This window comes from uncultured Faecalibaculum sp. (assembly GCF_910588395.1).
Taxonomy (GTDB): Bacteria; Bacillota_I; Bacilli_A; order Erysipelotrichales; family Erysipelotrichaceae; genus Faecalibaculum.
Window position 1 is genome coordinate 1 of record NZ_CAJUPA010000015.1, and the last position, 43071, is coordinate 43071.

General features: G+C 55.4%; 40 protein-coding genes, 2 tRNA genes and 1 riboswitch (1 of these 43 only partly in view). Of the genes, 34 read left to right on the forward strand and 8 right to left on the reverse strand.

Features of this window, described 5'->3' with window-relative positions; all coding sequences use genetic code 11:
• Positions 1–105 precede the first annotated feature (105 nt).
• The 10 genes from QZ305_RS05410 (at position 106) to QZ305_RS05455 (ending at position 9511) form a co-directional block, all read left to right on the forward strand.
• Complete coding sequence (locus tag QZ305_RS05410) at positions 106–2109, forward strand: LTA synthase family protein (protein WP_294730668.1); 2004 nt, start codon at positions 106–108, stop codon at positions 2107–2109.
• 80 nt (positions 2110–2189) lie between these two features.
• Positions 2190–3002: a hypothetical protein gene (locus tag QZ305_RS05415; RefSeq protein ID WP_294730670.1), complete on the forward strand. Its 813-nt coding sequence runs from the start codon at positions 2190–2192 to the stop codon at positions 3000–3002.
• Positions 3003–3343: 341 nt separating this feature from the next.
• On the forward strand, positions 3344–4033 hold the full coding sequence (locus tag QZ305_RS05420) for a LytTR family DNA-binding domain-containing protein (protein ID WP_294730671.1): 690 nt from the start codon (positions 3344–3346) through the stop codon (positions 4031–4033).
• Positions 4034–4159: 126 nt separating this feature from the next.
• Positions 4160–4990 carry a hypothetical protein gene (locus QZ305_RS05425; RefSeq protein ID WP_294730672.1) on the forward strand — a complete coding sequence of 277 codons (831 nt, stop codon included), beginning with the start codon at positions 4160–4162 and terminating at the stop codon, positions 4988–4990.
• A gap of 56 nt (positions 4991–5046) precedes the next feature.
• Positions 5047–5802, forward strand: a complete 756-nt coding sequence (locus tag QZ305_RS05430) for a DUF4234 domain-containing protein (RefSeq protein WP_294730674.1) — start codon at positions 5047–5049, stop codon at positions 5800–5802.
• The gene (locus QZ305_RS05435) at positions 5795–6178 is read left to right on the forward strand and encodes a DUF2752 domain-containing protein (RefSeq protein WP_294730675.1); all 384 of its coding nucleotides are present in this window, start codon (positions 5795–5797) and stop codon (positions 6176–6178) included. The genes QZ305_RS05430 and QZ305_RS05435 overlap by 8 nt, the downstream gene beginning before the upstream one ends.
• A complete protein-coding gene (locus QZ305_RS05440; protein WP_294730734.1) occupies positions 6178–6834 on the forward strand; it encodes a UDP-N-acetylglucosamine pyrophosphorylase in 657 nt (218 codons plus the stop codon). Before QZ305_RS05435 ends, QZ305_RS05440 begins: the two co-directional genes overlap by 1 nt.
• A gap of 125 nt (positions 6835–6959) precedes the next feature.
• Positions 6960–7127, forward strand: a riboswitch (Lysine riboswitch).
• A gap of 71 nt (positions 7128–7198) precedes the next feature.
• Positions 7199–8035: a transporter substrate-binding domain-containing protein gene (locus QZ305_RS05445; RefSeq protein WP_294730676.1), complete on the forward strand. Its 837-nt coding sequence runs from the start codon at positions 7199–7201 to the stop codon at positions 8033–8035.
• 3 nt (positions 8036–8038) lie between these two features.
• A complete protein-coding gene (locus tag QZ305_RS05450) occupies positions 8039–8758 on the forward strand; it encodes an amino acid ABC transporter permease (protein WP_294730677.1) in 720 nt (239 codons plus the stop codon).
• 12 nt (positions 8759–8770) lie between these two features.
• Positions 8771–9511, forward strand: coding sequence for an amino acid ABC transporter ATP-binding protein (locus tag QZ305_RS05455; RefSeq protein WP_294730678.1), 741 nt, complete (start codon positions 8771–8773; stop codon positions 9509–9511).
• A gap of 87 nt (positions 9512–9598) precedes the next feature.
• On the opposite strand, the gene QZ305_RS05460 is transcribed toward QZ305_RS05455, so the two are convergent.
• Entirely contained in the window at positions 9599–9871 is a 273-nt protein-coding gene (locus tag QZ305_RS05460) for a type II toxin-antitoxin system HicB family antitoxin (protein ID WP_294730679.1), read from the reverse strand.
• Between the two features lie 189 nt (positions 9872–10060).
• Between QZ305_RS05460 and gpmI the strand changes: the two genes are divergently transcribed.
• The 4 genes from gpmI to QZ305_RS05480 all read left to right on the forward strand — a co-directional run bounded on the left by gpmI (position 10061) and on the right by QZ305_RS05480 (position 16372).
• Complete coding sequence (gene gpmI, locus QZ305_RS05465) at positions 10061–11647, forward strand: 2,3-bisphosphoglycerate-independent phosphoglycerate mutase (RefSeq protein ID WP_294730680.1); 1587 nt, start codon at positions 10061–10063, stop codon at positions 11645–11647.
• 236 nt (positions 11648–11883) lie between these two features.
• Entirely contained in the window at positions 11884–13719 is a 1836-nt protein-coding gene (locus QZ305_RS05470; RefSeq protein ID WP_294730681.1) for a hypothetical protein, read from the forward strand.
• A 235-nt stretch (positions 13720–13954) separates the two neighbouring features.
• A complete protein-coding gene (locus QZ305_RS05475; RefSeq protein ID WP_294730682.1) occupies positions 13955–15529 on the forward strand; it encodes a Na/Pi cotransporter family protein in 1575 nt (524 codons plus the stop codon).
• A gap of 78 nt (positions 15530–15607) precedes the next feature.
• Positions 15608–16372 carry an HAD family hydrolase gene (locus QZ305_RS05480; protein WP_294730683.1) on the forward strand — a complete coding sequence of 255 codons (765 nt, stop codon included), beginning with the start codon at positions 15608–15610 and terminating at the stop codon, positions 16370–16372.
• Positions 16373–16476: 104 nt separating this feature from the next.
• Here QZ305_RS05480 and QZ305_RS05485 read toward each other — a convergent pair whose 3' ends face one another.
• From QZ305_RS05485 to QZ305_RS05495, 3 genes are all read right to left on the reverse strand, one after another.
• Positions 16477–17562 carry a hypothetical protein gene (locus QZ305_RS05485; RefSeq protein ID WP_294730684.1) on the reverse strand — a complete coding sequence of 362 codons (1086 nt, stop codon included), beginning with the start codon at positions 17560–17562 and terminating at the stop codon, positions 16477–16479.
• A 212-nt stretch (positions 17563–17774) separates the two neighbouring features.
• Positions 17775–19445 carry a putative glycoside hydrolase gene (locus QZ305_RS05490; RefSeq protein ID WP_294730685.1) on the reverse strand — a complete coding sequence of 557 codons (1671 nt, stop codon included), beginning with the start codon at positions 19443–19445 and terminating at the stop codon, positions 17775–17777.
• Between the two features lie 45 nt (positions 19446–19490).
• A complete protein-coding gene (locus tag QZ305_RS05495; RefSeq protein ID WP_294730686.1) occupies positions 19491–20000 on the reverse strand; it encodes an HAD domain-containing protein in 510 nt (169 codons plus the stop codon).
• A gap of 104 nt (positions 20001–20104) precedes the next feature.
• On the opposite strand from QZ305_RS05495, the gene QZ305_RS05500 reads away from it, so the two are divergent.
• The 12 genes from QZ305_RS05500 to asnS all read left to right on the forward strand — a co-directional run bounded on the left by QZ305_RS05500 (position 20105) and on the right by asnS (position 30064).
• A complete protein-coding gene (locus QZ305_RS05500; protein ID WP_294730688.1) occupies positions 20105–21418 on the forward strand; it encodes a TrkH family potassium uptake protein in 1314 nt (437 codons plus the stop codon).
• A gap of 35 nt (positions 21419–21453) precedes the next feature.
• The gene (locus QZ305_RS05505) at positions 21454–22128 is read left to right on the forward strand and encodes a TrkA family potassium uptake protein (RefSeq protein ID WP_294730689.1); all 675 of its coding nucleotides are present in this window, start codon (positions 21454–21456) and stop codon (positions 22126–22128) included.
• Between the two features lie 206 nt (positions 22129–22334).
• On the forward strand, positions 22335–23198 hold the full coding sequence (rapZ, locus tag QZ305_RS05510) for an RNase adapter RapZ (protein WP_294730691.1): 864 nt from the start codon (positions 22335–22337) through the stop codon (positions 23196–23198).
• On the forward strand, positions 23195–24145 hold the full coding sequence (gene yvcK / locus QZ305_RS05515; RefSeq protein WP_294730692.1) for a gluconeogenesis factor YvcK family protein: 951 nt from the start codon (positions 23195–23197) through the stop codon (positions 24143–24145). The genes rapZ and yvcK overlap by 4 nt, the downstream gene beginning before the upstream one ends.
• Positions 24142–25110, forward strand: coding sequence for a DNA-binding protein WhiA (gene whiA, locus QZ305_RS05520; protein ID WP_294730693.1), 969 nt, complete (start codon positions 24142–24144; stop codon positions 25108–25110). Before yvcK ends, whiA begins: the two co-directional genes overlap by 4 nt.
• On the forward strand, positions 25088–25654 hold the full coding sequence (locus QZ305_RS05525; protein ID WP_294730696.1) for a hypothetical protein: 567 nt from the start codon (positions 25088–25090) through the stop codon (positions 25652–25654). The genes whiA and QZ305_RS05525 overlap by 23 nt, the downstream gene beginning before the upstream one ends.
• Positions 25651–26412: a ZIP family metal transporter gene (locus tag QZ305_RS05530; protein WP_294730698.1), complete on the forward strand. Its 762-nt coding sequence runs from the start codon at positions 25651–25653 to the stop codon at positions 26410–26412. Before QZ305_RS05525 ends, QZ305_RS05530 begins: the two co-directional genes overlap by 4 nt.
• Positions 26413–26432: 20 nt before the next feature.
• A complete protein-coding gene (locus QZ305_RS05535) occupies positions 26433–26792 on the forward strand; it encodes a NusG domain II-containing protein (protein ID WP_294730701.1) in 360 nt (119 codons plus the stop codon).
• Positions 26789–27310, forward strand: a complete 522-nt coding sequence (locus tag QZ305_RS05540; protein WP_294730704.1) for a Gx transporter family protein — start codon at positions 26789–26791, stop codon at positions 27308–27310. The genes QZ305_RS05535 and QZ305_RS05540 overlap by 4 nt, the downstream gene beginning before the upstream one ends.
• A 3-nt stretch (positions 27311–27313) precedes the next feature.
• Entirely contained in the window at positions 27314–27970 is a 657-nt protein-coding gene (locus tag QZ305_RS05545; RefSeq protein WP_294730706.1) for a hypothetical protein, read from the forward strand.
• 69 nt (positions 27971–28039) lie between these two features.
• Complete coding sequence (locus QZ305_RS05550) at positions 28040–28684, forward strand: redox-sensing transcriptional repressor Rex (protein ID WP_294730707.1); 645 nt, start codon at positions 28040–28042, stop codon at positions 28682–28684.
• Positions 28685–28705: 21 nt separating this feature from the next.
• Positions 28706–30064, forward strand: a complete 1359-nt coding sequence (gene asnS / locus QZ305_RS05555; protein ID WP_294730710.1) for an asparagine--tRNA ligase — start codon at positions 28706–28708, stop codon at positions 30062–30064.
• A gap of 144 nt (positions 30065–30208) precedes the next feature.
• Here the strand turns inward: asnS and QZ305_RS05560 are convergent, their stop codons facing one another.
• Together QZ305_RS05560 and QZ305_RS05565 are read right to left on the reverse strand one after the other, a co-directional pair.
• Positions 30209–31207 carry a hypothetical protein gene (locus QZ305_RS05560; protein WP_294730711.1) on the reverse strand — a complete coding sequence of 333 codons (999 nt, stop codon included), beginning with the start codon at positions 31205–31207 and terminating at the stop codon, positions 30209–30211.
• A gap of 238 nt (positions 31208–31445) precedes the next feature.
• A complete protein-coding gene (locus QZ305_RS05565; RefSeq protein WP_294730712.1) occupies positions 31446–32048 on the reverse strand; it encodes a TetR/AcrR family transcriptional regulator in 603 nt (200 codons plus the stop codon).
• Between the two features lie 134 nt (positions 32049–32182).
• On the opposite strand from QZ305_RS05565, the gene QZ305_RS05570 reads away from it, so the two are divergent.
• The 4 genes from QZ305_RS05570 to QZ305_RS05585 all read left to right on the forward strand — a co-directional run bounded on the left by QZ305_RS05570 (position 32183) and on the right by QZ305_RS05585 (position 40393).
• Positions 32183–34285 carry an RND family transporter gene (locus QZ305_RS05570; RefSeq protein ID WP_294730713.1) on the forward strand — a complete coding sequence of 701 codons (2103 nt, stop codon included), beginning with the start codon at positions 32183–32185 and terminating at the stop codon, positions 34283–34285.
• A 61-nt stretch (positions 34286–34346) separates the two neighbouring features.
• Positions 34347–36845 (forward strand): hypothetical protein, encoded by a 2499-nt coding sequence (locus QZ305_RS05575; protein WP_294730714.1) that lies wholly within the window; start codon positions 34347–34349, stop codon positions 36843–36845.
• A 183-nt stretch (positions 36846–37028) separates the two neighbouring features.
• The gene (locus QZ305_RS05580) at positions 37029–38480 is read left to right on the forward strand and encodes an N-acetylmuramoyl-L-alanine amidase (RefSeq protein WP_294730715.1); all 1452 of its coding nucleotides are present in this window, start codon (positions 37029–37031) and stop codon (positions 38478–38480) included.
• Between the two features lie 44 nt (positions 38481–38524).
• On the forward strand, positions 38525–40393 hold the full coding sequence (locus QZ305_RS05585; protein ID WP_294730716.1) for an ABC-F family ATP-binding cassette domain-containing protein: 1869 nt from the start codon (positions 38525–38527) through the stop codon (positions 40391–40393).
• Positions 40394–40503: 110 nt separating this feature from the next.
• Here the strand turns inward: QZ305_RS05585 and QZ305_RS05590 are convergent, their stop codons facing one another.
• Positions 40504–40776 carry a GIY-YIG nuclease family protein gene (locus QZ305_RS05590; RefSeq protein WP_294730717.1) on the reverse strand — a complete coding sequence of 91 codons (273 nt, stop codon included), beginning with the start codon at positions 40774–40776 and terminating at the stop codon, positions 40504–40506.
• Between the two features lie 28 nt (positions 40777–40804).
• The gene (gene lepB, locus QZ305_RS05595) at positions 40805–41431 is read right to left on the reverse strand and encodes a signal peptidase I (RefSeq protein WP_294730718.1); all 627 of its coding nucleotides are present in this window, start codon (positions 41429–41431) and stop codon (positions 40805–40807) included.
• A gap of 136 nt (positions 41432–41567) precedes the next feature.
• On the opposite strand from lepB, the gene QZ305_RS05600 reads away from it, so the two are divergent.
• The 4 genes from QZ305_RS05600 to QZ305_RS05615 form a co-directional block, all read left to right on the forward strand.
• A complete protein-coding gene (locus tag QZ305_RS05600) occupies positions 41568–41981 on the forward strand; it encodes a hypothetical protein (RefSeq protein ID WP_294730719.1) in 414 nt (137 codons plus the stop codon).
• 139 nt (positions 41982–42120) lie between these two features.
• Positions 42121–42828: a C39 family peptidase gene (locus QZ305_RS05605; protein WP_294730720.1), complete on the forward strand. Its 708-nt coding sequence runs from the start codon at positions 42121–42123 to the stop codon at positions 42826–42828.
• A gap of 106 nt (positions 42829–42934) precedes the next feature.
• A tRNA-Gln gene (locus QZ305_RS05610) sits at positions 42935–43010 on the forward strand.
• Between the two features lie 7 nt (positions 43011–43017).
• Positions 43018–43071 (forward strand) — tRNA-Gln (locus tag QZ305_RS05615); it runs 122 nt beyond the window's last position.

The following is a 43071-nucleotide window of genomic DNA, read 5'->3' on the forward strand; positions in this document are numbered from 1 at the left end:
GCGCTATTTATGCGTGATAAGCCATTAACTGAGCTTGGTAGTCTATCAAGTAATAAATACCATTGACATGCTATCTCAAGGAAGACAAAGGCAAGGGGGGATTATATGTGGATTTTCATTCTGACAGTCAGCTGGATTCTGGCGATTCTGCTGAACATCATTTTTTATACACAATACTATTTCACCTCCCGGCTCTCGCTGGGAAGTTTTTCTCAGGTTCTGTATACGCTGCAGAATCCAATGGAAGGTTCAGAAAATACCTGGTCTGAAGCAGTGTCTGGTTTTTTCACCAGACAGTGGCCCTGGCTCATTCTTGCAACCCTCATCTATGCAGCCTTGATCTATATTTGGATTGCCTCCAGGAAGGAGAAATCCCTGTTCAAAGGGAAACTGCAGCTGGGAGTAAAAAAACTGAAAGCGGCTTTTCTTGGACTGCTGGCAGTGCTGGTAGCTCTGAATATTATCCAGGGTATCAAGCTCTACCAGATGTTTGGAATTGATGAATACAATGAGAGCCTGAATCAGACATCGGATCTGTACGAACGATTCTACGCGGATCCGCGGTCTACGAAAATTACATTTCCGGATAAGAAAAAAAATCTGGTTTATATCCTGTGTGAATCCATGGAGAGTACCTTTGCCGGCCAGGATGAAGGCGGCGGATTCAAGAAGAGCCTGATTCCGGAATTGTCAGAACTGGCGAAAGACAATACGGATTTCTCCGCTGATCCGGATGTTTTGAACGGGGGATTAACGCCCGGAAACACGGGCTGGACCATAGCCGGAATCGTGGCACAGTCCATGGGTGTGCCTCTGAATATTGGAAACGGGGATTTCAACCGGAATTTCGAGGATGAATCTCAGTTCCTGCCACACTTGACGGGTATGGGAGAAATACTTCAGGAGAATGGGTATTCTAACTATTTCATGTGCGGATCGGAAGCTGCTTTTGGCGGTCGGAAAAACTACTTCGAACAGCACGGGGACTATGAAATTTTCGATTACTTCACAGCCAAAAAAGACGGAATCATTGATCAGGATTATCGTGTCTGGTGGGGAATGGAAGACAACAAGCTCTATACCTACGCAAAGAAAGAGCTGACGGAGATTTCCAAAGCTGATCAGCCTTTCAATTTCACCATGCTGACGGTGGATACGCACTTTACGGATGGCTATAAGTGTCCCGACTGCCCGGATGAATTTGATACGCAGTATGAAAATGTCATTCACTGTTCTGATCACAAAGTAGCTGCATTTGTAAAATGGATTCAGCAGCAGGACTGGTACGAAGATACGACCATTGTGATAGCAGGCGATCACAAGAGTATGGATGGCATGGTCAACGAGAATATTCCGGAAGGCTATGAACGGAAAACCTTCTTTACCGTGATCAATGGACCGGAATACAAGCTGAATAGAACCAGACAGTTTGCGACACTGGATATTTATCCAACCATTATCGAAGCTCTGGGTGCAACCATCGACGGAGACCGGCTGGGGCTTGGCACAAGTCTGTATGCCAACAAAAATACTCTTGTGGAAGAAATGGGCTTTGAAGAGCTGAACAGGCAGATGAATGCAAAATCCGAGTTCTATGACACGGTTATCCTCAACGGTGATGAGTCCAAATTGCCGAAAGAAGAAGAGCCTGACAAAGAGGAAGAAGACGATACCAGCTATCAGACAAAGGAACCAGTAGGGATCACAGCGCAGGAATACGAACAGAACCGGGATAACTTCGCCAATCCGGACTATGTCTGGACACCGCCTGTGACCTATCCGGATTACTCCGATCCTGGCTACACCGAGCCGGTGGTGCCGGATCCTGGATATACACCGGATCAGCCGGGTGACAACACAGGCGGGAACACAACTCCCGAGACACCGCCCACCACTGGCGGCGACAATCCTCCGACCCCGGGAGGTGACAATACTGGTGGAAATACAGGCGGTGATAACACAGGTGGCACCACAACGCCGGAAACACCTCCCACAGGCGGTGATAACACAGGCGGTACCACCACACCGGAAGTTCCGCCCGTTACAGGCGGTGATTCAGGAACAGGCAGTGAAGGGACACAGACACAAAGTCAGTCAGAAGCTGCATAATCTGGAATGAGAGCTCCGGCTCTCATTTTCATTTGTTGCCAAATGCACCTATGTTACACTGATGCAAAGGGGTAATGAATGTGAACCGAAGAAAAATCAATTATAGAAATCTGGGCATCCTGGCAGCCGGCATCATCGTCATCATTCTGGTGATCTGTCTCATATTTTCACTGCTGTTCAGAGGATGCACGTCAAAAGCCGATGCATCCAAACCGGCTGAAGACAAAACCCAGCAGGATTCGTCCTCCACTTCCATTGTTACAGTGGGAGAAAAAGGAGAAGGATCCACCGAGGTCAATCTGGACAATCAGTGCGGGCAGGCCATTGTTTCTTTCAAAGTCCGCAGTTCGGACAGCGGAGAGTTTGGGGACAACCTGCTGGGGGATTCCCGGATCAAGAACAAGTCCACAGCCAAATGGTTTGCAGCTTCCGGGGATTCCACGATGAATGCAGAGGTGAAGCTGGCCAATTACATGAGTTTTGTTCTGCATGACATTCCGGTGTCCAGGTTCAATGGTCTGGTCACCATCAAGTACAAAGATGGTGTGGGATACCTGGAATACAAGCCGAAGGATTCGGAGAACACCATCAGCACGTACCAGGAAGAACTGAAATACAAGGATCAGACAGACAGCAGTACCACATCTGCTGCGGGTCAGCAGCCGGATGCACAGGATGGGACGCAGGCAGAAGGTGCCGCCAGCGATGATCAGACTGCCGGCACGGATGAAACGTACGTTGATCCGGGTCTGTATCAGGATGAAACCTATATCGATGACGGGACCTACGATCAGGGACAGTACACAGAGGATGACACCGGTGGTGACTATTCGGATAGCAGTGAGTATGGCTATGACGAGGTGTACACAGAAGAGGGTACCGAACAGTATTGACCGCAACCGGATCAGATTGATCCGGTTTTCTCTTTACAGAGACTCTCTGAAATTATGTAAGATATGTTTATCTTTTACGCTATTCTGGTATGATTGTCTCAGACACTCCGATTGGTAGGACCAGAGAAGGAGCGGCGCCTGTTGTCAAAATCAGATGAGTCGCAGGATATGAAACCAGACTGTTGTACTTTTTCGGTCTGCAGATGATCCGTGAAGAAGAAACTGTTACAGATATGTACCCGAATGCAGGAAAAACGCATCGAATTGTTCCGAGAATGATTCCAGTGTTCCTGCCTGCTGAAGCGATAGATGTTATAATTGACCTTAGAGAGATTTTGTTTATGGAGAGAATTGTAATTATTTCGGATGAGCCGGAGATCCGGAATCAGCTGACTGACAGAGTCCGCCGCATTCTGGGAGACGGATTGCAGATCAGACAGCAGACAGGCAGAGATGCATCGTCGCAATGCAAGGATGCTGACCTGGTTTTCATACACACACGGATGTCCCGGGCTTCCTCTCTGGAGGTGGCACGCCGTATGAAAAAAGCCAATCCGGCAGCCCTCCTGATCTTTTTTTCCGAGAATCAGGAGGATGTGGATTTTATTCTCGGTTCGGATTTTGACAGTTTTCTCTGGCTGCGTGATCCGGTGGACCGGCTGCCGGCTATGCTGCAGACCTTTGAAGCCCGGTTTGCTGCAAATCTGGAGCATTTTGTCCGGATCAAACGGCGGAACAGGCGCCAGCTTCTGCCTAAAAGCAGCATTCTGTATGTGGAGCGGGATTACCGGAAAATCATTTTCCACATGGATGATGGAGAACTGATTTCCATTTACTCCACACTGGATGAAGTGCTGCAGGAACTGGATGATTCCTGGCTTCGGATCCACAACAGTTACGTAGTGCAGGAAGCAGCCATCCGGGAACTTCACCGGGATTTCCTGAAGCTGAAGGACGGCTCCCTGATTCCGGTCAGCCGCACCTATGCCGCACAGGCGAAACAGAGAATCATACCGGCGGCAAAAGCCTGAGAACAGAACGGATATCATTGCGGGTACTGAAAACGGTTCCCGCTTTTTCATGGTCAGCCGTCTTGTGAAAGAATTTTCAGAAACAACATGCTATACTGGATACCATGATGACAGGAGAATGAAACCATGACAGTATCCAGGTCTTTTGAATATACAGCTGGCAACACGACGGGCCAGGCCACCGTACAGCCCTGGCAGGAGGGGAAGATCCTTTGTGCAGCGGATGATGCCCGGGCAGCTGCCCGGATCACCAGCCTTCTGGAACACAGCCTTGCGAACTGTGCATTTGCTGTGGAACCGGACTGTTCCAACGCTGCAGCAATCTACTGCCGGCAGGAAGAACTTTTCATGCTGGCCAGTCCGGCGGGGCAGTGTATTGTGGTCTACGAGGACGGTCTGATCGACCGTGCAGTGGATGGCAGCGACAAAGAAGTGATTCACAATGTGCCCTCTGCCACGGTTACGGTCCCGAAAGCCGTGGTCATGGCTGTGCCCTGCGGAAATGATCTGTCGGATTCGGATATCCGCCAGCTGATTTATGCGCTGGCCAGTGGCGAACAAGCTGCAGCTTCCCTGACCTGCGCCGGTCTGTATGATCCCGAACTGCTGCCGGAACTGGTCAAGCGGCTGAAATGGCGGGATGCCCTGGCAGCACGCAAACCCGGGGCAGAGCAGGAAGTGGCCAGACTGGAATATCAGGTCAGCCGGAATACCGCGCAGAAAGAACGACTGGACGCCCGGAAGCGTTCGATCCAGAACCAGCTGCTGGAACTGGACCGGCAGCGGGATGAACTGGAGGAGAAGCGGGAAGAACTGTATCGGCAGCTGGAACAGCTCTCCGGCGGCTATTCCAGACTGGTCAGCGAAGAAAAAAAGGCAGAGACGCAGCTGCGGGAAACCATCCAGAACCTGGTCAGGGAACAGATGGCGGCGAACCACGATTTGCGAAAGTCCTGATGAACAGACTATAATCAGTCTGATACCTGCAGTGGCAGGACAAAGGAATTGATGATATGAAATGCAAAGTATGCGGTAAAGAAAACGAAGCCGGCGCAACAGTGTGTGCCGACTGCGGATCTCCTCTGGAAGAAGAAATCATTGAAGAAACGACGGTGGAAACACCGGATTCTTCCTGGTATTACGTCAGCAGCGGTCAGAGTGTGGGACCCTATACAGAAGCTGAAATGCAGGGTTTCCTGGCCAGCCGCACCATCAACCGGAACACGTATGTCTGGAAAAACGGCATGCCCGACTGGAAACGGCTGGAGGATACGGAACTGGCGGTGTATCTGCAGCCTGAGTCTTCCTATACACAGGCTCAGTCCTCCACCTCGGGTCAGTATTCGGCAGGCGGAAATACGTACAACACCTATAATACATACAACAACTACGGCGGAGGTCTTGTCCCCCGGTCCGTGAAAGAGAGGGGACTGCTCACCAGTGTGCTGCTGTCCTTTGTCACCTGCAGCATCTATCAGTGGTACTGGATTTACTCCATGGCCAAGGATGTCAATGATCTGGCGGCAGCACAGGACAAGCCCCGGGGGTGCGATCCCATGGTGGCGCTGCTCATGAGCATTATTTCCTGCGGACTGTACTCCATCTACTTCTTCTGGAAGGAAGGACGTGTCCTGGCTTCTCTGGACTACCCCAACTACAAACCTTCCAACGATACAACGGTCATGGCGCTTCTGGCTGTGTTCACACCGCTGATTTCCAGCGTGATCCTGCAAAGCGACATCAACGACATCGTCCGCTACGGTGAATAAGCGCCTGGCGCAAACCGCAGGGCTGTGCATTGCCGCAGTCCTGTTTCTGCTTTTCTTCGGCTGGATCTGTCCGTTTCAGCTGCTGACCGGACTTCCATGCCCTGGCTGCAATATGACCACAGGGCTGTACTGGCTGCTGAAAGGAGATCTGTCCAGAAGTTTCTGGTATCACCCCATGGTGCTGCCCACTCTGCTGGCAGCCGGACTCGCCATCGGGTTCCGCCGGAAACCGGTCATTCTCAAAGGCATATTCGCTGTCTGGATCATTCTCATGCTGTCCTGCTATGTCTGGCGCATGCTGACTGTATTTCCGGACGCGCCTATGCAGCCGGAAAGCGGCCTGTTCTCTCTGCTTGCTGAATGGAGACCAATATGATTTACAAAACCAAAGATCTGTACTCGCTGGACCATACCCTAGCTGGTGAATATCTGCGCCAGTTTGACTATCCCTGGGAAGCGCTGGCCGGCATCAAAGCCTATATTCAGACCCTGGGTCCGAAACTGGAGGGATACAAAGAAGTCAGCCCGCAGGTGTGGGTGCATGAAACGGCTGTGATCGCTCCCACGGCTTTCCTGGGCGCTCCCTGCATCATTGGACCGGAAACCGAGGTCCGGCACTGTGCATTCATCCGCGGCAGTGCGCTGGTGGGTGCCAACTGTGTGGTGGGCAACAGTGTCGAGCTCAAGAACGTGATCCTGTTCGACAATGTGCAGACGCCGCATTACAACTATGTGGGGGATTCGATTCTGGGCTACAAGTCGCATATGGGTGCCGGGTCCATTACCTCCAATGTGAAATCCGACAAAACGGATGTGGTGGTCAAATCCGGGAAGGAAAAACTGGAGACCGGTCTGCGGAAAATGGGCGCGGTGCTGGGAGATCACGTGGAGGTTGGATGCAACTCGGTGCTCAATCCCGGCACGGTGATCGGGCCCAATTCCAATGTGTATCCTGTTTCCTGTGTCCGGGGCGTGATTCCTGCGGACTCTGTGTACAAGGACAAAGATCACATCGTGGCGAAAAAGAGCTGAACCCGGCAGTTTTCCGGGCAGGACAGGCAAAAGGCGGTGTGAATCGCGTCATGGTCCGGCAGAAAACCGCCTGCAGGATTGACATTACGCGCTGCCCGTCTACAATGAAGATATTAAGTGAATCGGATGAAGATAAAGGCAGCGGTGCAGATGAGTACCTTTTGGAGCCGGCAGGCCAGGAAGAAGGGGAAAGGCAATCATCGCCGAACGGGTGCCTCCGGCAGGACACATCCGTGGGACGGCAGGAAACACCTGTCGGACTCCTTCAGGTATGAAGAGGCGTTATCAGAATGAACCATTGGCGGTCATGCAGGATTACGCATGACCGCTTTCTTTATTCCGGTTTGGAAAGAGGAGAAGAAACATGAAAAAAGCACTTATCGCAGCGGGCGTGACTGCTCTGCTTCTGGCCGGATGCGGCAGCACTGGTGATTCAGGTACAGCCGATTCCGGAAAAGACACATTCACTGTGGGCATGGAATGCGGCTATGCACCTTTCAACTGGCAGACAAGTTCTGAAACAGATACCTCTGTGGCCCTGGATCAGGCAGGTGCCGGCTATTGCGACGGATATGATGTCATGATGTCCAAAGCCATTGCCGACAACCTGGGCAAGGATGTGGTCATCAAGAAGATTTCCTGGGATGGTCTGCAGCCAGCGCTGGAATCCGGCGAAATCGATGCAATCATTGCAGGCATGACTGCCAGTGAAGAGCGTGAAGAAGGCATCGACTTCACCACACCGTACTATGAATCCGAGGGTATGGTCATGATCGTCAAGAAAGATTCCGACCAGGCAGGATATACAGACATCCAGCAGTTCTCCGGACAGCCGGTCATTGGCCAGAAAAACACCAACTACGATACAGTCATTGACCAGATCGAGGGCGTGGAACATGTCACACCGAAAGCAACGTATCCGGAACTGGTGGTTGCCCTGCAGAATGGCGATGCTGTGGGCATTACAGCAGAAATGCCGGTAGCGGAAGGCATCGTGGCTGCCAACCCGGATCTGACCATCGTGAAATTTGAAGACGGCAAGGGATTCGAAGTGGATACCACAGTGTCCATTGGTCTGAAGAACAACACCCGGGATTCTCAGGAGTTCAAGGATGTGCAGGCGGCGCTGGACAAGATTTCCGCAGACACCCGGAATGAATACATGAAGAACGCGGTGGAAAACGCACCGGCCGGGGAATAATCAATGAGTCTTGATTTCTCTTATGCCTGGAAGACGCTGACGGATTCCTGGCCCATGTACTGGTACGGCATCAAGATCACGGTGCTGCTGGCCATTGTGGGTACGGTGTTCGGTCTGCTGATCGGCCTGGTGGTGGGAGCGATCCGGGGAATTCCGGAAGATCCCCTGGATACACCCTTCAAGCGGGGGCTGAAAAAAGCCGGTCAGGCGGTTTCCTGGTTTTACATCTGGATTTTTCGCGGCACGCCCATGATGGTGCAGGCGGTGTTCTTCTATTATCTTCTGCGGTCCGTGCTGCACTGGACACCGCTGACAGCGGGCATGATCATCATTTCGGTCAACACAGGTGCCTACATGTCGGAAATCATCCGGTCCGGGATTCAGTCCGTGGACCGGGGGCAGATCGAAGCGGCGAAGTCCATCGGCATGACGAACTTCCAGACGATGATTCACGTGATCTTCCCCCAGGCGCTGAAAAACACCCTGCCGTCCATTGGCAACCAGCTGATTGTCAACATCAAGGACTCCTGCATGCTGAATGCAATTGGTGTTACGGAGCTGTATTTCCAGGCGACTTCCATTGCCGGCAGCACGATGCGCTATATAGAGGTGTACTTTGTGACCGCGCTGATTTATCTGACACTGACCACACTGGCCACGCTGCTGCTGGACTGGATCGAGAAGAGATTCTCCGGTGTGAAGTCCTACAAGGAATTCGCGTAGAGAGGTGCATGCATGGCTGAAAAAATCATAGACATCAAGCATCTGCAAAAGCACTTCGGCGATTTGCAGGTTCTCAATGATGTGGATTTCAATGTGGACAAAGGCGAAGTGGTGACGATTATCGGATCTTCGGGTTCGGGCAAGAGCACACTGCTGCGCTGTGTGAATCTGCTGGAGATTCCTGATGGCGGAGAGATCGTGTTTGAAGGACAGAACATCCGGAGCCTGGGCAGCAAAGTCAGCAAGTATCGGGCGAAGGTCTCCATGGTGTTCCAGAGCTTCAATCTTTTCAACAACATGAATGTGCTGGACAACTGCACGGTGGGACAGATCAAGGTGCTGGGACGGGATAAAAAGACGGCTCAGGAAAAAGCGATGAAGCACCTGAAGCAGGTGGGGATGGCTGAATTCGCCAATGCGGATTCCACCCGGCTGTCCGGTGGTCAGAAGCAGCGTGTGGCGATTGCCAGAGCGCTGTGCATGGATCCGGAAGTGCTGCTGTTTGATGAACCGACCAGTGCACTGGATCCGGAGATGGTGGGCGATGTCCTGGATGTCATGAAGGATCTGGCAAGTCAGGGCCTGACCATGGTCATCGTGACGCATGAAATGCAGTTTGCCAGGGAGGTCAGCGACAGGGTGATCTTCATGGACAAAGGCGTCATTGCGGAGCAGGGAACGCCGGAGGAGATTTTCGGCAATCCCCGGCAGGAACGGACAAAGCAGTTCCTGTCCCGGTATTCCAACCGGTAGGGCACAGCCACTGAAACAGCAAAAAACGGAGCAAACCGCTCCGTTTTTTGCGTTTCAGACGCTGTCTGCCTCCAGATTCTGCAGCTTTCAGGCCTGAACGGAGATTTCCTCCATGTTTCCGGCTGCATAGGGCAGGGAATACTGCCGGATCACATCCTGTGCACTGATGTCAGCGGATGCCTTTGGCAGGGGAACTCCCTGCTCTTTCTGTGCGTACAGAAATGCCTGCATATCCTCACGGCAGGCTTCCAGGAGCCCTTCCATTGTCGCTGCAGAAACAGTCAGTCCATCCAGATCAGGGAATACCGCCGTCCAGCCATCTCCGGTTTCAAAGACCGCTGCGGGATATTGATACGTCATAGGTCATGCCTCCTTTTCCTCTATGGTAAATCCGGAAACTCCGGACAGGGGCAGGGATGACCTGCCGGAGCCTGACCCGCCGGCCAGGGCCATGGATTTGCAGGCGTTTGCAAAAGCCGCTGCCGGTTTAATGAAGCGGACACCTGCGGTATAATAGGTAGGTACAATTCAACAGGAGGAATTATTCTAATGGAAAAAAGACCTGTCATTCTGGTCGTGATGGACGGTATTGGTCTGTCTGACAAAACCCTGGGCAACGCTGTCAAGATGGCGTACAAACCCACTCTGGACATGCTGTGGGAAACCTGCCCCCACACGGAACTGCGCGCTCATGGTCTGGCTGTCGGACTCCCCACAGATGGAGATATGGGCAACTCCGAAGTTGGTCACAACGCCATCGGCTGCGGTCAGATTTATTCTCAGGGTGCCAAGCTGGTCAACGAGAACATCGAATCCGGTGAACTGTTCCAGTCCAAGACCTGGAAGGAACTGGTGGAAGGCGCCAAAGACGGACATGCCATGCACTTCATCGGCCTGCTTTCCGACGGCAATGTGCACTCCCACATCAAACATCTGGAAGCTCTGATCAAGGAAGCCAAGGCAGAAGGCGTAAACAAAGTCCGTGTCCACATCCTGCTGGACGGCCGTGATGTGCCGGAAACCAGTGCCCTGACCTATGTGGACGAAATCGAGAACTTCATGAAGGACCTCAACGATGACACCTTCGATGCCCGCATCGCTTCCGGCGGCGGCCGCATGCAGATCACCATGGACCGCTACGAAGCCAACTGGCCTATGGTGGAAGAAGGCTGGAACATTCACGTTCACGGCAAAGGCCGTCAGTTTGCCAGTGCCACAGAAGCCATCGAGACCTATCGGAATGAAACCGGTGTGGTGGATCAGGATCTGCCGGGATTTGTCATTGCCGAAAACGGGCAGCCTGTCGGCCTGATCGAAGACGGTGACTCTGTCATTCTGTTCAACTTCCGCGGCGACCGTGCTCAGGAAATCTGCAAGGCTTTCGACGAAGGCGATGAATTCGACAAATTTGACCGGGGTGCAAAGCCGGATGTGAACTTTGCCGGCATGCTGCAGTACGATGCAGATCTGAACATCCCGAAGCGGTACCTGACAGAACCTCCGAAAATCAAGTACACGCTGACAGAACAGCTGGTCAGGGAGGGCATCAACGAATATGCCATTTCCGAGACGCAGAAATACGGCCACGTCACCTATTTCTGGAACGGCAACCGCTCCGAGAAATTCAGCGATGAGCTGGAAACCTACGTCCAGGTGGACAGCGATGTGATTCCCTTCGAACAGCGTCCCTGGATGAAGTCCGCCGAGATCACCGACAAGCTGATTGAAGCCATTGAAAGCGGCAAGTACCAGTTCCTGCGCACGAACTACCCCAACGGTGACATGGTTGGCCACACCGGCAATCTGGAAGCCACGATCATTGGTGTAGAGGCTGTGGACCTGGCTCTGGGCCGCGTCCTGAAGGCTGTGGAAAAAGTCAACGGCATTCTGCTGGTGACTGCCGATCACGGCAACGCCGACGAAATGTATGACAAGCCCAAGGAAGGCGAGAAGGTGCACAAGGCAAAGACAAGCCACACCCTGAACAAAGTGCCTTTCATTGTCTATGGTGCGGATGTGAAGCTGAAGCACGATGATGACATGGGGCTGTCGGATATCGCCGCCACGGTTTGCCAGCTGCTGGGTGTTGAACCCAATGAACACTGGCGTCCGTCCATTATCGAAGAAGAGAAGTAAATCTGATTCCCCAGGGGAGACAGCTGACAGCAGGCTGTCTCCCTTTTGCTTCTCTTCCGGGCTGCCGCTTCCGTTCTGCCGGATCAGGGACAACGACATGCGGAATGAAACATTTCATATGTTAAATTACAAAAATAAGTTATGTAAGATTTCTGTAATGTTACTGTGGGTTCTGCATCCAGATGCATCTGCAGCCTGAATGGCTGCAGGGCACAAGGCAGGACAAGGAGAAGCAAATGAATCGGGAAACAGTGAAATACAGGGCGGCAGCAGGATTCGCTGCGGCCATTATGACAATGTCCTCGATTTCCCAGCCGGTTGTGGCAATGGGGATCCAGGAGACAGAGCCTGTGCTGACAGAAAACAGTCCGGAAGAATCTGTTCGGACAGAGCAGACTGATACGGTCGCATCCCCGGATATGACAGAAACCGGCAGTGACGAAATGATGGAAGAGGGCGTTTCAGGCGATATCGGGCACCAGCAGCTGATTCCGGAGACGCAGCAGGAAGAACCTGCCGCGGATGTTCAGGAAGCAGCAGCGGATGATTCAGAAGAAGAGCCGGCACAGTCTGAGGTTGCTTTCATGGACGGACGGGGATTCGAGTCCGTGCAGGCGGCTGTGGACTCCCTCGGAGAAACGGGAACGGGTACCATCGAACTCCGTGAAAACCATGATCTGCCGGTGACAGTCCGTGCGGTTCAGAATGTGACCATCCGGGTGAATGCCGGAGTGACCTGGACCAACAGTCAGGCAGCAGGCGGCGGCTGGGGCAACTCCGTGATTGTCAACAATGGAACACTGACGCTGGAAAACGAAGGCACCATTGCAGCTTCTGCTCAGCGAGGGTCTTCTTTTGCGGTGTACAACCAGACGCAGGGCGTCATGTCCATCAGCAAAGGCGTGTTTACCAGCTACAATGGTGACTACATTGTGATGAATCAGAATGAAATGACCATCACAGGATCCAGGTTCGACAAAACCACTGGAGCGTCGCCTTCGATGATCCTCAACGGCTGGAGAAACAACGGAGAGATCCCGGCTGGTCATGCCGGGGCACATCTGACCGTTAAGGAGATCACCATGACCTCCACTGTCAAAGGCGCCATTGGGATCAAGAACGATGACCACGGGTATCTCAACGTGGAGAGTGCCAATATTAATACGACATTCAACATCCAGAACAACAACGAAGCAGTGATCCACGGTGGTACTTTCACTTCCCAGTCCGGTGGCTGTGCCATTTATAACTATGCAGCAGCAGGAATCCAGTTCAATACCGGAAAACTGACGGTTCTGGGAGGCGATTTCTTTGCGACAGAGGGATCCCAGCAGATCATCCGGAAAGCCGGAACCGGAGATGGCGCTATTCAGATTGCCGGAGGCACCTACTGGGCAGATCAGGAATCTGTCCGGGATAATGTGGTTGCAGACCATGAGCTGCGGGAAATGCCAGAGCTGGCAGGCAGATATCATGTGGTGCGTCCTGTGGTGACAGTGGATGTCAAGGCAGACAAGGATGCGCTGGAGGAAGGGGAAACCCTTTCTGTGCTGGCGCTGGTTGGACCGGAGGAAGCCACGTACCGTCAGGCCACCTGGCGGATTGTAAAGGAGTCTCTGACCCGGGACGGAGTAGAAACCACCCAGGGCGAAGCCACGCTGACGGAAGGATCTCATGTGCTGAATCATGAGGCGGCTCTGACCGGCGTCAAGGCAGGGACGGTGATCGTGGAAGTCCAGGCGGATGGTATCACAGCCCGCAGGACCTTCCAGGTGCTGGAAGCCGGCGAAAAACCGGGAGAAGACAGCAAGCCGGAGACCCCGGAGAAACCGGGAGAAGACAAACCGGAAACCCCGGAAACGCTCGGTGACAGATCGCAGAAGCCGGACAGCAAGCCGGATCAGGACCAGAGTGCGTCCGATTCATCCAGGCCTGAAGAAAAGCCCGCTGCCAGACCTTCACAGGTTCACACAGCTGTGGCTGCAGCCCCGGGACTGTTTGCGGGCATCATGACGGTGACAGCCGGAATCCTGGCCTGTGCCGGCAGAAAAGGAAAAAAGAACAGGGGATAAACCAGTCCAGCCCCGCACAAGCCGGATTCCGCACAAAGGATCCGGCTTTTTTACTGTGGCTGCTGCCGGGATCTGTACGGGAGATGAATGGATGAAACCGCCTTCATGACAAGATCCACAGGACCGGTGCCTGTCAGTCTCACAATTTACAGAGACCTTACAATGACCGTTCCCGGTCTTTTCTATACTGGAGTCAAAACCAGACAGGAAAGTGTCTGAGGAAAGGAAAACAATCATGGAATTCGTAAAATCCATTCTGGCGTTTGCCGGGGGACTGGGAATGTTCATATACGGAATGCATCTGCTGGCTGAAGGACTGCAGCAGGCTGCTGGCAGCCGGGCCCGGAAGCTCATGGCGTTTCTTACCGGAAACCGGTTTGCGGCGGTTCTGACCGGAGCAGCGGTCACGGCGCTGATCCAGTCTTCCAGTGCCGCCACAGTCATGGTGGTGGGGTTTGTGAATGCCTCGGTGATGACGCTGCAGCAGGCAGTGGGTGTGATCATGGGAGCCAACATTGGTACGACAATGACCGGATGGATCGTCTCCATGGGAGAGTGGAGCGCGTTTCTGAAACCGGCCACCATTGCGCCGGCATTCCTGTTTGCCGGTGTGGTGTGTCTCATGGCGGCAAAAAAAGAGAAGCTGAAGCACACTGCCCACATTCTGATTGGCTTTGGCATTCTGTTCATGGGACTCGATGCCATGTCCGGCTCCATTGCCCCCTATACCGATGAGCCGATCTTCGCACAGGCATTCCAGGTGCTGGGCAGCAACCCGGTATATGGTCTGCTCACCGGTGCAGTGGTCACTGCCATCATTCAGTCTTCCTCTGCCTCCATGGGCATTCTGCAGACTCTGGCCATGGCGGGTGTGGTGAACTGGGGGGCTGCCGCGTTCATAGCCCTGGGCCAGAACATCGGCACCTGCGCCACAGCGCTGCTCTCCTGTCTGGGTACAGACCGCAACGCAAAACGGGCTGCGGTGATTCACCTGCTGTTCAATGTCATCGGGTCGGTGGTGATCGGGGCGGTGATCTGGATCTTCTTCCTGTTCAACCCGGCTCTGGCCATGGCCAACGTCACCGGGACTCAGCTGGCGGTGTTCCACACAGCGTTCAACATCGTGTGCACTATCATGCTGTTTCCCTTCGCCAGCTGGCTTGTCACGCTGTCCGGGCGGCTGGTTCCGGAAAAAGGCGTTTCCGGCCACAAGTCTCTGGCGCAGCTGGATCCCCGCATGGCGCAGGCACCGGCGCTGGCACTGGAAGCCATTGAATCCCAGATCAATGTGATGAGCAAAATCGCCCAGGAGGCGGTGAAAGCCTCCGCGGTTTCCACCGGAGAGGATCTGGAAGCCCGGCGGGATTCTGTCATGCAGCTCCGGGATGAAATCGCCGGCGCGCTGCAGGCACTTGATCCGGCGGTGATGAGCCAGGAACAGCTGCTGCGCAGCGAGCAGGATCTGATGTCCCTGACCGACATTGCCCGGATCATGGAACTCAGTCTGCAGGTTGCGGGGATCCGGGACCAGAACCCGTCGGACTGCCTGTGCTGCCAGGAAGGTCTGGAAAAACTGGCCCGCAGTGCCGCCCGGACTTTGAAGCTCGCCCGGCATGAGCGGGTGGAAGAAGCCCGGGAACAGGAAGACGCGGTGGATGCCCTGGAAAAGGAACTGCGGCAGCGTGTGCTGCAGCAGCTGGATGGCGGAACCATGAAGGCAGCCCATGCGGTGGCCTGTCTGGACTGCATCCGGCGGTATGAACGGATTTCCGACCATGCGGAGATGCTTGCCCGGAACCTGGCAGGCTAAACGCAGCTGTCATTTGCGAAGCCGGCTTTTGCCGGTTTTTTTTCATGATCTGACGGAAATGAACGGTATAATGAACCCATGACCATCAATTACAGGCAACAGGAAAACGAAACAGCTGGTCAGACGCTTGATCTGACCGGTGTGGATACACTGCTTTTTGATCTGGACGGGACGCTGCTGCCCATGGATGAAGAAGCATTCACCAGGCTGTATCTGGGTTCGCTGTCCGCAGCGTTCCAGGATTGGTATGATCCCCGGCTGATGCAGAAAACGCTCTGGGAATCCGTGGGGCTGATGACTGCCAATCAGGGGGAGAGCACCAATGAAACCCTGCTCTGGACGCTGATGGAATCCCGGTTTCCGGGGATTTCATCCCGGAAAGCGGAATTCGATGCGTATTACCGGACAACCTTTGACGAGGCAAAGCCCGCCTGTCCCGCACGGGCGGGAACCGGTGAGTTTCTGGAAAAGCTGAAACAGGCGGGATACCGGCTGATTCTGGCCACCAATCCCATTTTCCCGGAGAGCGCCGTCAGACAGCGACTGCGCTGGGCAGGAGTGGATGCCGGTCTGTTCACGGATATCACCACCTGTGAAAACTGTGCCAGATGCAAGCCGGACCCGGCTTACTACCGGGAAATCCTGAACCGGAACGGCCTGAATCCTGCACAGTGTGTGATGATCGGCAATGACACCACGGAGGACATGGCTGCCGGATCTCTGGGCATGCAGACTTTTCTGCTGACAGACTGTCTGCTGAACCGGAAGGATCTGGACACGAACCAGTGGCCTCACGGTGATTTCACCGCTTTGATGGAAGCCTTCGGCTGTCATTGCGCATAGGCTGTACCGCTGGCCGCTGAACGGAAAACGCCATGGAGCCGCTGCCTGAAGGCAGGATCCATGGCGTTTTTCATGTCGCTATTCTGACAGGGGATGCCGCAGTCTCAGTCGGTGTAATCCTCGTCTTCAGGCTCCAGATCCGGCAGATCGGTATCATCCAGTCCGAAGCCCGGGCTCTGGCGGTGCTGCGGATCCCGGATGGCTTTGCCCATGAGAACCGGGGAGATCACGGCTCCGATCAGACCATACCGGATGATGTCCAGCAGAATGAAAAGGATGAACACCCGGTCCGGATACAGGCCGGTATCGTGGTAGGCCATCAGCCGGGTGGCAAACCAGGCGGAGAAGAGAACTTCTGCGCCGATGACCCCCCAGATCACGCGGCGGCATCCTTTCTGGGAGTAGTAGAGGAAGAAGACCGGGATCGTCCAGACAAAGGCGGTGAAAATGCACAGCAGGAACATATCCCGGGTGGCGAACACACTGCGCATATCCAGACTGGAGAACCAGCCCTGGAACATCTGCACGAAAATCGGGAACACCACCAGTTCGCCGTAGATGCAGATTCCCAGGCGTACGGAAACCTGGGGCCAGGTCAGAGGCTTTTCGGCTTTTTCCTCCGGTTCCGGGGCAGACTGTGTCCGGGCAGGCTGTGCTGCCGGCCGGACAGCGGTCATGCTGGCCGGTTCGGCACTGCGGGTGATGGTCTGTGCCCGGACGGCCCTGGCATCCTCGAGAGGATCATCGTCATAGACTTCCAGAATGTGGTCGTAGTACACGCGGGCCCAGCGGTTCTGGTGGAAATACAGTCCGGTCTGCATGAGGATGGCCAGTTTGATGAACAGGCAGAACATCCAGGTGAAATACACAAAGATGTGGGTCCAGTCTTTCATCATGGCCTGGACCGGGATCCAGAAGGTTGCCACTTCCAGAAGGTACATGACCCAGTACAGCCAGCGGATCCATTTCTGGCCGGTGGAGAGGCCGAGAAAGAGCAGCAGCCAGAGGAAGATTTCTGTGAGGGAGACGAGTATGAAGGTCTGGTGAAGACCGGTTTCCGCGAATTTCAGGAAATCCAGGTTCAGGACCAGATCGGTGCCGATTACGAAGACACAGACCAGCAGGAAATAAAAGATCAGGTGCCATACAACGTGGTTGCGGGCTTTCCGGTATATTTTTCTGTCATCCATACTCCAAAGCATAGCACAAATGAGTATCCGGGCTGTGGAGAAATCCGGGCGGAGGGATGGATGTGGGATTTGTGCATATGGGGAATACGCTGCTGTGCACGTCAGCTGCATGGATGGCAGGAATCAGTACAGATGCCGCTTCCCCCTGACATGACAAAACCGCAGACACTGCCATCCGGCCGAATGACGGGAGCGTCTGCGGTTTTATGGTTTTATCCGGTTTTGTCTGTCTGCCCCTTCTGCGGGGCGGCCGGGTTCACGGTGGTTTTCATGCCTTCCACGCGGGGTTCCACGATGTCGACATCACCGTTGCTGCACCAGATCAGCCAGCTGTCAAAGCCGGTTTCCTCCACAGCCCGGATCTGATCCTGCACATCCTGGGCGGTATTGGCGTATCCCTGCAGCCAGGGCCGGTACTGGGTGTCGTCTGCATAGACAGACTGCGCAATCTGGGAGTAGCGTTTCAGCATTTCGCCCTGCTGCGTGGCGGGATATTCCACGCCCAGGGAACCGCTGGCAAAGTGGTCCGGGTAGGGCATGGGGGAGACATAGTCTGCGGCAATGCACAGTCCGGGTACATACTGTCCCAGGTCCTGGTCGTCCATGGCGGTAAGCACCTGCGCAAAGACGTCCACAGACAGATAGGCGTTGTGCTCATGGACCCGGTCCCGTACGTACTGCGTGAAATGCTGAATGGCCGAGGCCTTGCTTTCATCGTAGGTATTGTGCAGTTCCGTCAATCCCTGGAGCTGAGCCAGCCCTTCCGGGAATCTGGTGTAGTCCAGCTGCACTTCGTTGAAGATATCCGCGGCTTCCGCGCAGATGTCACCGTTGTATTCCCAGGCTTTCCGGGAATAGGGCGATGCCCAGGTGCTCTGGGCGATTTCCAGCAGCTGCCCGTCCGTTGTCTGAATCGCTTCTTCCGGGTAGGCGGCTGCAAAGACCGGGTCCTTGAAGGCGGAGACCCGTCCGATCATGTAGAATCCCGCATCCTGGAACCGTTTCACCAGCTGTTTCAGCTGATCCAGGGAGAGTCCGGAATAGCCGGAATCCACCCATTTCGCAGCGGCGGGGGATTCGTACTCCACCAGACCGCCTTCGTTTTTCAGTTCCACCACCAGTGCATTCAGGTCGGTTCTGTCTTTCAGGGAAAGATAATACCCGGGATCTGCCGCAAGCTGTTCCAGCGTCACATGCAGTCCCCGGACATCCTCTTTCCGGGGATTGTCCGCAAAGTCCACCGGCTGCACCGGTTTCCAGTCTTCCTGTGTCACGAAGGCATCCGTGGAGTAGCCTTCACCATAGGCGGCGTTCCAGTATTCGGAAACCGCCACGTTGGGTTCATCCCAGGCATGGACCGACTCGGCGTCCGGCTCCACATACTGCCCGGGGATCCAGTAGGTTTTCCCGTCCCGGACCACTTCATACCAGTTCACCATCCCCGTTTCCGGATCCAGATCCTGCACACTGGCGGACACGACTTCAAGTTCTTCCCCTTTTTCAGCCGCGACCTGACTGAGCGTGCCATCTTTCGTTTCCCGCAGTTCCGTGCGTGTCCGCACGAAAACCGAAGGCACTTTCACACAGTCGGCGTAGTCATCCGCCAGACTGGCTGTGGGCACCTCCAGGGTTTTTCCCTCATACTCCACCTGGGACATCCGTGGTCCGCGCTTTTTCAGCCGCACCCCGGTTCCCCGGACCAGTGTATATGTATCTTCCCGGATCTCCCCGTTTTCCAGCGTGGGCACCTGGACTTCCAGGGTGTTGCCGGCCGGAGCAATGTAGACCGTGGGATAGACCTGGGTTGCCAGTATCCCGGCAGCCAGGAGGATGAAGGACAGGAAAAGAAAGAGCAGGATGAGCATCCTCCGCTTCTTTTTCATATGGTTCACCGGTTCAATCGTAACAAAAAAAGACGCAGAATGCGCCTAATGACCGTATATTTTGAATAATCGGCGGACTTTTTTCGCACAGGCTTCGTCAAAAACCGTATCCGGAACCACGCTTCTGACCCCGAAATCATGCCGCATGTTCATGTCATCCACAACGGCGAATTCCGTGACACCCAGATCTTCCAGAGAGGAACGGATGACATCCGGGCGGCTGAGTCCTGCAGGGGCGCAGCCCAGCATGAATTCTCCCAGGCCCACAATGGCAAGCACCGCCCGGAGTTCCCTGGGTGAAAACACATTGCGCCAGGAGCTGGTCACCACAATCCCTGCGCTGCATTCCAGGCAGATGTCCCGGATCAGAGAGCAGGCAGCGGCATCGAAACTATGCACCACTTCATTGACCAGCACCGGGTCCAGTGAAGCGATGGCAGCGCATTCGCGTTCCAGAGCCAGGCGTTTTCCCAGCCCGGGATCCAGTTCAAAGTCCGGCAGCGGCTGGCGCCTGGCCAGCACTCCGTCAATGTCCAGATACAGAATCGGTCCCATTTCATCACCTTCTTTGGGAATTATCTGAAAAATCCAGGCCCAAGGCAAGAGCAAACGGCCTGGGTTTGAGTATAATACTGTGCGAAAGGCAGGTGAATCCTGTGATGATGCACAGACTCAAACGGCTGGTGAGGGACCTGACGCCTTCCCGGGTCCTGTCTCTGGGATTCCTGGGCGTGATCCTGACCGGCGGCATTCTGCTGGCGCTTCCTGTCTCCTGGAATCCGGGACAGCATGTCAGGTTTCTGGATGCGCTGTTTGTTTCCTGCAGTGCGGTCTGCGTGACCGGACTGACCACGGTTCCCTGCGGAGATTCCTTCAATCTGTTCGGGCGGACGGTACTGGGGACACTGATCCAGATCGGCGGTCTGGGCGTGGCGGCGCTGTCGGTCATGATCACGCTGCTGATGGGCCGGAAAATCGGGCTGAAAGCCCGGCAGGTGCTGTCAGCCGCCATGAATTTCTCCGGTGTGGGGGGACTGATCAATTTTCTGAAGATCCTGCTCCGTTTCACGCTGATATTCGAGCTGTCCGGCACCATCCTGTGCTTTTTTGTGTTCGTGCAGGATTATCCGCCGCTGCAGGCAGCGGGGTATGCGCTGTTTCATTCGGTTTCGGCTTTCAACAATGCCGGATTTGATGTCTTCGGCGGCTATGACTCCCTGCTACACTATGCCCACAACGTGCCGCTGAATCTGATCACCATGGCACTGGTCATCATTGGCGGATTCGGCTTTTTCGCCATGTGGGACATGGGACACTGCCGGTTCAAGTGGAAGAAGTTCACGCTGAACACCAAAGTTGTCACGGTCATGACTGTGCTCCTTCTGGTGCTGGGCACGGCGTTTCTGTACTGGACCACAAATCAGACGCTGCTGGAGGCGGCATTTCAGTCCGTCATCGCCCGGACGGCGGGATTCAACACTTATCCGCTGTCCAACTACACAGAAGCTGCTCTGCTGATTTTCACCGTGCTGATGTTCATTGGCGCCAACCCCGGCGGTACCGGTGGCGGCATCAAGACCACGACGTTTTTCGCGGTAGCCATGAAAGCCATCTCCAGCACAATGCGGGGTGACCGGGATGAAGTGTTCTACCGCAAAATCCCGAATGTGGTCTTCACGCAGGCTCTGACGGTTTTCTTCTATGGACTGACTGTGATTACTGTGAGCACGATTCTGATCCTGGCGTTTGAACAGGATCTGTCACTGTCGGCGGTTCTGGTGGAGGTCACCAGTGCGTTTGCGACCGTGGGCAGTACGGTGGGCATCACCCCGGGACTCTGCTCTGCCAGCAAGATCGTGCTCATGATCTGCATGTTCATCGGCCGGCTGGGTCCGCTGACCATTGCCACGGTTCTGGCGTTCAAGGGCAAGAGCGAAGCGCATTTCACGGAAGAAACCATCATGATCGGCTGAGAATGGCCGGATGTTTTACAGGAGAATCAACGAATATGAGAAGAACCCCACAGGACGCAGCCTTTGCGATCATCGGCCTGGGCCGCTTCGGCATGGCTGTTGCCGACAAGCTGTCGGAATACGGATATTCCATCATCTGCTGTGACCGGGACGCAGAAAAAGTCCGGGAAGCCAGAAATCTGACTCCTTTTGCCTATGTGGTGGAACACATGTCCAAGGAGAGTCTGGATGAAATCGGCGTCCGGAACTGCGACTGCGGCATTGTCTGCATCGGATCGGCTTTCGATGTCTCAATCCTGACCACGATGTACCTTACGGAGCTGGGGCTGAAGAAGGTCATTGCCAAGGCAAACTCCGAGGATCAGGCCAAGATCCTGCGGCAGATGGGCGCCATGACGGTGCAGCCGGAGAAGGATTCCGGGACACGGCTGGCGGACCGGCTGATGTACAATGACCAGATCGAGTGCTTCACGCTGGATGGGGAGACCCAGATCCACACTCTGAAAGTTCCTGCCAGTCTGGTGGGACAAAGCGTGGCCCAGGTGGATTCCCGGGCGCGGTACGGCATCAACATCATCGCCATCCGGCATGACAATGACATCATGACCAATTTCGATCCCGACTACCGTTTCCGGGCAGGAGACAAGCTGTCGATCATCGGCAGCAAACGGGATATCGAGCGGTTTGAAGACATGAATTCCGATGAATGACCAGAAACCGGGATGCAGGCTGCAGGAAAAGCGTGCATCCCGGTTCTTTGCGAAAGGGCAGCTGTATGGACCCGGAACTGGTGACATTCGGCTGCCGGATGACAAAAACCCGGCAGGGCAGTCAGGACTGGCAGGTTTCCGGGACGGAACCGGTCCTGATCCCGACGACCCTCATGATACAATGTGGACCAAAGGGGGTATGCTGCATGAATGAGAACCTCGTGCTGGTCACCGGCATGTCCGGAGCTGGAAAAAGCTCTGCGATGAATGCCCTGGAGGACCTGGGCTACTGCTGCATTGACAATTTTCCCCGGGAACTGCTTCCGCAGCTTCAGGAACTTCTGGAGAAGGAACAGGACCGGTACAAGAACATCGCCCTGTCGGTATCGGCGGCGGATTATACAAGTTTTGTGAACTACTTCGACAACATTGCCCGGGAGCTGCAGATCATCTTTCTGGACTGCTCCGACGAAGAGCTGCTGCTGCGCTACCGCTTTACCCGCCGGCAGCATCCGATGATTGCCTCCGGGCAGGCCACAACGCTGGAAGACGCCATTGAAATGGAACGGCTGTCCTTTGACCAGATCCTGGCCAACATGAACAACACGCTGCATGTGGACACCACCAAGCTCTCCAGCCAGGCACTGATCAACCGCATCCGGCACCGGTTCAAGTCCACGGACAAGCCGGAATTCACAGTGACGTTCCAGTCCTTCGGCTTCAAGCATGGAATGCCCATGGATGCGGACATGGTGCTGGATGTCCGGTTTCTGCCCAATCCCTTCTACGAACCGAGTCTGCGGAACAAAACCGGCAATGACAAGGAAGTCTACGACTATGTCATGGAGTCCCAGGACACGCAGGAATACATTCAGCGCACGGCTCAGATGCTGGATTATGTGCTGGATCAGTACAACCGGCAGAACAAGTCCAACATGATCATCAGCGTGGGGTGCACCGGCGGTCAGCACCGGTCGGTGTCCATCGCCAACTGGCTGCATGACCGGTACAAGGACAAATACCGCTGCTTCAAGACCCACCGGGATGTGGAAGGCGGAGAAAACGGATGAAGAAAATCGTGGTGCTGGGGGGCGGAACGGGGCTGTCCAGCATGCTGGCGGGCATGAAAAAGATACCGGATGCCCAGGTCACGGCCATTGTCACTGTGGCGGATGACGGGGGCAGCACCGGCAGGATCCGGAATGCCTACAACGTACCGGCCATGGGAGACATCCGTCATGTGCTCACCGCCATGGCGCAGACCGAGAACGCCGGGATCCTGCAGCAGCTGATGAACTACCGCTTCGAAGGACAGGAAGATGTGGGAGGACACTCTCTGGGCAACCTGATTTTCCTGGCCATGATGGACATCACCGGGTCCTTCATGGGCGCCATTGAATCCCTGTCCCGGGTGATGGGTGTGCGGGGAACGATACTGCCCTGCACGCTGGATGTGGCCACTCTGTATGCCCTCATGGCGGATGGAACGCTGGTGCGGGGAGAAAAAAACATCCCGACCCGGGACAACGCCATTGAACATGTGTACTATCAGCAGGATGTGCAGCCGTATACACAGGCTCTGGAAGCCCTGCGTGAGGCGGATCTGATCATTTACGGAATCGGCAGTCTGTATACCAGTGTCATTCCCAATCTGATCATTCCCGGGATACCGGAAGCCATTTACGACAATCCCTGCCCGAAAATCTACTTCTGCAATGCCATGAGTCAGCCCGGAGAAACCGACGGGTATTCCATGGAAGATCATGTGCGGGCGCTGGAAAAGCACAGTTTCAAGAACCCGGCGGATCTGGTGGTCATCAACGATGCCACGCTGCCGGCGGACGTACTGGCACGCTACGCGGCCATGGGCAGTCATCCCGTGGTATCCGACGGCTCCGATCAGAGCTATGAAGTCTGGCGGCGGCAGCTGACCACCCTCTCCGACAGCGGGCGGGTGCGGCATGATCCTGAAGCCGTGCGGCAGGCGGTGCAGGAAATTCTGGAGGAACTGGATTGAGTTTTACGTATGATGTGAAGCAGGAAATTTCCGGCGCCCAGCTGGATGACCGGCAGGCAAGAGCCCAGCTGGCAGCTCTGCTGCTGGTCAAGGCCACACTGCATATGAACAGCCATGGGACCTATCTGTCGTTTCAGGTGGAAAACGCCAGCGTGGCCAAACACGTCTGGCTGCTGGTCAAGAGGCTGTACACGGTGGAGCCCAGGCTGGCGGTGCTGCGGAAAATGCGCCTGAAGAAAAACAACATTTACCGGATCGTGATCGAGCAGGGAGCGTCCCGGATTCTGGAGGATCTGGGGATCCTGGATGACAGGGGACTGCATGTGAAGCCGGACTATGATCTGATCCGGTCGGAAAAAAACGCCCGTGCCTTTCTGCAGGGGTGCTTTCTGGCCTCCGGCTCGGTGAACAGCCCCCGGACCGCCAATTATCATCTGGAAATCTCCGTCAGCCACCAGGAACTGGCGGAAAGCATACGCCGGATCATGGACCGCTTTTTCCTCTCTGCCAGGATCACCGAACGCAAAAGTCTCTGGGTGGTCTATATCAAAGCCGGGGACAAAATCGGGGATTTTCTGCGGCTGATCGATGCCTCCAATGCGCTGCTGCAGTTTGAAGACCAGCGCATATCCCGGGATTTCTACAACCAGATGCGGCGGCTGGACAACTGTGAACTGGCCAATGAAATGAAGAGCCTCAAGGCAGCCCGAAGCCAGGTGGAAGCCATTGAGCGGATTGAGACGATGATGTCGCCGGAGCAGATTCCGCAGAAGATCCGGGATGCGATGGAAATCCGCAAGCAGCATCCGGAAGCAAGTCTGGCGGAACTCTGCGATGAGATCTACAAAGCCACCGGGGAAATCATCTCCAAATCCGGGATGAAGCACCGGATGACCAGGATCCGGGAGATGGCAGCGGCTCTGGGACAGGACAGGAGGCCCAATGAAACAGACAGGCAGGCGTAGGCACGCAACACATCTGAGCATGGCTGCTGGCCTGGGACTGGCGGGTCTGCTGCTGACCGGGTGTTCGGGACAGGTGGAACTGCGAAAGCACACCTTCACCATTGAGCTGGGACAGGATGTGTATGCCAATCCCGCCCTGTATGCGGATGAAGGCCAGCAGGGCCTGGAACACATGACAGTGTCCCCCGTCAGCAACGGCGTCGCCCGGAAGGACAACCGGTTTGTGTCCCGGGGCTATGAGTATCTGATGGTGGGAGAATATGACTTTGTGCTGGAAAACGGCGGATCGAAGACACCTTTTGTGATCAAAATCAAGGATACACGGCCCCCTACGGTGATTTCCGAAGTCACCGAACTGGATGCCACAGTGGGACAGCGGATAGACTGGAGCACGGTGTTTCCCGCCACGGATATCTCCGGCATCAGCTATGAGGCGCCTTTTGACACCACCGCCACCCCCGGCGACCATGACATTACGGTGAAGATTTCCGACCGGTTCGGCAATGCGGTGGAAAAACCGGTGAAAGTGAAGGTATCAGGATGAACAGCGGTGTGTGGATGGGTCTGATCCTGCCTCTGGCAGGGACGGTGCTAGGCAGCGCGGCGGTCTTCGTGCTCCGGGGCGCCATTCCGGAAAAAACGGAGAAAGCCATGTTGGGATTTGCGGCGGGTGTCATGACAGCCGCTTCGATTTTTTCCCTGATTCTGCCCGCCATGGAACAGTCCGGGTGGCTGCCTGCCGCTGCGGGCTTCCTGCTGGGAATCGGCTTTCTGCTGCTGCTGGATGAACTGGTGCCGCATGTCCATGTGATGTCCCAGGAAGCGGAAGGGCTGCCGGTACCCTGGAAACGCACCACCAAGCTGTTCTTTGCCATCACGCTGCACAATCTGCCGGAGGGCATGGCTGTGGGTGTGGTCCTGGCGGGTCTGCTGGATGGCAGCACGGTGATGAGCACCTCCGCGGCGCTGGCTCTCTGTCTGGGCATTGCCCTGCAGAATGTGCCGGAAGGAGCAGTTCTTTCCATGCCCCTGCATGCGGAGGGCATGCCGAAAACCAGAGCCTTCGGTTTCGGTGCGCTGTCCGGCGTGATCGAACCTGTGGGCGCTGGACTGACAATTCTGTGCCGGCAGTGGATCCTGCCGTTTCTGCCCTGGCTGCTGGCTTTTGCCGCCGGCGCCATGCTGTATGTGGTGGTGGAGGAGCTGGTCCCTCAGTCTCAGAACGGGAAGCATTCCAACATCGGCACGGTGGCGTTTGCCCTGGGGTTTGCGGCGATGATGGTGCTGGATTCCGCATTGTAGAAACGGTAAGGTGAGACTCTATGACAAAATGGGACAAAATCCTGATTGTCTGCCTGATGGCGGCCAGCGTCCTGCTGATTGTGCCCATTCTGCAGGGACAGCCGGTTCCCAGTCAGGCGGTGGTCAGTGTGCGCAATGAAGAGAAACTGCGGCTGAATCTGGCACAGAACGGATCGTATTCCGTGAAGGGCACGCTGGGACCGGTGAACATCGAAGTGCAGGATGGATCGGTCCGGGTGACGCAGGAAAACAGTCCGCATCATTACTGCTCCCGGCAGGGATGGGTGAACAGCACAGCGGTGCCCATTGTCTGTCTGCCCAATGAAACGGTGATCCGGATCCAGGGAGAATCCGGATCCGAGGACACGGTGATCCAGTGAAGACCCGGCGCGCTGTGATTCTCGCCTTTCTCGTGACAGCGGGCATTCTGCTGCAGCTGCTGGAAAGCTTTGTGCCGGTTGTCATGCTGGTGCCCGGGTACAAAATCGGGCTGGCCAATATCGCCGGGCTGTTCGCCCTGTACGCCTACGGCACCCGGGATATGGTGATTGTGACAGTCTGCCGGATTTTTCTGGCGGGACTGCTGACCGGTACGCTCTTTTCCGTGGGCTTTCTTCTGTCCATATCCGGTGCCGTCCTGGCTTTGAGTGCGATGGCTCTTGCCAGAAAGAGCGGACTGTTTTCCATCTACGGTGTCAGCGTGGCCGGCGCAGCGGCGCATTCTGTGGGGCAGGTGCTGGCTGTGACGGCGATTTACCAGCAGTACTTCATGCAGATGTTTCTGCCGGTGCTGCTGGCGCTGTCCATTGTCAGCGGTCTGCTGATAGCGCTGGTCACCGAACGGCTGCTGATCCGCATGCGGCATGTCATTGGCCGGACGCAGCCAGGGAGGAACTGATTCATGGCAGACAGATTTTACGGCCGGCTCCGGCAGCTGGAGCGGGATTCGAAAAATGAAATGACCATTCTGTCGGATTCCCGGTCCAGTCTGGACCAGCTGACAGAAGCCATGGCGGGACAGGAGCTGTCCCTGAACGATTATCTGACGCTGCTGCGGCTGACCGGGCAGAACTACGAACGGTACAGCATGCCGCCTTCCGCCCAGAAATATGTCTTCATGCGGATGCAGTCGGTGCTGAACCTGGGCAAAGAGAAATGGAAGCGGCGGCAGTATCCGCTGCTGACAGACACAGAGGTTCCGCTTCAGCCGGAAATCGAAGCCTATCTGCAGCAGCAGCGGCCCCTCTGGCGTGATCTGCTGCTGCATTATCAGCGGATCCTGGTGGTGACAGATCTGGTTCTGTTCCTGGTGATACTGCCGCTGCTGGTATTTGTGGTGAAGTTCTCCTTTCTCTGGTCACTGATTGTCTCCCTGCTGATCTGGGCGGGACTGGCAGTGTATTTTCAGCTGTTTCTGTCAGAAACCATGGCCCAGGAATATCTGGCTTCGCATTCAGCGAAAATCGGAGACTCTCTGCGGATCTTCGAGCAGTATTTTGTCAGTGCCGGGCTGCCTTCCAGAAAGAAACACAGGACTGAAAACGGCGAAAATTCCTGAAACCTTGTTAGGTTTTAGATTGTTTTCACATTCGCAAGCGCTCTGTGGTATGATGGTCCCGGTGATGTTATGCGTACAAATACCGTGCCGAAAGCCACGCTTCAGCGCTATCCCGTTTATTTGAAAGCGCTGCGCAGGCTGCAGAAGAACGGAGTCAAAAGAATCATGTCCCGGGAGCTTTCCAGTTTTGTGGATATCGAGCCGACCACCATCCGGCGCGATTTTTCTTTTCTGGGCAATCTGGGCAAACAGGGATATGGATATGATGTGGACAAGCTCATTGACATCTTCAACCAGCAGCTGGGCGGAGATTTTGATGAGAAGCTGATCCTGGTGGGAGCCGGCAACCTGGGCCGGGCCCTGCTGAACTACAATAAATGGGATCATGTGGTGGGAGAGGTGGCCTGCGCCTTTGATGTGGATCCCGCCAAGCAGGGAAGCCAGTTCGGTGTCAATGTCTGGAGCATGGACGAACTGGAGGAAAAAATGCCCAAAGGGTGCCGCATTGCCATCCTGACGATTTCCCATGACGTGCAGGCGACGGTGGACCGGCTGGTGAAAGCCGGGATCACGGGCATTGTGGACTTCACTCACCAGCACTTCAAGGTGCCCCGGGGAGTGGTGATCAAAAGCATTGATGTGGTCTCCAGCATTCAGGAACTGGTGTTCATTACCAATTCCATGAATGAGCCCGCAGGAAAACAGCATGGTTAGACAGAAGAAGGAGTGACTAGAATGCTTGCAGTGAAACTCAAAGATACCTTTCAGGAGCTGGACGGTCAGAAGGTGACCTTGCAGGGATGGGTCCGGACCAACCGTGGATCCAAGAAAGCCGGCTTCATCGAACTCAACGACGGCAGTACATTTTCCAATGTGCAGGTCGTGTACAAGCCGGAGCAGACCGCGGATTACGAAACGGTTTCGAAAATCACCCTGGGCAGCGCCATTGAAGTCACCGGCACGCTGAAAGCCACTCCGGGCGCCAAACAGCCCTATGAGATTCAGGCGGATGCCGTCGAGGTGCTGGGTGCCGGAGATCACGATTATCCTCTGCAGAAAAAACGTCATACCTTCGAGTATCTGCGGACGATTCCCAGTGTGAGACCCCGGGCCAACACCTATTACGCCATGTTCCGGCTGCGCAGTGTGCTGTCCATGGCGATTCACCGGTTTTTCCAGGATAGGGGATTTGTGTATGTGCACACACCTGTGATCACCGGCAATGATGCGGAAGGCGCCGGAGAGTGCTTTACCGTCACAACCCGGACGGATGACAAATATGATCAGGATTTCTTCGGCCGGCATGCGCAGCTGACTGTATCCGGTCAGCTTCACGTGGAGCCTTTTGCCCTGACCTACCGGAATGTCTACACCTTCGGGCCCACATTCCGGGCAGAGAACTCCAACACCACCCGCCATGCCAGCGAATTCTGGATGATCGAACCGGAGATGGCCTTTGCGGATCTCTCCGACAACATGGATGTGGTGGAAGACATGATCAAGTACTGCATCAACTATGTGCTGGAGAACGCGCCGGAGGAAATGGCATTCTTCGAGAAAGCCATTGACAAAGACTGCATCCGCCGTGTCAGGGAAGTGGCGGATTCCGATTTCAAGCGCATGACCTACACGGAAGCCATCGGACATCTGGAAAAGGCGAAGGACCAGTTCGAAAACCAGGATATTTTCTGGGGCATGGATCTGCAGAGCGAACATGAGCGCTACATCTGCGAGCAGGTGGTGAAGGGGCCGGTGTTCCTGACGGACTATCCGAAGGAAATCAAGGCTTTCTACATGCGGGAAAACGAAGACGGCAAAACCGTGGCGGCCTGCGATCTGCTGGTTCCCTATGTGGGCGAACTGGTGGGCGGCAGTCAGCGTGAAGAGCGCTATGATGTGCTGAAACGGAAAATGGATGATCTGGGCATGAACGAAGGCAGTCTGGACTGGTATCTGGATCTGCGCCGCTTTGGTGGATGCAAACATTCCGGTTTCGGACTTGGGTTCGACCGGATGCTGATGTATCTTTCCGGGGTTCAGAACATCCGTGATGTGCAGCCTTATCCGCGTACACCGAGAAACCTCATCAACTGAGCAGGACAAATCAAAAAGCCGGCAGCTTTCCGCAGGGAAGCTGCCGGCTTCTGTACAAAGAAAGCTCCTTTTCACGGAAATGCCGCTGGAAAAGGAGCTTTTTTCAGGTTTTCATACCGGGGGATTGGATGCCGCCAGAAAAAATCAGCCGGTGATGAGGCTGAATTCCCTGTACAGCCGGTTCAGCGTCTGCGGATTGTCCAGGGCAGCCAGGAACTCTTCTGTTCTGTCCGCTGTGACCATCATCTGTTTCAGCTGGCTGATCCGCTGTTTCGATTCTGCCTGACCCTGCTGGATGCCCCGCTCGATTCCCTGCAGTTCTCCAGCCCGTTTGCCTTTTTCATATACACCCTGCCCCAGATTGCACATATCCAGCACCTCCTCTTCCACATCCTGTACCGTCGGTATCCCGTAGTCCTCCAGAATACCGAGTCGGTCCACTACGCTCATTGCAGTCGAAAACAACCCGCGGAGTAAATTCCACACCGGCTCTTCTCCGGGCTCCGGCTTTGATTCCTCGTTGAATCCCAGGATCACTGCCTGCACCAGCTCCGCCTTTCCCCACATGTCAGGTTCGCCTGTCGTTTTCTCCGTCAGATTATAGGCTGTGATTGTGTTCCTGTTCTGGCCCGCCACGATCCAGATGCTGCATACCGGCATCAGCCGGTCATAGTCTTGCGCCACATACTCCCGGTCTGTCTGACTGGCAATCAGTTCTCCCAGACAGGAAACAGCCCGGGGCAGCAGTTCATAGTTCTTCGGCTTGTCCTTCTGTATCTCGATGTTGATCAGGATCTCTCTGGCTCCCGCCGGCAGCTGCACCCTGAACAGGATATCGAAACGGATCCCCTTGCTTTCATCTGCCGGCTGGTCCTGGCGATGTCTGAGTTTTTCCCGGTATTCGGTGTTCAGGCCACGGATCTTCAGATCCGGGTGCAGGATTTTCGTGGAGATGCGGATATCCGGATCGATCATGGTCACAATCTGCCCGGCAGGATATGGCTTCAGTTCCGGCAGCACCTGCTTCAGAAAAGCCGCCAGCACCCGGCGGTAGCCGAGAAGCCGTTTGGCGTGATCGTCATAGAGGGCCTGCTGGTCACTGTCCGACAGGTCCAGGGCAATGCTGGTTTTCCGTTGTGTCATCGGTCTCCCCTTTCATCTGTGGGACCAGTATAAAGGAGACTGAACATTATTTCGATATTATTTTAGTATATGAAGTATTTGTGAAACTGTATGAACTTTATCTTGCGGTTTCCAGCGCTGATGGCGGCAAATGGGCTGGATATTGTGCCTGATCATGCCGAATCCGGATCCGATGCTCTGACAGCCTCATCAGACAGCTGACAAAAGGGTGAACCGGCTTCCTTCAGGAAGACACGGTTCACCCTTTTCCGCTTTGCAGAATGGCCCGGATGGCATTGTACAGCACCGGTTTCATCTCGGTCATGGAACAGGGCTTGCTGTCAATCAGGCAGGAATAACAGGTGCCGGAAGCCAGTTCCACCACCAGAAAGAGGGTTTTGTACGGTGTTTCCAGACGCCAGCCATAGTCTGCCGCCAGATCCAGAAACCGGGGATAGAGCTGGAAATCATTTTCCTGCATCAGTCCGCTGATGTTGTCGTGAATGACCGCAAATGTCAGGGAACGACGGATGAATTTCAGCAGGGCAGCCCGGGCTTCCAGCTGATTGACCACATGGTCGATCATGAACACCACTGCATCTTCGAAGGTGGGCTGCGGTGTCAGCCGCAGGGCTGTATTTGCCTGTTCGAACAGCCGTGTGGCTTCCCGGGAAATGATCAGATCCCGCAGCTGTTCCTTGTCGTGAAAGTACAGATAGAACGTTCCCTTGGCCACGCCGGCCTGCCGGGCAATCTCTTCCACAGATACATTCTGCAGCCCGGATTCTGTAAAGAGCTGACCGGCAGCTTCCACGAGACGCTCCATTTTCAGTTTCTTGTTTTCCTGGATTTTGGATTTCATACCCACAGAGTACGCCGAAAGGTATAATGACTTCCAGTCATTTTTTCGTACAAAAACGGAAAAATGACCGGTGGGCAGAAATTGACCGACAGTCATTCCAGGAATAGACTGATGGGCGTACGCAAGGAGGCGTTATGGAAAAACTATCCCAGTTCATCGTGAAGCACAGAAACGCGATCCTTCTTGTCGCCGTGCTTCTGCTGATCCCCAGTATATTTGGATATCTCAATACCCGGGTCAATTACGACCTGCTCTCCTACCTTCCCAAGGATACGGAAAGCATGAAGGCACAGGATGTCCTGGGGGATGATTTCAATCTTTCCAGCGTGGATATGCTGGTGGTCAACGGCATGCCGGAAAAGGATGTGGCGAAGCTCAAGGAGCAGATTCAGGACATCGACGGTGTGGACAAAGTCATCTGGCGGGATTCTGTTCTGGATCTGTCCGTGCCCAGGGAAGCCATTCCCGACAGCATTCAGGACATGCTCTACAGCGGCGATTCCACCATGCTGATCATCACCTTCAAGGAACCCACAGCCAGTGACCGCACCATGGAAGCCATCGCCAGAATCAAGCAGTACTCTCAGATGGACTGCTGGCTGGCAGGGTTCTCCGCCATCACGGAGGACACAAAGGATCTGGTGACAACCGAGACGCCAGTCTATTCTGCGATTGCCGTGCTTCTGTGTCTGGTGGTTCTCTGCCTGGGACTGGAATCCTGGGTGGCGCCCTTTGTCTTCCTGCTGGGCATTGCCTTCCCGATCATCTACAACATGGGTACCAACGTGTTCATGGGTGAGATTTCCTACATCACCAAGTCCCTGGCTCTGATCCTGCAGCTGGCGGTCACCATGGATTACTCCATCTTCCTGCTTCACAGATATCAGGAGGAAAAAGGAAAGCCGGGTGTGACCAATGAACAGGCAATGGCAGATGCCATCCAGGCCACATTTGTGTCCATCACCTCTTCTTCCATCACCACCATTGCCGGCTTTCTGGCGCTGTGTTTCATGAGTCTGACCCTGGGCAAGGACATCGGTCTGGTCATGGCCAAGGGCGTTGTGCTTGGCGTGGCCTGTACGGTGCTGATTCTGCCGGCCCTGATCATGTTCTTCGACAAATGGATCGAGAAGTGGAAACACCCGGTTCTGATCCGTCCTGTGAAGAAAGCGCCTGTCTTTGTCACGAAGCACTACAAGGGAATCATCCTTGCTTTCATTCTTCTGTTCATCCCGGCAATCTATGCCCAGGCAAATGTATCTCAGTACTATGACCTGACAGCCACGCTGCCGGAGGATATGGCCAGCGTGCAGGGAACCACGCAGATGAAGGACAAGTTTGACATGAACACCACCCACTTTGTGCTGGTGGATGACAAACGGTCTTCCCGGGACATGCAGGACATGATCAGTCAGATGGAGGATGTGCCGGGTGTCACCAACGTGCTGGCGTATGAGAAGTACATCGGACCCGGGGTTCCGGATACATTCGAACCGGCTCAGATCGAAGACATCCTTCACAACGGCGGCCGGCGGCTGGTTGTGGTCAACAGCGAATACCGCGGGGCCACGGATGAGGAAAACGAACAGCTGGACACACTGCGGGATATCCTGCACAAATACGACAAGAACGGCATGATCGGCGGGGAAGGCGCGCTGGATGAAGATCTGATCAAAGTCACCAACGTGGACTTCCAGATGGTCAACATCGTATCCGTGATCGCCATCCTGGCCATCATCGCCGTGACCTTCAAGTCTCTGTCACTGCCCTTCATTCTGGTGCTGGCCATTGAGTTCGCCATCTGCGTGAACATGGGCATTCCCTTCTTCACGCACACCACACTGCCCTTTATCGCCAGCATTGTCATTGGCACGATTCAGCTGGGCGCCTGCATCGACTATGCGATTCTGATCACTTCCCGGTTCAAGGAAGAACTGGCCAGAGGTGAAACCCCTGTCCGGGCGATCCAGATCAGCGTCCAGCGCAGCAGCACATCGATCATTACCAGCGGGCTTTCCTTCTTTGCAGCCTGCACCGGTGTGGCGCTGATTGCGAAAATGGACATGATTGCCAGCCTCTGCACGCTGCTGGGGCGCGGGGCGCTGATCAGTGTCCTGGTCATTCTCTTCATTCTTCCGGCGCTGCTGCTGGCCTGCAGCGGGCTGATTTCGAAAACCACCATCGGCTGGCCGAAGCCGGCTGGCAAAGCCGCTGCCGATGGACAGACACAGGCGTAATGCCCTCAGGGACAGGAAAGGGTCCAGGTCAGTATTTATGAAAAAAGACAGCAAACTGAACATGAGCAGACACTATATTCAGAAAATCGGCTCCGCCATTCTGGCGGCGACCATGGCAGCGGGCATGATGCCTGCCCGGATCCTGGCGGCGGGTCAGGATGAAAATCCCACGGAGAAGACCGAAACGGTCTATACGGTTCTGAATCCGGATGGATCCGTGGACAGCACCATCGTGTCCGCCTGGCTGCACGATGACGACGGACTTCACAATGTGAAGGAAGACCTGCAGCTGAAAAACGTCGAAAATGTCAAAGGGGACGACAAGCCTTCCGTCTCCGGCAGCACCTATACCTGGAACAGCCAGGAAACGGACATCTGGTACAAAGGCGATGCCACCCGGCAGCTGCCGGTTGCCGTGAAGATTTCCTACAAGCTGGATGGCAAAGACATCAAACCGGAGCAGCTGGCGGGCAAAAGCGGGAAACTGGCGATCCGCATCAGCTTTACGAACAACGTCGGGCGGCAGGTGAACCTGAACGGCAAGACTGTCACGATTCATCCGTCTTTCCTGGCTGGGGGCATGATGGACATGGATGCGGAGAACTGCAAAAACGTCAAATGCAGTCAGGGCAAGATTGTTTCCGACGGCACCAATGAATTCCTGGCTTTTGCCGCGGTTCCCGGTCTGGAGGAAACCATGAAGGAAGCCGGTCTGTCGGATATGGCCAGCGATCTGGACATTTCCGATGACATTGAAATCACGGCAGATGTGAAGGACTATGATCCGGCGAGTCTCATGATGGCCATGACCAATGATCTGGATCTGGAAGAGATTCCGCAGCTTGGGTCCATCAGCGAGCTCACCGGCGGTGTGAAGCAGCTGTATGATGCGAGTCTGCAGCTGGAAGACGGTTCCCGGCAGCTGTACGAAGGGACTTCCCAGCTGAAAACCGGCATTGAACCGCTGAGTTCGGCTCTGCCCCAGATCACGCAGCTGGGGGATGCAGCCACGCAGCTGCACGATGGTTCATCCCGCCTGAAGGACGGGCTGCTGGCTTACACAGCCGGTGAAGAGCAGCTGGCTGCCGGCACAAAACAGCTGTATGGAATCACCGATGGCATTTCCCGGGTGCAGGGCAGCGTGTCCAGCACGGATGGCTCCATGATGACACTGAAAAAAGGCAGCGAGTCGCTGGCGGCAGGTCTGAAGCAGCTGGAGGGATCTGTCAGCGCCATGGATGCCAGCGGTGTCACCCAGCTTCTGTCCGGAGCCAGAACGCAGCTGGAAGCCATGCAGCAGACAGTGGACAGGGACCGGCAGGTGCTGGGCGGTCTGCAGTCTTCCATGTCTCAGGCAAATGCTTCCCTGGAACAGCTGGAGCAGGCGATGCCCCAGTTTGAAGCGGCTGCCAAAGACGCTGCGGCGCAGATGCAGACCATTTCCGCCACGATTGCGGAAGACAACAAAACCATCGCCGGCAGTCAGGCGCAGCTGGATGCGGCGAAGCAGACCGTGACAGCACAGCTGGATGCGGCGATTGCGGCACTGACCTCCGCCAAAACCGCCATCAGCGATGCAGCTGCAGCCACAAATGCCAGTACACAGCAGGCGGCGGATGCCACCAACGCTTCGATTCAGCAGGCCATCAGCGATGCCAACAGCGTGCTGCCTGCCGACAAACAGATCAGTACCGGCAGCCAGGCTGCTGCCAGCCAGGCTGTGGCGGACACCTCTGAAATTGATGCCCAGATTGCCGCACTGGAAGCAGCGAAGCAGGAGGTTGCGGGTGTGAAGGACCTCAGTTCCCTGAAGGAGCTGGACGGCACACAGCTGATGACAGACCTGCAGGGCATCCAGAGCATGCTGCAGCAGGTATCCGGGACCTTGACGCCCATGGCAGCACAGCTTGACGAAGCCGGCAAGGCGCTGGATGGACTGGATCAGGATCTGAGCTCTTCCATTCAGACGCTGGATGCCATGGAGCAGCAGATCCAGGGTGTGAAACTGCCGGAAAACCTGGACGCGCTGAAAGCCGGCGTGGCACAGCTTTCAGCCGGTGCTGATTCTCTGAACACCGGCGTCAGTGCCCTGGAAACGGGACTGGCCCAGCTGCAGACCCAGGCTGGTGCAGCCCTGGATCAGGTGAATGCCGGTGCAGATCAGCTCAGTGCCAACAATGAAGCACTGAAGCAGGGGGCTTCGGCTCTGGAAGCCGGCACCGGTCAGCTGGAAAGTCAGAAAGGCAAACTGTCCCAGCTGGGCAGCGGCCTCAGCGAGCTGACTTCCGCGGTGGATCAGCTCAACAGCGGCGCCAGCCAGCTGTATGATGGCAACCGCGAGTTTGTGCAGTCCGGCACGAAGAAACTCAATGACAGCGTAGGCATTGCGGCTCAGGATCTGGAAGTCTTCCGGGCACTGGCATCGGATGTCCGGAATCTGAATGCAGACTACGAAGTCTTTGCCGGCGCACCGGAAGGTGCTGAAACCCGGACCATGTATGTGTTCCGGACAGCGGATATCAAAAACGACGACAGCAGCGACGCAGAAAGCAGCAACTGACCGGATGCAGCTGCAGGGGAGGACCGGATGGTCCTCCTTTTTTGCGGCTGCCACCTCAGCCACGGATGATGCCCCGGCATTCAGCCGCAGGCTGACATCGGCCAGCGGAAACCGGCGGGGCACAGATGACACTCAGCCGTACCTTTTGTACCGGGAAGCGGAAATCACAGATATAATGGAACCATGCGAATTGAGAACAGACGGCCGGAGGGCCGGAGACATACACAATCAGGGAAAGTCCGAAGACGGAAAAAACGCCGTCTGTCGGCGTATGGCTGGGTGCTGCTGGTGATCCTGCTGGCACTTTGTGCAGTGGGGGGATACTGGTGGTTTACCAGGCCGGGTCCGGTGGAGAAACTGGATCTGACGGTGCTGGAGACCAGTGACAGGAAAGCGGTGAAGGAGGGCGTGCGGACGGATTTTTCCGAAGACGAGGTGTATCCTTTGCGGGATTACGCATTTCTGGGAGAAACCCTGACGCTGTATCAGAATCCCTATGATCCGGTGCAGACCGATCCGACTCTGGGAAAGAACGTGATGCTGCGCAATATTGTTACCGGAGAGGAATTCACGTATACCTTCGGAGGCGGGGGAGATCTGGGAATTCAGACCGGGGATCTGCCGGAGGGAGTCTATGAACTGTATCTGTATGAGCAGTACGACAGGAAGCGGCTGTATTTTGAGGAAGCGCTGCAGTCGCAGCCGCTGGAGGACATACGGCGGAATCAGCAGGTGAAATCCGTGGTGCTGGATGCCGGCAGGGATATCCTGGCGGATTATGATGTAGCGCTGGACCGCAACTATGCGTTTCTGGTGGTGACTGACCAGGTGCCCCGGGTGAAGACCGTGGATGTGGTGCTGGATCCCGGCGGGAACCTGTACAATGAGCTGACGGGTGTGACGGATACCGGTGCCGAGTATCAGGGTACGAATGAAGCGCAGCTGGCGATGGAGCTGGCGGATCTGGTGGCAGCCAGGCTGGAGGCAGCCGGGCTGAAGGTGTCCTATACCCGGGAAGATGATGACATTGCGGGGTATTACGGAGATGCAGGCCGGGCAGCGGCGGGATACAGCCGGCAGGGCAAGGTGTTCCTGTCTCTGGTGATGGCGGAAGATGGCGGGGCAAGACCCTGGTTTCTGACCAGTCCGTTTGTGTCCGGGAGCCTGCCTTCCAGAATGGCGTACAGCCTGCGGCAGCTGGGTGTCGAGCTGACGGACGTGAATGCCGATGCACCGGATGCGGCGGTGGGATATGATGCCCGGCAGCAGAATGAGGACTGGAGCTACAATCAGTTTTCGATGACGCCGGCGATCCGGGAAACCGGCGGCAAGATCACCTGGGCGGGACAGAGCGGTGTGATCACCGGCAATCAGATGTATCAGAACGCAGCGGGCATGTACCCGGTGCAGTTTGTGTTTGGGAATGCGGACAGCGAAGATTCCATGGCGTATTACCTGGCGCATAAGGAGCAGATTGCCGATGGACTGGCGCAGGGCATTCTGGATTACTATGGGATCGAGATGCCGGCCGGGGATGAGGATGCCCAGGCATACGGCGGGTCCACCGGAACGGCACAGCAGCCGGTTTCCGGGCAGAAAGCCGGGGAAGAGACGGAGAACACCGCAGAGAAATAAGCCCGCAGTCTGCGGGATGAAAACACGGAAATGAGGTGCAGGAGATGAAGCTGCAGATCAGCGACGGATACAAGAGCTTCGGCGCGTTTGATATTCTGGAAGGCGCCGGGCTGCAGGTGAAAGCCAGCGAGAAAATCGGGCTGGTGGGACGCAATGGAGCGGGAAAGACGACTTTGCTGAAGATCATGGCCGGGGAGGAAGATCTGGACAGAGGTCAGGTCATTGTGCCAAAGGACATCCGGGTGGGGACGCTGAGTCAGATCACCTTCGGAGATCTGGGGAAAACGGTCCATGAGGCGCTGCTGGAGGTGTTTGAACCGCTGAAGCAGCTGGAGCGCCAGATGGAGGATCTGACACAGGTGCTGGAGTCAGATCCCAGCCAGAGCAACCTGGAGAAATTCGACCGGCTCCAGACGGAATACCAGGCAAAGGGCGGCTATGAATACGAAAAGGAGCTGCAGACGGTGTTTCATCATTTCGGGTTTGCGCCGGAGGAACTGGAGAAGAGACTGTCTGAGTTCTCCAGCGGGCAGCGGACACGGATCGGACTGGTGAAACTGCTGCTGTCCAAGCCGGATGTGCTGCTGCTGGATGAGCCCACCAACCATCTGGACATTGACTCCATTGAATGGCTGGAGGGGTATGTGAAGCGCTATCCCGGTGCGGTGGTCATTGTCAGCCACGACCGGATGTTTCTGGATCATGTGGTGGATGAAATTGCCGAGATTGAATTCGGAAAAGTCCGGGTGTGGCCGGGCAGTTACACGCAGTTTGTGAAGGCGAAGGAAGACTGGCTTCAGAAGAACCACGAGGCCTATATGCGGCAGCAGGAACAGATCCGGAACATGGAGGCGCTGATTGAGAAGTTCCGCTACAAGAAAAACAAAGCGGCGTTTGCCCAGAGCAAGATCAAACAGCTGGACCGGATGGAAAAAATCGAGGATTCCAGAAGCGACCGGAGCCGGATGAAAGCCCGGTTCACCGCCGGGAGACCCGGCGGCAGGCGGGTGCTGGAGACCGAACATCTGAAAGCCGGCTACGACAGTGTGCTGGCGGATGCCACGCTGACACTGATGAAAGGCGAACGGCTGGGGATCGTGGGTCCCAATGGCACGGGGAAATCCACATTCATGAAAACCATTGCCGGCAGGCTGGCTCCGCTGTCGGGAACCTTCCGCTGGGGGCACCAGATCGATCTGGGGTATTTTGATCAGGATACGGCGCAGGATACCGGGACGGGAACGGTGATCGATGAATTGTGGGATGTGGCACCGGATGCGACGCAGACGGAGATCCGCAGCACACTGGCAAGTTTTCTGTTCACGCAGGACGAAGTGTTCAAGGATGTCTCGGACATCTCAGGCGGCGAGCGGGTCAGGCTGGCGCTGGCAAAACTGATGCTGGCGCACGACAATGTGCTGCTGCTGGACGAGCCCACCAACCATCTGGATATTCCCGCCAGAGAGGCGCTGGAGGATTCTCTGAAGGATTATGACGGCACGGTGATTTTTGTGAGTCACGACCGGATGTTTCTGGACAAGTCCGCCACGAAGATTCTGGAGATCCGGGACGGGAAGACCACGCTGTATGATGGCAGCTATGCTCAGTATCTGGAAGGAGCGGCAGCGCCTGTGAAGGAAGAGGTCCGGGAAGAGAAAAAGCCTGAAGCCCGGGTTTCTTTCCAGGATCAGAAAGCTTTGAAGAACCGGATCCGCAAGCTGGAAGAGCTGATTGCCCGGGAAGAAGAGAAGCTGGAGACGATGCGGGAGCTGCGCTATGAGCCGGAGTATTATCAGGATTACCGGAAGATGGAGGAACTGGATGCGCAGATCGACGATCAGCACAATGTGATTGCCGGTCTGTACCGGGAGTGGGAGGAGAAACTGGCTCTGGCTGAAGAAGCGGAGGAGTGAGCTCTGCCGGCCGTTCTGTCATTCAGACATCACAATCATCAGCTGCAGGTGCCGGGCGACAGGCCCTGGCACAGTGCGGCATGCAGGAAAAAAGAGAAACCGGTTCACCCTCATGACCTGTGTTCAGTGTCGTGAGGATGGATCAGTTTCTCTTTCTGTTTTCTGGTCAGCTGCTTGATCTCCCATTCCCGGCGCATGGCTTCCTGCCTGGTGGAAAACCGCTCGGAATGGACGATCCGGACAGGGCGCCGGCTGCGGGTGTATCTGGCTCCTGTGCCGGCGTTGTGGGCAGCGATACGGCGGTCCAGGTCTTTGGTCCACCCAGTGTAGTAGCTGCCGTCGGCACACTGTACGATATATACAAAAGCCATGTCGTCGGGCATGGCTTTATCAGGGCAGAAACCGCCGGGTTTATGCATGGTAGCCAAAACGGGAGAAGGGAAATAGAACCATGAAGTCCTTGGCCAGGATGTCTTCTTTCTTCACCGGACCGGTTTCCCGGGAATCCATGGAAATCGGACGGTTGTCCCCCATCAGGAAGTATTCGTCTTCCTGCAGGGTCACGGGACCGAAGCTGTCGTTGAAGTAGCCGTTGGTGTTGTACCAGTCCTTCGCGAAGGATTCGTCCAGATAGGAGGATTCATCCAGCTTTTCCCCGTTGATATAGATTGTCTCATCTTTGCACTCGATGGTCTCGCCGGGCAGCCCGATGACCCGTTTGACGACGGAGTAGGTCTTGCCGTCTTCTTCGTTGACCATGTTGGCGGTTACGATATCGCCCCGTTCAATATCTTCCGTAGCCAGAGCCAGAACATTGGAGAATCCGCGGTCATCGGTCTGCAGGGTTGGATACATGCTGCGTCCGGAGACCACATTGGGTTTGATGACCAGGGAGGTGATCAGGATGATGACCACCGAGCAGATCAGAAACGTGCCGATGAAGCTCAGGATCTCTTCAAATATGGTTTTTTCGTCTTCTTCGTTGTATCTGTATTCTGTCTGATGTTTTACAATTCTTTTCTTTTTCTTTTTAGCCATGCCATGATTTTACCACGACTTTGCAATGGAAACAGAGTCAGTCTGCTCAGTATTCGGAGTCCTGGGAAAAAGGAGAGGAACGAAGGTGACAGAAAGAGAAAATTCACCCGACTTCACAAACACTTCATATCCTGAATTGTTATCGAGACAATATCCGGTCTTTGTTATACTGGTCTCACAGAAAGACAAACCGAAGAGCTGTGAACTGCTGCCCCGGGCTGTTTCCTGTCTGGGAGAACTGATTGCCAGTCAGACAGACCGGGAGCATGTGGAAGAGGAGGTGCTGGATATGTGCAATCTGGGGCAGGGTGTATATGAAAAAGGCAAACGGGCTGGAGAACTGCAGGGAATCAAGCAGGGCATTCAGCAGGGCATTGAACAGGGCCTTCAGCAGGGCATTGAACAGGGTCAGGCAGAATCGGAGCAGCGGATCAGTAGGCTCAAGCATTTGATGATCGAAGCAGACAGAACAGAAGAGTTCCTGGCTGCACTGGACGATCCGCAGACGCTGTCCCGGCTGTACAGGGAATTCGGCATCATCACCGGCTGAAGCGGACGCCGGCAGAATGAGCATGAAGGTGCGCACGAAAATCCGGAAACATCCCTGGGCCGCCGCTGTTTTCTGTACTGTTCTTCTCGGCGGCTGCAGGGCTGATATATCTTACAGACAGCAGTTCCCTCATTTGGATGTGTCTGACGGACTTGTCCAGGGGCTGCAGCATGCCGCCAGCCGGAATGGTTCAGACTATGCGCAGGATACATCCCCTGTTCAGCAGGAGGAACCGGCTCCGGATCCGGACACAGTCCCTGCCGTATCAGAGCAGTCTTCAGATGTGCAGCTGCAGGAAGTGATGCATCCGGTTTCCCGGTGCGTCCAGGAGACCGGCTGGTACTGTGGTCCGGCGGTGATGCAGATGCTGCTGAGCCACTATGGCATAGCCGCCTCCCAGCCGGATCTGGCCCGGCAGCTGCATACATCTCAGGTGACAGGAACAGAATATGCAGACATGGCTAGAGTCGCCAGCGTCCAGGTGTTCGGCAGGGAACCGGGCAATAATGGCGAACCGGGATTCCGGGCCTGGACTGGCACGGAAAATGCCATGACGCCACAGGACCAGGAACAGTTTCTGACAAGAGCAAACCGGGACCTGACAACCGGAGATGTCCTGTCTGCTGCCGTGGATGTGGGAACTCTGTATCCTGAACTGAACATCCGGGGTGCGCACGTGGTGCTGATCAACGGCGCACGCCAGGATGAAAATGGATACATCTGCCAGCTGCGGCTGGAAGATCCCTCCTATCTTGTGGATTATGGCACAGAAGAAGAACACTGGGTGGATACTGACCGGTTTCTGAATGCCATGAACCGCTGTCCCGAACCCGGATACATCTGGTAGAAACAGGAGAGAACCCATCTGCTTCATTGTCCGAAGGATAATTTCGCGATTTTTCAAATCTCTGCTTGCACCCGATGGCCTGCTGCGGTAAGATAAGTAGGCACATTGGGGTATAGCCAAGCGGTAAGGCAGCAGACTCTGAATCTGCCATTTCCGTGGTTCGAATCCACGTACCCCAGCCACTGTTTTTGGGGTATAGCCAAGCGGTAAGGCAGCAGACTCTGAATCTGCCATTTCCGTGGT

What these genes read in the sequence shown, in the direction of transcription:
- QZ305_RS05410 (WP_294730668.1), top strand. Translation starts at nt 106, where the DNA reads ATGTGGATTTTCATTCTGACAGTCAGCTGGATTCTGGCGATTCTGCTG.
- QZ305_RS05420 (WP_294730671.1), top strand. Translation starts at nt 3,344, where the DNA reads ATGGAGAGAATTGTAATTATTTCGGATGAGCCGGAGATCCGGAATCAG.
- QZ305_RS05425 (WP_294730672.1), top strand. Translation starts at nt 4,160, where the DNA reads ATGACAGTATCCAGGTCTTTTGAATATACAGCTGGCAACACGACGGGC.
- QZ305_RS05430 (WP_294730674.1), top strand. Translation starts at nt 5,047, where the DNA reads ATGAAATGCAAAGTATGCGGTAAAGAAAACGAAGCCGGCGCAACAGTG.
- QZ305_RS05445 (WP_294730676.1), top strand. Translation starts at nt 7,199, where the DNA reads ATGAAAAAAGCACTTATCGCAGCGGGCGTGACTGCTCTGCTTCTGGCC.
- QZ305_RS05450 (WP_294730677.1), top strand. Translation starts at nt 8,039, where the DNA reads ATGAGTCTTGATTTCTCTTATGCCTGGAAGACGCTGACGGATTCCTGG.
- QZ305_RS05455 (WP_294730678.1), top strand. Translation starts at nt 8,771, where the DNA reads ATGGCTGAAAAAATCATAGACATCAAGCATCTGCAAAAGCACTTCGGC.
- QZ305_RS05460 (WP_294730679.1), bottom strand. Translation starts at nt 9,871, where the DNA reads ATGACGTATCAATATCCCGCAGCGGTCTTTGAAACCGGAGATGGCTGG.
- gpmI (WP_294730680.1), top strand. Translation starts at nt 10,061, where the DNA reads ATGGAAAAAAGACCTGTCATTCTGGTCGTGATGGACGGTATTGGTCTG.
- QZ305_RS05470 (WP_294730681.1), top strand. Translation starts at nt 11,884, where the DNA reads ATGAATCGGGAAACAGTGAAATACAGGGCGGCAGCAGGATTCGCTGCG.
- QZ305_RS05475 (WP_294730682.1), top strand. Translation starts at nt 13,955, where the DNA reads ATGGAATTCGTAAAATCCATTCTGGCGTTTGCCGGGGGACTGGGAATG.
- QZ305_RS05480 (WP_294730683.1), top strand. Translation starts at nt 15,608, where the DNA reads ATGACCATCAATTACAGGCAACAGGAAAACGAAACAGCTGGTCAGACG.
- QZ305_RS05485 (WP_294730684.1), bottom strand. Translation starts at nt 17,562, where the DNA reads ATGGATGACAGAAAAATATACCGGAAAGCCCGCAACCACGTTGTATGG.
- QZ305_RS05490 (WP_294730685.1), bottom strand. Translation starts at nt 19,445, where the DNA reads ATGAAAAAGAAGCGGAGGATGCTCATCCTGCTCTTTCTTTTCCTGTCC.
- QZ305_RS05495 (WP_294730686.1), bottom strand. Translation starts at nt 20,000, where the DNA reads ATGGGACCGATTCTGTATCTGGACATTGACGGAGTGCTGGCCAGGCGC.
- QZ305_RS05500 (WP_294730688.1), top strand. Translation starts at nt 20,105, where the DNA reads ATGATGCACAGACTCAAACGGCTGGTGAGGGACCTGACGCCTTCCCGG.
- QZ305_RS05505 (WP_294730689.1), top strand. Translation starts at nt 21,454, where the DNA reads ATGAGAAGAACCCCACAGGACGCAGCCTTTGCGATCATCGGCCTGGGC.
- rapZ (WP_294730691.1), top strand. Translation starts at nt 22,335, where the DNA reads ATGAATGAGAACCTCGTGCTGGTCACCGGCATGTCCGGAGCTGGAAAA.
- yvcK (WP_294730692.1), top strand. Translation starts at nt 23,195, where the DNA reads ATGAAGAAAATCGTGGTGCTGGGGGGCGGAACGGGGCTGTCCAGCATG.
- QZ305_RS05525 (WP_294730696.1), top strand. Translation starts at nt 25,088, where the DNA reads ATGAAACAGACAGGCAGGCGTAGGCACGCAACACATCTGAGCATGGCT.
- QZ305_RS05530 (WP_294730698.1), top strand. Translation starts at nt 25,651, where the DNA reads ATGAACAGCGGTGTGTGGATGGGTCTGATCCTGCCTCTGGCAGGGACG.
- QZ305_RS05535 (WP_294730701.1), top strand. Translation starts at nt 26,433, where the DNA reads ATGACAAAATGGGACAAAATCCTGATTGTCTGCCTGATGGCGGCCAGC.
- QZ305_RS05545 (WP_294730706.1), top strand. Translation starts at nt 27,314, where the DNA reads ATGGCAGACAGATTTTACGGCCGGCTCCGGCAGCTGGAGCGGGATTCG.
- QZ305_RS05550 (WP_294730707.1), top strand. Translation starts at nt 28,040, where the DNA reads ATGCGTACAAATACCGTGCCGAAAGCCACGCTTCAGCGCTATCCCGTT.
- asnS (WP_294730710.1), top strand. Translation starts at nt 28,706, where the DNA reads ATGCTTGCAGTGAAACTCAAAGATACCTTTCAGGAGCTGGACGGTCAG.
- QZ305_RS05560 (WP_294730711.1), bottom strand. Translation starts at nt 31,207, where the DNA reads ATGACACAACGGAAAACCAGCATTGCCCTGGACCTGTCGGACAGTGAC.
- QZ305_RS05565 (WP_294730712.1), bottom strand. Translation starts at nt 32,048, where the DNA reads ATGAAATCCAAAATCCAGGAAAACAAGAAACTGAAAATGGAGCGTCTC.
- QZ305_RS05570 (WP_294730713.1), top strand. Translation starts at nt 32,183, where the DNA reads ATGGAAAAACTATCCCAGTTCATCGTGAAGCACAGAAACGCGATCCTT.
- QZ305_RS05575 (WP_294730714.1), top strand. Translation starts at nt 34,347, where the DNA reads ATGAGCAGACACTATATTCAGAAAATCGGCTCCGCCATTCTGGCGGCG.
- QZ305_RS05580 (WP_294730715.1), top strand. Translation starts at nt 37,029, where the DNA reads ATGCGAATTGAGAACAGACGGCCGGAGGGCCGGAGACATACACAATCA.
- QZ305_RS05585 (WP_294730716.1), top strand. Translation starts at nt 38,525, where the DNA reads ATGAAGCTGCAGATCAGCGACGGATACAAGAGCTTCGGCGCGTTTGAT.
- QZ305_RS05590 (WP_294730717.1), bottom strand. Translation starts at nt 40,776, where the DNA reads ATGCCCGACGACATGGCTTTTGTATATATCGTACAGTGTGCCGACGGC.
- lepB (WP_294730718.1), bottom strand. Translation starts at nt 41,431, where the DNA reads ATGGCTAAAAAGAAAAAGAAAAGAATTGTAAAACATCAGACAGAATAC.